Source organism: Streptomyces sp. NPDC057950 (assembly GCF_042887295.1).
Lineage (GTDB): Bacteria > Actinomycetota > Actinomycetes > Streptomycetales > Streptomycetaceae > Streptomyces > Streptomyces kaempferi.
The window spans coordinates 57,672-115,342 of the sequence record NZ_JBHVPP010000005.1 but is presented as its reverse complement, the minus strand read 5'-3'; the positions used below and the strand labels follow the sequence as shown (position 1 = coordinate 115,342).

48 protein-coding genes (1 of these 48 only partly in view) are annotated in these 57,671 nt (G+C 71.8%); 33 read left to right on the top strand and 15 right to left on the bottom strand.

Annotated elements, in window-relative coordinates:
• The first annotated feature begins 45 nt into the window (after positions 1-45).
• The 4 genes from glgA to ACFVTC_RS11205 all read left to right on the top strand — a co-directional run bounded on the left by glgA (position 46) and on the right by ACFVTC_RS11205 (position 5,904).
• The gene (gene glgA / locus ACFVTC_RS11220) at positions 46-1,197 is read left to right on the top strand and encodes a glycogen synthase (RefSeq protein ID WP_390126501.1); all 1,152 of its coding nucleotides are present in this window, start codon (positions 46-48) and stop codon (positions 1,195-1,197) included.
• 80 nt (positions 1,198-1,277) lie between these two features.
• Complete coding sequence (gene glgC, locus ACFVTC_RS11215; RefSeq protein ID WP_390126313.1) at positions 1,278-2,537, top strand: glucose-1-phosphate adenylyltransferase; 1,260 nt, start codon at positions 1,278-1,280, stop codon at positions 2,535-2,537.
• Between the two features lie 396 nt (positions 2,538-2,933).
• Positions 2,934-4,265 (top strand): wax ester/triacylglycerol synthase family O-acyltransferase, encoded by a 1,332-nt coding sequence (locus ACFVTC_RS11210; RefSeq protein WP_390126312.1) that lies wholly within the window; start codon positions 2,934-2,936, stop codon positions 4,263-4,265.
• A 115-nt stretch (positions 4,266-4,380) separates the two neighbouring features.
• Positions 4,381-5,904, top strand: coding sequence for an SDR family NAD(P)-dependent oxidoreductase (locus ACFVTC_RS11205; protein WP_390126311.1), 1,524 nt, complete (start codon positions 4,381-4,383; stop codon positions 5,902-5,904).
• Between the two features lie 226 nt (positions 5,905-6,130).
• Here ACFVTC_RS11205 and ACFVTC_RS11200 read toward each other — a convergent pair whose 3' ends face one another.
• The 3 genes from ACFVTC_RS11200 to ACFVTC_RS11190 all read right to left on the bottom strand — a co-directional run bounded on the left by ACFVTC_RS11200 (position 6,131) and on the right by ACFVTC_RS11190 (position 8,697).
• Positions 6,131-6,937 (bottom strand): SDR family oxidoreductase, encoded by an 807-nt coding sequence (locus tag ACFVTC_RS11200; RefSeq protein WP_390126310.1) that lies wholly within the window; start codon positions 6,935-6,937, stop codon positions 6,131-6,133.
• Between the two features lie 25 nt (positions 6,938-6,962).
• Positions 6,963-7,418: a hypothetical protein gene (locus tag ACFVTC_RS11195; protein ID WP_390126309.1), complete on the bottom strand. Its 456-nt coding sequence runs from the start codon at positions 7,416-7,418 to the stop codon at positions 6,963-6,965.
• 94 nt (positions 7,419-7,512) lie between these two features.
• Complete coding sequence (locus tag ACFVTC_RS11190; protein ID WP_390126308.1) at positions 7,513-8,697, bottom strand: permease; 1,185 nt, start codon at positions 8,695-8,697, stop codon at positions 7,513-7,515.
• 490 nt (positions 8,698-9,187) lie between these two features.
• Here ACFVTC_RS11190 and ACFVTC_RS11185 point away from each other — a divergent pair, with 490 nt between their 5' ends.
• Together ACFVTC_RS11185 and ACFVTC_RS11180 are read left to right on the top strand one after the other, a co-directional pair.
• Positions 9,188-9,361, top strand: a complete 174-nt coding sequence (locus ACFVTC_RS11185) for a hypothetical protein (RefSeq protein ID WP_168531311.1) — start codon at positions 9,188-9,190, stop codon at positions 9,359-9,361.
• Between the two features lie 61 nt (positions 9,362-9,422).
• On the top strand, positions 9,423-9,905 hold the full coding sequence (locus ACFVTC_RS11180; protein WP_390126307.1) for a GNAT family N-acetyltransferase: 483 nt from the start codon (positions 9,423-9,425) through the stop codon (positions 9,903-9,905).
• 76 nt (positions 9,906-9,981) lie between these two features.
• On the opposite strand, the gene ACFVTC_RS11175 is transcribed toward ACFVTC_RS11180, so the two are convergent.
• Positions 9,982-11,325: an amidase gene (locus ACFVTC_RS11175; RefSeq protein WP_390126306.1), complete on the bottom strand. Its 1,344-nt coding sequence runs from the start codon at positions 11,323-11,325 to the stop codon at positions 9,982-9,984.
• A 254-nt stretch (positions 11,326-11,579) separates the two neighbouring features.
• Between ACFVTC_RS11175 and ACFVTC_RS11170 the strand changes: the two genes are divergently transcribed.
• Positions 11,580-13,928 (top strand): alpha-L-fucosidase, encoded by a 2,349-nt coding sequence (locus tag ACFVTC_RS11170; RefSeq protein ID WP_390126305.1) that lies wholly within the window; start codon positions 11,580-11,582, stop codon positions 13,926-13,928.
• A 425-nt stretch (positions 13,929-14,353) separates the two neighbouring features.
• Positions 14,354-14,563, top strand: coding sequence for a hypothetical protein (locus ACFVTC_RS11165; RefSeq protein WP_390126304.1), 210 nt, complete (start codon positions 14,354-14,356; stop codon positions 14,561-14,563).
• Here ACFVTC_RS11165 and ACFVTC_RS11160 read toward each other — a convergent pair.
• Both ACFVTC_RS11160 and ACFVTC_RS11155 read right to left on the bottom strand, forming a co-directional pair.
• Entirely contained in the window at positions 14,544-15,311 is a 768-nt protein-coding gene (locus ACFVTC_RS11160; RefSeq protein ID WP_390126303.1) for an alpha/beta hydrolase, read from the bottom strand. The genes ACFVTC_RS11165 and ACFVTC_RS11160 overlap by 20 nt on opposite strands.
• Before the next feature lie 214 nt (positions 15,312-15,525).
• Positions 15,526-16,572, bottom strand: coding sequence for a LacI family DNA-binding transcriptional regulator (locus ACFVTC_RS11155; protein ID WP_390126302.1), 1,047 nt, complete (start codon positions 16,570-16,572; stop codon positions 15,526-15,528).
• Between the two features lie 221 nt (positions 16,573-16,793).
• Between ACFVTC_RS11155 and ACFVTC_RS11150 the strand changes: the two genes are divergently transcribed.
• Genes ACFVTC_RS11150 through ACFVTC_RS11125 form a run of 6 tightly spaced genes read left to right on the top strand, consistent with a single transcriptional unit; the run spans position 16,794 to position 26,309 of the window.
• Positions 16,794-18,086, top strand: coding sequence for an ABC transporter substrate-binding protein (locus ACFVTC_RS11150; protein ID WP_390126301.1), 1,293 nt, complete (start codon positions 16,794-16,796; stop codon positions 18,084-18,086).
• Between the two features lie 6 nt (positions 18,087-18,092).
• Positions 18,093-19,031, top strand: a complete 939-nt coding sequence (locus ACFVTC_RS11145) for a carbohydrate ABC transporter permease (RefSeq protein ID WP_390126300.1) — start codon at positions 18,093-18,095, stop codon at positions 19,029-19,031.
• Positions 19,028-19,945, top strand: coding sequence for a carbohydrate ABC transporter permease (locus ACFVTC_RS11140; RefSeq protein ID WP_390126299.1), 918 nt, complete (start codon positions 19,028-19,030; stop codon positions 19,943-19,945). Before ACFVTC_RS11145 ends, ACFVTC_RS11140 begins: the two co-directional genes overlap by 4 nt.
• A 34-nt stretch (positions 19,946-19,979) precedes the next feature.
• Positions 19,980-21,212, top strand: a complete 1,233-nt coding sequence (locus ACFVTC_RS11135; RefSeq protein ID WP_390126298.1) for a glycosyl hydrolase — start codon at positions 19,980-19,982, stop codon at positions 21,210-21,212.
• Positions 21,213-21,251: 39 nt separating this feature from the next.
• Positions 21,252-23,261, top strand: coding sequence for an endo-beta-N-acetylglucosaminidase (locus ACFVTC_RS11130; protein ID WP_390126297.1), 2,010 nt, complete (start codon positions 21,252-21,254; stop codon positions 23,259-23,261).
• A gap of 30 nt (positions 23,262-23,291) precedes the next feature.
• Positions 23,292-26,309 (top strand): alpha-mannosidase, encoded by a 3,018-nt coding sequence (locus ACFVTC_RS11125; RefSeq protein WP_390126296.1) that lies wholly within the window; start codon positions 23,292-23,294, stop codon positions 26,307-26,309.
• Between the two features lie 19 nt (positions 26,310-26,328).
• On the opposite strand, the gene ACFVTC_RS11120 is transcribed toward ACFVTC_RS11125, so the two are convergent.
• Entirely contained in the window at positions 26,329-27,051 is a 723-nt protein-coding gene (locus tag ACFVTC_RS11120) for a FadR/GntR family transcriptional regulator (RefSeq protein ID WP_390126295.1), read from the bottom strand.
• Between the two features lie 193 nt (positions 27,052-27,244).
• Between ACFVTC_RS11120 and ACFVTC_RS11115 the strand changes: the two genes are divergently transcribed.
• The 8 genes from ACFVTC_RS11115 (at position 27,245) to ACFVTC_RS11080 (ending at position 35,194) form a co-directional block, all read left to right on the top strand.
• Complete coding sequence (locus ACFVTC_RS11115) at positions 27,245-28,321, top strand: sugar ABC transporter substrate-binding protein (protein WP_390126294.1); 1,077 nt, start codon at positions 27,245-27,247, stop codon at positions 28,319-28,321.
• Positions 28,318-29,874: a sugar ABC transporter ATP-binding protein gene (locus ACFVTC_RS11110; protein WP_390126293.1), complete on the top strand. Its 1,557-nt coding sequence runs from the start codon at positions 28,318-28,320 to the stop codon at positions 29,872-29,874. The genes ACFVTC_RS11115 and ACFVTC_RS11110 overlap by 4 nt, the downstream gene beginning before the upstream one ends.
• Positions 29,867-30,892, top strand: a complete 1,026-nt coding sequence (locus ACFVTC_RS11105; protein WP_390126292.1) for an ABC transporter permease — start codon at positions 29,867-29,869, stop codon at positions 30,890-30,892. Before ACFVTC_RS11110 ends, ACFVTC_RS11105 begins: the two co-directional genes overlap by 8 nt.
• A 61-nt stretch (positions 30,893-30,953) precedes the next feature.
• Positions 30,954-32,309, top strand: a complete 1,356-nt coding sequence (locus ACFVTC_RS11100; protein WP_390126291.1) for an L-fuconate dehydratase — start codon at positions 30,954-30,956, stop codon at positions 32,307-32,309.
• Positions 32,306-33,064 carry an SDR family NAD(P)-dependent oxidoreductase gene (locus ACFVTC_RS11095; RefSeq protein WP_390126290.1) on the top strand — a complete coding sequence of 253 codons (759 nt, stop codon included), beginning with the start codon at positions 32,306-32,308 and terminating at the stop codon, positions 33,062-33,064. Before ACFVTC_RS11100 ends, ACFVTC_RS11095 begins: the two co-directional genes overlap by 4 nt.
• Positions 33,061-34,047, top strand: a complete 987-nt coding sequence (locus ACFVTC_RS11090) for an aldo/keto reductase (RefSeq protein WP_390126289.1) — start codon at positions 33,061-33,063, stop codon at positions 34,045-34,047. Before ACFVTC_RS11095 ends, ACFVTC_RS11090 begins: the two co-directional genes overlap by 4 nt.
• Positions 34,044-34,358, top strand: a complete 315-nt coding sequence (locus ACFVTC_RS11085) for an L-rhamnose mutarotase (protein ID WP_390126288.1) — start codon at positions 34,044-34,046, stop codon at positions 34,356-34,358. The genes ACFVTC_RS11090 and ACFVTC_RS11085 overlap by 4 nt, the downstream gene beginning before the upstream one ends.
• Complete coding sequence (locus tag ACFVTC_RS11080) at positions 34,355-35,194, top strand: amidohydrolase family protein (protein ID WP_390126287.1); 840 nt, start codon at positions 34,355-34,357, stop codon at positions 35,192-35,194. Before ACFVTC_RS11085 ends, ACFVTC_RS11080 begins: the two co-directional genes overlap by 4 nt.
• On the opposite strand, the gene ACFVTC_RS11075 is transcribed toward ACFVTC_RS11080, so the two are convergent.
• Positions 35,182-36,603, bottom strand: a complete 1,422-nt coding sequence (locus ACFVTC_RS11075; protein ID WP_390126286.1) for a lipase maturation factor family protein — start codon at positions 36,601-36,603, stop codon at positions 35,182-35,184. The genes ACFVTC_RS11080 and ACFVTC_RS11075 overlap by 13 nt on opposite strands.
• Positions 36,604-36,720: 117 nt before the next feature.
• On the opposite strand from ACFVTC_RS11075, the gene ACFVTC_RS11070 reads away from it, so the two are divergent.
• The 3 genes from ACFVTC_RS11070 to ACFVTC_RS11060 all read left to right on the top strand — a co-directional run bounded on the left by ACFVTC_RS11070 (position 36,721) and on the right by ACFVTC_RS11060 (position 41,114).
• The gene (locus ACFVTC_RS11070) at positions 36,721-37,968 is read left to right on the top strand and encodes a DUF6777 domain-containing protein (protein WP_390126285.1); all 1,248 of its coding nucleotides are present in this window, start codon (positions 36,721-36,723) and stop codon (positions 37,966-37,968) included.
• Between the two features lie 108 nt (positions 37,969-38,076).
• Positions 38,077-40,152 (top strand): SpoIIE family protein phosphatase, encoded by a 2,076-nt coding sequence (locus ACFVTC_RS11065; protein WP_390126284.1) that lies wholly within the window; start codon positions 38,077-38,079, stop codon positions 40,150-40,152.
• A 101-nt stretch (positions 40,153-40,253) separates the two neighbouring features.
• Positions 40,254-41,114: an Fpg/Nei family DNA glycosylase gene (locus tag ACFVTC_RS11060; RefSeq protein ID WP_390126283.1), complete on the top strand. Its 861-nt coding sequence runs from the start codon at positions 40,254-40,256 to the stop codon at positions 41,112-41,114.
• A gap of 7 nt (positions 41,115-41,121) precedes the next feature.
• Here ACFVTC_RS11060 and ACFVTC_RS11055 read toward each other — a convergent pair whose 3' ends face one another.
• From ACFVTC_RS11055 to ACFVTC_RS11040, 4 genes are all read right to left on the bottom strand, one after another.
• Positions 41,122-41,787 carry a zf-HC2 domain-containing protein gene (locus ACFVTC_RS11055; protein WP_390126281.1) on the bottom strand — a complete coding sequence of 222 codons (666 nt, stop codon included), beginning with the start codon at positions 41,785-41,787 and terminating at the stop codon, positions 41,122-41,124.
• A 463-nt stretch (positions 41,788-42,250) separates the two neighbouring features.
• A complete protein-coding gene (locus tag ACFVTC_RS11050; protein WP_390126280.1) occupies positions 42,251-42,766 on the bottom strand; it encodes a hypothetical protein in 516 nt (171 codons plus the stop codon).
• Positions 42,767-42,900: 134 nt separating this feature from the next.
• Positions 42,901-43,440 (bottom strand): sigma-70 family RNA polymerase sigma factor, encoded by a 540-nt coding sequence (locus tag ACFVTC_RS11045; RefSeq protein ID WP_168531333.1) that lies wholly within the window; start codon positions 43,438-43,440, stop codon positions 42,901-42,903.
• 283 nt (positions 43,441-43,723) lie between these two features.
• Positions 43,724-44,188, bottom strand: a complete 465-nt coding sequence (locus tag ACFVTC_RS11040) for a universal stress protein (RefSeq protein ID WP_168531334.1) — start codon at positions 44,186-44,188, stop codon at positions 43,724-43,726.
• 377 nt (positions 44,189-44,565) lie between these two features.
• Here ACFVTC_RS11040 and lysX point away from each other — a divergent pair, with 377 nt between their 5' ends.
• Both lysX and ACFVTC_RS11030 read left to right on the top strand, forming a co-directional pair.
• Positions 44,566-47,844 (top strand): bifunctional lysylphosphatidylglycerol synthetase/lysine--tRNA ligase LysX, encoded by a 3,279-nt coding sequence (lysX, locus tag ACFVTC_RS11035; protein ID WP_390126279.1) that lies wholly within the window; start codon positions 44,566-44,568, stop codon positions 47,842-47,844.
• 88 nt (positions 47,845-47,932) lie between these two features.
• Positions 47,933-48,781, top strand: a complete 849-nt coding sequence (locus ACFVTC_RS11030) for a polysaccharide deacetylase family protein (RefSeq protein ID WP_390126278.1) — start codon at positions 47,933-47,935, stop codon at positions 48,779-48,781.
• 148 nt (positions 48,782-48,929) lie between these two features.
• On the opposite strand, the gene ACFVTC_RS11025 is transcribed toward ACFVTC_RS11030, so the two are convergent.
• Positions 48,930-49,595, bottom strand: a complete 666-nt coding sequence (locus tag ACFVTC_RS11025) for a class F sortase (RefSeq protein WP_390126277.1) — start codon at positions 49,593-49,595, stop codon at positions 48,930-48,932.
• 331 nt (positions 49,596-49,926) lie between these two features.
• On the opposite strand from ACFVTC_RS11025, the gene ACFVTC_RS11020 reads away from it, so the two are divergent.
• Positions 49,927-50,589 (top strand): hypothetical protein, encoded by a 663-nt coding sequence (locus tag ACFVTC_RS11020; RefSeq protein WP_390126276.1) that lies wholly within the window; start codon positions 49,927-49,929, stop codon positions 50,587-50,589.
• Between the two features lie 148 nt (positions 50,590-50,737).
• Here ACFVTC_RS11020 and ACFVTC_RS11015 read toward each other — a convergent pair whose 3' ends face one another.
• Both ACFVTC_RS11015 and ACFVTC_RS11010 read right to left on the bottom strand, forming a co-directional pair.
• Positions 50,738-51,502 (bottom strand): DUF4239 domain-containing protein, encoded by a 765-nt coding sequence (locus tag ACFVTC_RS11015; RefSeq protein WP_168531337.1) that lies wholly within the window; start codon positions 51,500-51,502, stop codon positions 50,738-50,740.
• Between the two features lie 15 nt (positions 51,503-51,517).
• Positions 51,518-51,646 carry a hypothetical protein gene (locus tag ACFVTC_RS11010; protein ID WP_390126275.1) on the bottom strand — a complete coding sequence of 43 codons (129 nt, stop codon included), beginning with the start codon at positions 51,644-51,646 and terminating at the stop codon, positions 51,518-51,520.
• Between the two features lie 140 nt (positions 51,647-51,786).
• Here ACFVTC_RS11010 and ACFVTC_RS11005 point away from each other — a divergent pair, with 140 nt between their 5' ends.
• From ACFVTC_RS11005 to ACFVTC_RS10985, 5 genes are all read left to right on the top strand, one after another.
• Positions 51,787-51,918, top strand: coding sequence for a hypothetical protein (locus tag ACFVTC_RS11005; protein WP_390126273.1), 132 nt, complete (start codon positions 51,787-51,789; stop codon positions 51,916-51,918).
• A 494-nt stretch (positions 51,919-52,412) separates the two neighbouring features.
• Positions 52,413-53,354: an SCO0930 family lipoprotein gene (locus ACFVTC_RS11000; RefSeq protein WP_390126272.1), complete on the top strand. Its 942-nt coding sequence runs from the start codon at positions 52,413-52,415 to the stop codon at positions 53,352-53,354.
• 485 nt (positions 53,355-53,839) lie between these two features.
• Positions 53,840-54,652: an SAM-dependent methyltransferase gene (locus tag ACFVTC_RS10995; protein WP_168531340.1), complete on the top strand. Its 813-nt coding sequence runs from the start codon at positions 53,840-53,842 to the stop codon at positions 54,650-54,652.
• Positions 54,649-56,784 carry a putative bifunctional diguanylate cyclase/phosphodiesterase gene (locus ACFVTC_RS10990; RefSeq protein ID WP_390126271.1) on the top strand — a complete coding sequence of 712 codons (2,136 nt, stop codon included), beginning with the start codon at positions 54,649-54,651 and terminating at the stop codon, positions 56,782-56,784. Before ACFVTC_RS10995 ends, ACFVTC_RS10990 begins: the two co-directional genes overlap by 4 nt.
• 71 nt (positions 56,785-56,855) lie before the next feature.
• Positions 56,856-57,671, top strand: the 5' end (the start) of a protein-coding gene (locus tag ACFVTC_RS10985) for an AAA family ATPase (RefSeq protein ID WP_390126270.1). The gene runs 1,911 nt beyond the window's last position; the window shows 816 of its 2,727 coding nt (coding positions 1-816); it begins with the start codon at positions 56,856-56,858; the stop codon falls past the right edge of the window.

The following is a 57,671-nucleotide window of genomic DNA, read 5'->3' as shown; positions in this document are numbered from 1 at the left end:
TGGGTGACCATGAGGGACACCGACCGGAACGACGGGGGGTTCTGTGTGCGAGTGGGACTGCTGACCCGGGAGTATCCGCCGGACGTGTACGGCGGCGCGGGCGTCCATGTCGAGTTCCTCGCCCGGGAGTTGCGCGCGCTCACCGAGCTGGACGTGCACTGCTGGGGCGAGGGCTCGGCGGACGGCGTCGTGCGCCACCGGCCCTGGTCCTCGCTCGACGGCGCCAACGACGCCCTGCGCACCTTCTCCGTGGACCTCGCCATCGCCGCCGCCCTCGAAGGCCGCGAACTCGTCCACTCGCACACCTGGTACGCCAACCTCGCCGGCCACTTCGGCAAGCTGCTGCACGGCATCCCGCACGTCATGACCGCGCACTCCCTGGAGCCGCTGCGCCCCTGGAAGGCCGAGCAGCTCGGCGGCGGTTACGCCCTCTCCAGCTGGGCCGAGCGCACCGCCATCGAGTCCGCCGACGCCGTCATCGCCGTCTCCGGAGCCATGCGCGAGGACATCCTTACCTGCTATCCGGCCCTGGACGCGGCGAGAGTGCGGGTCGTGCACAACGGCATCGACACCTCCCTCTACCGGCCCGATCCCGGCACGGACGTCCTCGACCGCATCGGCGTCGACACCGGCCGCCCCTACGTACTGTTCGTCGGCCGTATCACCCGGCAGAAGGGCGTCCCCCAACTCCTGCGCGCCGTGCGGGACATCGATCCGGCCGTGCAGGTGGTGCTGTGCGCCGGTGCCCCCGACACCCCCGAGATCGACCGGGAGTTCCGCGAACTCTTCCAGGAACTGAGCGGCGTCCGCGAGGGGGTGCACTGGATCCCGCAGATGCTGCCGCGCCAGGACGTGATCCAACTCCTCACGCACGCGGCCGTGTTCGTCTGCCCCTCCGTCTACGAGCCGCTGGGCATCGTCAACCTGGAGGCGATGGCCTGCGGAACGGCCGTCGTCGCGTCCCGGGTCGGCGGCATTCCCGAGGTCGTCGAGGACGGGGTGACGGGTGTTCTGGTGACGGTCGATCAGGACTTCGAGGCCGCGCTGGCACGCGCCCTCGACTCGGTTCTCGCCGATCCCCTGGCCGCCCGGCGGATGGGCGAGGCCGGACAGGAGCGCGCGGTACGGGAGTTCGGCTGGGACGCGGTGGCCCGAAGGACCGTCCAGTTGTACGAGGAAGTCCTCAAAGCGGGGTAACCATCGAAGAGGCGTACTTCGGCAACAGGGCCCCGTCCGGCAACCGGACGCGGCCCGAGCGGGCGTAGAGGGGCGGCGGCATGCGGCGAACGGGACACCCCCTGGGCGAGTGGAGCCGGGACCTGGGGGAGGGGCCTTCGGTACTGGGCATCGTACTCGCGGGCGGAGAGGGCAAGCGTCTGATGCCCCTCACCGCGGACCGCGCGAAACCCGCGGTCACCTTCGGCGGCACGTACCGCCTGGTGGACTTCGTGCTCTCCAATCTCGTCAACGCGGACATCCTGCGCATCTGCGTCCTGACGCAGTACAAGTCGCACTCGCTGGACCGGCATGTGACGACGACGTGGCGGATGTCGAGCCTGCTCGGCAACTACGTCACGCCGGTCCCCGCCCAGCAGCGGCTCGGCCCGCGCTGGTACCTGGGCAGCGCGGACGCGATCCTGCAGTCCCTCAACCTCGTGTACGACGAACGGCCCGACTACATCGCGGTGTTCGGCGCCGACCACGTCTACCGCATGGACCCGCGGCAGATGCTCGCCCAGCACATCGAGAGCGGCGCGGGCGTGACCGTGGCGGGGATACGGGTGCCGCGCGCCGAGTCCTCCTCGTTCGGTGTCATCACCCCCGGCTCCGACGGGCAGACCGTGCGGGGCTTCCTGGAGAAGCCCGCCGATCCGCCGGGACTGCCCGACGACCCCGGCTGCGTCTTCGCCTCGATGGGCAACTACATCTTCACCACCAAGGCCCTGGTGGAGGCGCTTCAGCGGGACGCCGAGGACGAGCACTCGGTGCACGACATGGGCGGGTCGATCCTGCCCATGCTCACCGAGCGCGGCGAGGCGCGGCTGTACGACTTCAGCGAGAACCACGTCCCCGGGGAGACCACCCGGGACCAGGGGTACTGGCGCGACGTCGGGACGCTCGACGCGTACTACGACGCCCACATGGACCTGATCGCCGAACGCCCCGCCTTCAACCTCTACAACCGCAGGTGGCCCATCTACACGCACTCCGGTCAGCTCTCACCGGCGAGATTCAGCGCCGGGGGCATCGCGAGCGAGTCGATCGTCAGCGCGGGCTGTCTGATCCGGGGGCAGGTCACGCGGTCGGTGCTCTCGCCGGGGGTCCTCGTCGATCCGGGCGCCGTGGTCCAGGGCTCCGTCCTGCACGACAACGTCCGCATAGGGCGTGGCGCGGTGGTGCGCGGGGCGGTCCTCGACAAGAACGTCGAGGTGCCGCCGGGCGCGACGATCGGCGTCAACCCGGAGCGGGACGGGGAGCTGTACACGGTCTCCGGGAACGGGGTGATCGCGCTCGGGAAGGGCCGGCTCGTGTCGTAGACCCGCCGCCCGCACCGACGGCCGCCCGGTCCGGGCCGCCGGAGTGCGCGGACATCCGGAGATCCGACCGACTCTCGTACGGCCGTACGGTTTTGATGCCCCGTACGGCCGTGCGTGGCGAGCGCTTCGCGTGGGCGTGCGGATCCGGCCCCTGCCGCCGAGTGCCGTCTCGGCGCGACGCGTTCACTCTCGGCGCTGAGCCGTCCGGCTGGGGTTCTGGGGGATCTTTGGGGCCCTTGGGTGTGAACTGACATCAAGTGTCCCTTGTGTCCGACCCTCCTTTTAGTGGCCGGGCTTAATCTGCTGTTAACTGTGCGTAGCTTGATCGTACTTGACCGTAATCGCCTCTCGGGGTTTGACTGCTTGCTCAACCGTCGTCGACGCGAGAGCAAGCCCTTGACTTCCGATCTCCTCGCACCACTCGACCTGGCGTTCTGGAACATCGAGTCCGCCCAGCACCCGATGCACCTGGGTGCCCTCGGTGTCTTCACGGCGCACTCGCCCACCGCGGGCGCGCACGCCGCCGACCTGCTCGCGGCCCGCGCGGCCGGGGTCCCCGGGCTGCGCATGCGGATCCGCGACGTCTGGCAGCCTCTCGTCTATCCGCCGACCTTCGGAAGCGCGACCCGGGAACCCGCGCCCCACTTCGACCCCCTGGACCACGTCCGGCTGCACGCGCCGACCACGGACTTCCACACGGACGCGGGACGGCTCATGGAGCGCCCGCTGCTGCGCGGCCGGCCGCCCTGGGAGGCACACGTCCTGCCCGGCGAGGACGGCACCTCGTTCGCCGTGTTCTTCAAGTTCCACCACGCCCTGGCCGACGGGCTGCGGGCGCTGATGCTCGCCGCCGCCCTCATGGACCCGGTGGACATGCCGGAACCCCGTCCACGGCCCGCGGAGCCGCCACGGAGCCTCTTCCCGGACGTCCGCAGGCTGCCGGGACTCGTCCGCGGCACCCTCTCCGACGTGGGCCGCGCCCTGGACATCGGGACCTCGGTCGCCCGCGCCACCCTCGGCGTCCGCTCCTCACCCGCACTGACCTCGCGCCCCACCGGCACCCGCCGCATCGCGGGCGTCTCCCTCGACCTGGACGACGTGCACCGCGTGCGCAAGAGCGTCGGCGGCACCGTCAACGACGTCCTGATCGCCGTCGTCGCGGGCGCCCTGCGCACCTGGCTCGACGAGCGCGGCGACGGCAGCGAGGGCGTGGCCCCCCGGGCCCTGATCCCCGTCTCCCGGCGCCGCCCGCGCACCGCGCACCCACAGGGCAACCGGCTCTCCGGCTACCTGATACGGCTTCCGGTGGACGACCCGGACCCGGTCGGCCGGCTGCGCGCGGTGCGTACGGCCATGGACCGCAACAAGGACGCGGGCCCCAACCGGGGAGCGGGCGCCGTGGCGCTGCTCGCCGACCACGTGCCGCCGCTCGGCCATCGTCTCGGCGGCCCCGTCGTCGGCCAGGCGGCCCGGCTGCTCTTCGACATCCTCGTCACCAGCGTGCCGCTGCCCAGCCTCGGTCTGAAGCTCGGCGGCTGCCCGCTCGCCGAGGTCTATCCGCTCGCGCCGCTGGCCCGCGGGCAGGCACTGGCGGTGGCGGTCTCGACGTTCCGCGGGCGGGTCCACTACGGGCTCGTCGCCGACGGGGAGGCCGTACCGGACCTGCACCGGCTGGCCCGCGCGCTGACCGAGGAGGTGGAGACGCTGATCATCGCCTGCGGCTCCTGAGCGGCCGGTGATCACCGCGGGTTTGGCGCCTTGCCCCCTTGCTCCGTAAAATTCCGCCTTCGAAAGCGAGCGCGGTTCGAGCGCGGCGCGAAAACCCCAGGAAGCGGCAACGGCGATGACGGTGACAGAGGACGGCCAGGCGGCTCTCGCCGTGGACACGGCAGAGGACGACCGGGCGGCTTCCGCCGTCGACACGGCAGCGGAGGCGTACGGGCCCGGCATCGACCCGCAGCGGCTGGCCGTCTGCCTCAGCGTGCTCGACGAGCTCGACAGGATCGACGTCGACCACCCCGACGCCATCGCCGTGCGCCGTGCCACCGCGGGCATCTACCGCACGGTGAAACAGCGCCGCCGCCAGGATCGCAGGGCCGCCAAGACCGCCCACGACAAGGCCGTCACCGAGTCCACCGCGACCGGCTCCGCCCAGCGCATCGACGACGAGACCGAGGGCATCCTGCCCTCGTCCGTCACCGAGGCCGGCGAGATCGCGGGGATACTCCAGCGCCCGCGCTCCTGCTACATCTGCAAGACGCGCTACGTCGAGGTCGACTACTTCTACCACCAGCTCTGCCAGGACTGCGCGGCTGAGAACCGCGCCCGCCGCGACGCCCGCACCGACCTCACCGGCAAGCGCGCGCTGCTCACCGGCGGCCGCGCCAAGATCGGCATGTACATCGCGCTGCGGCTGTTGCGCGACGGCGCCCACACCACCATCACCACCCGCTTCCCGAACGACGCGATCCGCCGCTTCAAGGCCATGCCCGACAGCGACGAGTGGATCGGCCGGCTGAAGATCGTCGGCATCGACCTGCGCGACCCGGCGCAGGTCGTCGCGCTCGCCGACTCCGTCGCCGCCGCGGGCCCGCTCGACATCCTGATCAACAACGCGGCCCAGACCGTACGCCGCTCGCCCCAGGCCTATGGCGAGCTGCTCGCCGCCGAGTCCGGCCCGCTGCCCGCCGGCGAGCTGCCGCCCGCCGAGGTCATCGGCACCTTCGGCTCCGGCGCGGTGGCCGCGCTCCCGGTCCCCGGCGGCGGCGCGCTGACCGCCCAGGACGTCACGGACCTCGCGCTGGTTTCCGGATCCGCGTCGCTGGAGCGGATCGCGGCCGGTACGGCCATCGACGCCGGCGGCCTCGTGCCGGACCTGCACGACACCAACAGCTGGATCCAGGCCGTCGAGGAGGTCACACCGGTCGAGCTGCTCGAGGTCCAGCTCTGCAACTCCACCGCGCCGTTCATCCTGATCAGCCGCCTGCGCGCGGCGATGGCGGCCGCACGGGCCGAGCGGACGTACATCGTGAACGTCTCCGCGATGGAGGGCGTCTTCAACCGCGGCTACAAGGGCGCGGGCCACCCGCACACCAACATGGCCAAGGCCGCGCTGAACATGCTCACGCGCACCAGCGCCCAGGAGATGTTCGAGAAGGACCGCATCCTGATGACCGCCGTCGACACCGGCTGGATCACCGACGAGCGTCCGCACCCCGACAAGATGCGCCTCGCCGACGCGGGCTTCCACGCCCCCCTCGACCTCGTCGACGGCGCGGCCCGGGTGTACGACCCGATCGTGCGCGGCGAACAGGGCGAGGAGCTCTACGGGGTCTTCATGAAGGACTACGCGCCCGGCAAGTGGTAGTCCCGCCGTCAAGTGCTGGTCCCGCCCGTCAAGCGGTGGTCCGGCCCGGCAAGTGCTGGTCCGGCCCGTGCGCGGGCCGCGGGTGGTCACGGGCGGCGGGTGAGGCCGCGCCCGGACCGTTCCCCGCGAAGGCGTCGGCGGTCATCTCCCGCGCCTTCGGACCACCGGACCCCGGGGAAGGTGCCGCGGGGCCCGGGACGGCGTGCGCACGGCGCCCGCGCGGGTCTCAGCGGCCGCCGTCCGGTGCGCGGGAGCGCAAACGGTCGTGCAGGGCGTAGCCGGCCCCGCGCGCGGCCCGGACCCGGGTCCCGCCGTCGACCAGCAGATCGGCGCCCGTGATCCACTCGGCGGCGTCGGAGGCCAGCCACACCACCGCCCGCGCGACGTCCTCGGGCCGGCCGATACGGCCGAGCGGGAGCCCGGCCCCGAGCTCGTCCTCGGCGTCCTCCCAGACGAAGCGCGCCATCTCGGTGCGGACGAGTCCGGGGGAGACGGAGTTGACCCGGACCCCCGGTGCCAGTTCGCCCGCGAGCTGCCGCGTGAGGTGCAGCAGGGCCGCCTTGCTGGTGCCGTACGCGCCCACGTGGGGCCCCGCGTGGTCCGCGCCCTCCGTGCACACGTTCACGATCGCGCCGCCGTGCTCACCCATCCAGCCGTGCCAGGCGTACTGCGCCAACCGCAGCGCGGCCTCGACGTTGACGGTGAACGCCGCCCGCCAGCGGTCCGGGTCGACGTCCATGAGCGGGCCGTACGGCTGATTGGTCGCGGCGTTGTTGACCACGAGGTCGATGCGCCCGAACTCGCGCAGCGCCAGCTCGGTCACGGCTCTCAGATGCGCCGGATCGGCGACCGAACCGGCGAGCGCGACCCCGCCGAGCCGCTCGGCCACCCGGCGCACCGCGTCCGCGTCCCGGGCGGTCACACACACCCGTGCCCCCGCCCGGCGGAGTTCCTCGGCGACGGCCAGCCCGATCCCGCGCGAGGCTCCGGTGACGATGGCGGCCCTGCCCCGCAGTCCGTACGGTGACGTCATCCGCGTACCGTCTCATGACGGACCGTCAGTCGACAGCCCCGAGCCGGGAGTTCCGCGCCGCCACCAGCTCCACCACGGTGCGCCAGTCCTCCAGCACCCCGGCGTGCAGTCCGGCGACCCGGCCCGCGTCGCAGGCATGGCGCAGGCTCAGCGCGTCGTCGGCGTCGCGGGGGTCCGGCCGTCCGCCGGAGTGGAGGCGTCCCAGACGGGAGACGCGGTCGCCGAGCAGCGGCCGCACCCATTCCGGCGCCGGCCGGGCGTGCGCGGTGGCGTCGCCGGGGCGCAGCAGCCGGCCGATGCCGTGGACCAGACCCGCCACCTGGAGTTCCTTGTCGGCGGGATGACTGCGGCGCAACAGGGCCGCGGTCTGCAGCGCGTGGTCGTGCACATCGACCGGGCCGCCGCTGCCGTCCGCGGCGGGCCGGGTGTCCCGGCAGGCGTGCAGCAGATCCATCAGCTCCTCGACGCTGCGCAGCTCCATGCGTCGGTCCTTCCGCGAGAAAGCCGTTGCCGGGCGCCAGCACAGCATGGCCGGCTTGCGAACCGGCCAACGGGACCTGAACTGCGCGCCGTGTTCAGCGGTGGCCGTGCGGGTGGTCACGACCCGCGTGGTCCGGGCGCTCCTTCGCTTCCGCGGAGCCGCCCATGGTCCGCAGCATCATCGGGCCGCCGGTGCGCAGGAAGCGCCATACCAGCGCCGCCGCGAGCAGCAGGAAGGCGATGTTGAGCCAGGTCGTGTAGTCCCAGGAGACGCCCTCCATGGGAATCCGGGCGTCGGCCTGGTCGGGGACGAGCCCGAGGCCGCTGAAGAGGATCTCCACGACGTACCCCGCGACCACCATGGCCCCGTAGAAGGTGACCAGCAGGAAGCCCGTCATCCGCAGGCCGTAGTACTTCCGGTAGATGTTCAGGATCGGCAGGATCAGCAGGTCGGCGAAGACGAACGCGACCACGCCCCCGAAACTGATGCCGCCCTTCCACAGCACGACGGCCAGCGGCACGTTGCCGATCGAGCACACGAAGGAGGCGATCGCCACGAGCGGCCCGATCAGGGGCCCGACCAGCTTCGCGGCGAGCGGATGTCCGTCGAGGAAGAAGGAGCGCCAGAACGAGTCGGGCACCCAGGCGGCGATGGCGCCGGCGATCAGCAGCCCGCCCACCAGGTCGCGCAGGATCGCCGCCCACTCCATGACGAACACGTGCGCGACCGAGGTGAAGCCCGCGCCGGAGAACAGCCGGCGATGGAAAGGGCCCTCGCCGCGCACCGACATGTCCATCGCCGCGTGGCCCTCCATGGACCCGGCGAGTCCCCGGTCCGCCTGTTCCCGGGCCTGCCGCAGCAGCGGCTCGCGCAGGAACATCCGGAAGAGCACGGCGAGCACCACGATCATGACCGGGCCGCCGACGAACTCCGCGACGGTGAACTGCCAGCCCATCAACAGAGCCAGAATCACGCCGAGTTCGACCACGAGATTGGTGGAGGCGATCTCGAACGCCATCGCCGCGGTGAAGTTCGCGCCTTTGCGGAACAGGGAGCGCGCGAGCGCCACTGCCGCGTACGAGCAGGACGAGGACGCCACGCCGAGGCCGGCGGCCAGGACGAGCGTCCGCGGCCGGTCGTCACCGAGCAGCCGTGCGACCGTCGCGCGCCGCACCACCGCCTGGACCACGGCGGACAGCGTGAATCCCAGGATCAGCGCCCAGGTGATCTCCCAGGTCATCGACCCGGCGATGGACAGCGCGTGCAGGATCGCGTGCATCGGCTTCGCTCCCTCCCAGTGGGCTACTTCCGGGCTGTCCGCGCGACTGTACCCCCTGGGGGTATTAATCGGAGCGTTCCGGCGGGTCGGCGGGGGTGCCGGCGCGAATCCGCGGATTCGTCCCGAGGGGAGGTGGGTGCCTTCGCTACGCCGAACGAGTGATGTGAACGGGAGACAAGTCGTCAAATAGACGCAGATCAGCGAACGGGGAACGCCGATCGACGCGAGACGGTTACCTCGTGTTTTCAGCCCCATAGAGCGGGCATCCGCTCATTTGGTTACCCTGTACCGACGGACAGCCTGAAGGGGTCCCACCCACACCCATGGTCCGTCCCGGGACAGCCGGTCACCACGGCCTGCTCTCACACGAGTTACCGGCGCCACCGCGTCCCTAACTGCCTTCGACTCAGACCCGAGCGGGCGTCAGGCGGCCGGAAACAGACTGGCCCCTGCACGTCCCGAGGGTGACCCGACACATAAGGAGTGCGCGGTGACACCGGAGAAGACGAATAGCGATCGCCCCAAGGAACGCACGGAGCGCGCGGGCCGCCGGCCCGAGAAGAAGCTGGGAAGCCTCGACGTGTGGGCCAGGTCCGCGCCGATCCGCCTCGCGGGTTACGAGGACGACCTCGCCGAGCCCCACATCCTGCCCAGCGTCGACTGACCGACCCGGCGCGAGACCCCCTCGCGACAGCTGACGGCATGGGCGTGCCAGACTCACGCCCATGCCGATCAGAGAAGCCGTGACCGACGACTGGCCGCGGATCTGGCCTTTCTGGCACCGCATCGTCGCCGCGGGCGAGAGCTACACCTGGGACCCCGACACCCCGGCCGAAGCGGCCCGTGCCCTGTGGATGGCGCCGGGCAAGCGCGTGTACGTCGCCGAGGACGCCGCCGGCACGGTCGTCGGCTCGGCCTTCGTCACCCCGAACTACGGCGGCCCCGCCGACCGCATCGCCAACGCCGGATTCATGGTCGACCCCGACCACGCGGGGCGCGGCATCGGCCGCGCGCTCGCCGAGCACGTCCTGACCGTCGCCAAGGCCGACGGCTACCGGGGCATGGTCTTCAACGCCGTCGTGGAGACCAACCCCGCCGTCGCACTGTGGACCTCGCTCGGTTTCACCGTGCTGGCCACCGTGCCGGACGCCTACGAGCACCCCCGGCACGGGCGCGTCGGACTGCACATCATGTACCGCGCGCTCTGAATGGCGGTCCATGGCCGGAGCGGCTCCCGGTGGTCATGGCCGTCCCTTCCCGGCGGGCCGGTGACACTGAGCGGTCTCAGTCCAGCGGCGCCGTCCGCCTCCACGGACGCAGCTCCTCCAACTGTCCCGCCAGCTCCAGGAGTTCCAGTTCGGAGCCCGGCCGCCCGACCAGCTGGACGGCGCACGGGGCGCCGCTCGGCAGGGTCCCGAACGGCACCGCCATCGCGGGCCACCCGGTGAGGTTCCAGGGCGGAGTCAGCGGCGAGTAGTTCGTGTTGGCCAGCAGGTTGCGCAGCCAGCCCCGCTCGTGCCAGGCCGCGGCGGCAGGTCCCCGCCGGGCCAGCGCGGGGGTCAGCAGCACGTCGTGCTCCTCGAAGAACGGCGTCAGGCGTGCGCGCAACTGCTCACGCCGTTCACCCGTGCGCACACCGGCCACGAAGCGGCGCCCCACGGCGGCGTGCACACGCGTGCGGCGGCTGAGCCGGCGCGGATCGAGGTCCGCGGCGTCCACCGCGGTCCCCGCCGTCCAGTGCGCGAGCGAGGTGGTGCCCAGCCAGAGCGGGTACGGGGGGTCGGAGGGCCGCACCTGGTGACCCGCCCCGGCCAGCAGCGCGGCCGCCTCCCGTGCCGCCGTCGCGTACCGGTGGCCGACGGTCACACCGGCCAGCGGGCTGCGTACGGAGACCGCCACCTTCCGGACGAGGTTCCCGGAGGGCCGTACCGCCTCGATGTCCGCCAGGACCGCCAGCATCAGGCGGGCGTCCGCCACGGTGGTCGCGAGCGGCCCGTTCTCCGACATCCCGAACCAGTCGCCGTGGCCGATGCCGGCCGGGACCGTGCCGTGCCCCGGCTTCAGCCCGACCAGGCCGCAGTTGGCCGCCGGGATGCGCAGCGACCCCATCCCGTCGTTGCCCAGCGCGAGGGGCACCATCCCGGCTGCGACGGCGGCCGCGCCGCCGCCCGAGGAACCGCCGGCCGTGCGCGAGGTGTCCCACGGGTTGCGGGCGATGCCGTACACGCTGTCCGAGGTGCCGAAGACACAGAGCTCGGGCACGTTCGTCAGGCCCACCACCACGGCGCCCGCCGCGCGCAACCGCGCCACGGTGACATGGTCCTCCTCGGCGGCGGCGTCCGGGGTCGCGGCGGAGCCCTGCCGACAGGACTCGCCGCGCACCGGCAGGTTGTCCTTGACGGCCACGGGCACGCCCGCGAGGGGGAGCCGGGCCAGGTCCGGGTGGGCGGCCAGCGCGTCGGCCTCCGCGAGCGCCGCCTCGGACCGTACGAGCCGGAAGGCGCCGACCCGGGTGTCGAGCCGCTCGATCCGGGCGAGGTGCTCGGCCACCACCTCGCGGGGGGTGATCCGCTTCTCGCGGACGGCTGCGGCGATCTCGGTGGCGGTCCGGCCGGCCCAACTGCTCACGGATGCTCCTCGGGGACGCGGAATTACTGGTGAGTACGAGGAGCACTGTGCCGGGGCGCGGGGTGCCGCGTCGAGGGCTGACGCGCTGGGACATTCACCCCGGTTCCCGTGGACATTTCACGGGGCGACCGTCCGGCGGGCCGTCAGCGGCACCAGGTCATCCGACCACTACGCCAACTCTCCGTTCTTCGGGCCTCGTTGACAGTCATCGGAACCCGTCTCATCATCAGACATCCGATGAATTGGAGCCGCTCATGAGTACGTATCCAAGACGTCAGGTTCTGGGAGCCACCGCGGCCGCCGCCGCCGCGGCGGCTCTTCCCCTCACCGCCGCGACCGGGGCGCGAGCCGCCGGACCGGCCGACGGGCGGGCGGGGCAGTGGGTTCCCGTCCCCGCCCCGCTCCCCGTACCGCTCGACGCCCACTTCGACAACGACGGCATCGGCCGCGCGGCCGCCCCCGGCGGCGACTTCGACGGCTCGGGCTACAGCTTCCCCGGCGAGGAACTCCCCGAAGGCCCGGTCGAGGTGGACGGCATCGCCTTCCTCTTCCCGTCCTCCGCCGCGGGCGCCCGGAACAACGTGGTCGCCCTCGGCCAACGCATCGACCTCCCCCGCGGCCGCTACCTCTCGGCCCTGTTCCTCACGGCGGGCAGCTACGGCGACGCCTCCGGCACGGCCACCGTGCACTACGCCGACGGTTCGACGACGACCGCCGGGCTCGGCGGCGCGGACTGGTACGCGACGGGCGGCTCGCTGTCCGCCCCGTACCGCTACCGGCCGGACGGCGGCAAGGACGAGCACAGCGTCGGGATCGGCACGGCGGAGGTCTGGATCGACCCGCGGCGGGAGGCGGTCGCCCTCACGCTGCCGACCACCCGGCCCGCCGGGGAGAACCAGACCGCGCTGCACGTCTTCGCCCTCTCCCTGCAACCGGTGGCCCAGGGGCGGGCGTTGGCCCTGCGGGACGCGCACTCCACCTTCTCGCTGCTGGAGTCGAGCGGCGCGCAGAGCGTGGAGGCCACCGTCGTCAACGCCGGAACGGTCGCCGTCCTCGCGGGCGACCGGGTGACGGTCGGAGTCGAGGTGCCCGGTGCCCGCACCGTCGAGCCCGCGCGGGTGACCCGCCTCGACCCCGGAGAGCAGGCACGGGTCCGTGTCGGCATCCGCAACCGGGTGGGCACGGCACCCGGCACCGCGCGTGAGGGGACGGTGGTCGTCGAGGGCCGCGGCCGGCAGGCGGCCAGCGTCGGCCGCACACTGACCCTCGGCGTGCCCGACTACCTCCCGACCGAGGAGTCCCTCGCCGGTCACCAGGCCCCGTACTGGTTCCACCGCGCCAAGTTCGGCATCTTCATCCACTGGGGCGTCTACTCGGTACCCGCCTGGTCACCTGTGGGCGAGCAGTACGCCGAGTGGTACTGGAACAACCTGCAGAACCCGGACAACGCGGTGTACGCCTATCACCGGGAGAAGTACGGGGAGGACTTCGCCTACGACGACTTCATCCCGATGTTCACCGCCCACCGCTTCGATCCGCGCGCCTGGGTGGAGTTGTTCCGGGACGCCGGCGCCCAGTACCACGTCCTCACCTCCAAGCACCACGAGGGCTTCGCCCTGTGGGACACGCGGGTGTCCGACCGCAACGCCGTGAAAATGGGTCCGCGGCGCGACCTGGTCCGCGAACTCTTCGACGCCTCACGGCGGTTCACGCCCGAGCTGCACCGCGGCCTGTATTTCTCCATGCCCGAGTGGTTCAACCCCGACAACCCCTGGTCGGGCCACGCCCCGCGCAATCCGTACACCCGGGAACCGGTCCCGTACACCGGATACGCCGCGGGCAAGGACTATGTGAAGGACTATCAGGCCGCGCAGATGCTGGAACTGATCCACGGCTACGACCCGTCCGTCATCTGGTGCGACATCGGCGGGGCCAACGACAGCCCGCGGGTGCTCGCCGAGTACTTCAACCACGGCAAGAACCGGCCGAAGCCCTACGAGGTCACCGTCAACAATCGCTCGGGCATCGGCTTCCACGACTTCACGACCCCCGAGTACACGACCTACGAGAACACCGTCGTCGCCAAGTGGGAGTCCAGCCGGGGCCTCGACCCGTTCAGCTACGGCTACAACCGGGCCACCCCCGACGCCGCCTACATGACCGCCGAGGAGGTGGTCCGCAGCCTCGTCGACATCGTCTCCAAGAACGGCAACCTCCTGCTCGACATCGGGCCGCGCGCCGACGGCACCATCCCCGAGATCATGCAGACCCGGCTGCGCGAGACCGGCCGGTGGCTGAAGGTGAACGGCGAGGCGATCTACGACACGACGTACTGGTCGCGGATGGCGCAGCTCGGTGAGGACCTGCGGTTCACCGTGCGGCAGAACGAGGCCTTCTACATCCACTCGCTGACCGAGCCGGGCGCCACCCTCACCGTCGAGGCGCCGGTGCCGGTCCGCGGCGGTGACCGGGTGACCCTGCTCGGCCACGACCGGCCGCTCAACTGGACGGTACGCAACGGGGCTTTGGTGATCGACGTGCCGGCGGTGGCCCGCAGGTCCGGCCAGTACGTCTGGGTGTTCAAGGTGGAGTGGCGTAGCTGACGCCGGTGCGGTTGGGCGGACACCGGTGAGCACGGCCGTGGGACGGGACGGGTCCCGCGACGCGGGTGGGTCCGGGCGCGTGCGGCGCCGTGACCGTGACCGCCACGGCGCCGCCCGCGGATGGTCCGCACGCGCCCGGTCCGCGCGCCGGCGGCCGTCCCCGCCGACGGCGCGCACGGACCGGGGACCGGTGACGGGTGGGCAGACCGGGACCGCCGAGCGCCGGTGACCGGTACGCGGCCCCGGACCGGGGAGGAGCGGTGACCGGAGGCCGGCCCCCGGGAAGCATCGCCCGGCCGGATGCCGCCCCGGCCGGGCGGTACCGCCGGTGGCCGGTACCGCCACGATCGGAGCGGTACCGCATCGGCGGGCCGCCACCGTCGAGGAGAGCCGGAGCCCACCCTCGACGAAGGGCGTCCTGGCTGATGCGGTCCACCGACCGCCGGTGGTCCGACCTGACGGTCTACCGGCGGCCGGACGACCTGACGGTCCACCGGCGGCCGGACGACCTGACGGTCCACCGGCGGCCGGACGACCTGACGGTCCACCGGCGGCCGGACGACCTGACGGTCCACCGGCCGCCGGACGACCCGACGGTCCACCGACCGCCGGGCCTCACCTCAGGTGCCGGGTGAAGAACCGGGCCGCGGCGTCGCCCGCGGACTCCGGGACACCCGCGTGCCCGCCCATGTTGGCGTTCAGGGTCTTCTCCTTGGAGCCGAAGGCGTCGAAGAGGTCCAGGGACGACTGCCGATCGTTCCCCTCGTCGTCCCACTGCAGCAGGACGTGCAGGGGGATGGTGACCTGTCGGGCCTCCTCGAACATGGCTCGGGGAACGAAGCTCCCGGCGAACAGGACGGCGGCCGAGATGCGCGGCTCGACCACCGCCAGCCGGGTCCCGATGGAGATCACTCCCCCTGAGTACCCGACCGGGCCGCCGAGTCCGGGCAGCGACAGGACGGCGTCCAGGCTGTCCCGCCATTCCGGCACCGCCTTCTCGACCAGCGGGAGGACGAGCGCGTCGATGATCTCGTCGCCGACCGGCTCGCCGGACTTCAGCGTCCGGTGCAGGTCGGCGCGTGCCTGTTCGAGGGCGGGCAGGCGGGGCCGGTCACCGCTCCCGGGGAGCTCGACGGTGACCGCGGCGAAGCCGTCCGCAGCCGACCGCCGGGCCCGCGCCGCGAGTCGGGGGTACATCCTCCGCAGTCCGCCGGGGTGCCCGAGCAGGATCAGCGGCGTGGGCGTGGGCGTGGGCGCGGGCGTTGGCGAGGACGCGGGCGTGGGCGAGGACGCGGGCGTCCACAGGATGCCGGGGATCTCGCCGAGGGTGAATTCGCGTTCGAGGACGCCGTCGTCGAAACGCCGTTCAGAAGTGAATCGCATGGTCGTGCCTTTCGGGAGTGCGCGTGATCGGCGCTCCCGGACGACCTATCGCCCGACCGTGACCCCGGAGGGGAGCACCCATGTCGATACTGTGTCCACGGGTACCACCTCCTCGTTCTCTCGCACGGCCTCCGGAAAAGTAGCAGGGGTTCCCGTGGGCCGCCAACGGTTTTCTGCGGAGGCACGCGTGGCCCGGAGACCGGCCGCCCTTCCGTCAGAGGCCGGCGGCGGCCCCCGTGCTCTCGCGCCCGATCAGCCGGGGGACCGGCACCTGGACCGTCCGTGCCGGGCCGCCGTCCAGCAGCGCCGTCAGTTCCCGCGCGGCCGTGCGCCCGAACTCCACGGTGTCGCGGGAGAGCGCGGAGAGCCACGGCCTGACCATGCGGCACAGCGCCGAGTCCTCCCAGGCCACGACGGACACGTCACGCGGCACCAGGAAGCCCAGTTCCGTCGCGGTGGCGACCCCGGCGACGGCCATCACGTCGTTGTCGTAGACCAGCGCCGTCGGCGGCGCGCCGCTCTCCAGGACCCGGCGGGTGACGGCGGCGCCCTCGGAGTCCGAGTAGTCCGTGGTCAGTGACCGCACCTCGGACAGCCCCCGCCGCTCCGCCTCCGCGCGCAGGGTGCGGATGCGCCGCTCGGTGTGGGCGAGTCCCGGCAGGCCCGCGATGTGCGCGATCCGGCGGTGCCCGAGCGCGTACAACTCGCCCACCACCGAGGCCATCGCGCCCGCGTCGTCCGCCCAGACCGTGGACATCCCGGGGTGGCGCGTGTCCGGCACACCGCCGATCACCACCGCGGGCAGGCCCAGTTCCTCCAGCAGGTCGGGGCGCGGATCGTCGGTGCGCGGATCGACCACCAGGACCCCGTCCACGCGGTGCTCGGCCCACCAGCGCCGGTAGACCGCGCACTCGTCGCCGACGTCCTCCACCACCTGGAAGAGCAGCCCCAGATGCCGCTCGGCGAGTACCTCCTGGATGCCGGAGATCAGCTGCAGGAAGAACGAGTCCACGCCCAGGGTGTCGGCGGGACGGGCGACGACGAGCCCGACCGTGGCGGCGCCCTCGCCGGACAGCGCGCGGGCCGCCGTGCTCGGTCGCCAGCCCAGCTGTTCGGCGACCCGGCGCACCCGGTCGCGGGTGATCTCGGAGACTCCGGGCCGGTCGTTGAGGGCGAAGGAGACCGCGCTCTGCGAGACCCCGGCGCGTTGCGCGATGTCCTTCATCGTCGGCCGGCGCGCGGGTGGCCGCTTGGCTGGCAACCTTGCTCCCCGTTCTGCTGAGACCACGCACTAATGCGCTTGAGCTGAGGCAATCTAAAGCGCATTAGTGATCGATGGCAAGAGGTTGGTCGCACGTCTGTGACCAGCCATGTTTCCTTACTAAAGAGTTTAGCTGGGCCAAATCCATTGACTGGCCCGGCGAGTTGCATGCAAGGTCTGCCCCGGCACCACTCGCCCCCCACCGCAGAGGAGCCCCATCCGTGCGTATCTCCCGCAGAGTTCTCGCCGCCGCTGCCGCCGTCGCCGTCGTCCTGCCGTTGAGTGCCTGCGGCTCCGGGGACGGCGGCGGTGGCTCGACGGACGCCTCCGGCAAGATCGAGGGCGACATCACCTTCCAGACCTGGAACCTGAGGGCCAACTTCAAGCCGTACTTCGAGGGTGTGGTCGCGGACTTCGAGAAGAAGTACCCGGACACCCATGTGAAGTGGGTCGACCAGCCCGCCGAGGGCTACGCCGACAAGATCAGCGCGGACGCGGCCGGCGGCACCCTGCCCGACGTCGTGAACGTCTCGCCGGACCTCGTCGCCCCGCTCGCCAAGGCGGGCCTCGCCCTGGACCTCGACAAGTCGGCCGCCCAGTACAAGAAGGAGTACCTGGACGGCGCCTGGGCCGGTCATCGGATACCGGGCATGACCGGGACGTACGCCTTCCCCTGGTACCTCAACACCGGCCCGCTGTTCTACAACAAGTCGCTGTTCAAGGAGGCCGGACTCGACGCCTCCGAACCGCCGACGACCTACGACGAACTGTTCTCCGACGCGCTGCGGCTGGCCGACAGGAGCGGCGGAAAGGTCGCCACCCTCGCCAACGTGCCCACCATCGAGGACTTCGGCCGCTACGGCGTCGGGCTGATGAACAAGGAAGGCACCGCCTTCGCCTTCGACGACGCCAAGGGCGTCGAACTCCTGACCAAGTACAAGGAGTTGTACGACGCGAAGGCGCTCGACCCGCAGGCGCTCACCGCGACCCCGGAGTCGTCCGGCAAGAAGTTCCTCACCGGCGCCGTCGCCATGAACCCGGGCAGCGCCCTGGACCTCGGCAACTTCAAGAAGCAGGCGCCCAACCTGTACAGGAACATCGGCATCACGGACCAGATCACCAGCACCGGCAAGGTGAACATGTACGTCATGGGCGTGATGGTCAACTCGCGCACCAAGCACACTCCGGCCGCGGTCGCCTTCGCCCACTTCGTCACCGACGCGCGGAACCAGATGTCCTTCGCCAAGAAGGTCGCGATCTTCCCGAGCACCGCCGGCTCGCTGGACGACCCGTACTTCACCAAGGAGGACGGCACCGACGAGACGCGGGTGCGGATCGCCGCCGCCAAGTCCCTGAAGAACGCGGTCAATTACACGCCAGTCCTCTTCAGCGAGCAGATGAAGACCGCGTTGCGCAACGAGGTCGCCAAGGCACTCCAAGGCAAGGAGAGCCCCAAGGCGGCCCTCGACAACGCTGTCAGGGCCTGCGACCGGCTCCTCCAGCAGCAGGGCTGATCCGGTATGGCGAGCCCCTCGACCCTGTCCGGCGACACGCGGCGCGGCGCGCGGACACCCCGCGCCGCCTCCCGGGTGCGACGCCAGCTGCCCTCCAGCCCCTGGCTGTTCGCCGCACCGGGGCTGCTGATCACGGGTGTCTTCATCCTCTACCCGTTCGTCTCGACGGTGGTCAACTCCTTCACCGACCGCCGCACCCTGATCCCCGGCACGTTCGTGGGGCTCGCCAACTTCCGGGAACTGCTCCACGACGACATGTTCTGGATCGGACTGCGCAACAGCACGCTGTACGTCGTCGGGGTCGTGCCCGCGCTCGTCCTGCTGCCGTTGCTGCTCGCTCTGCTGGTCGAGAAGAACATCCCCGGCATCACCTTCTTCCGGTCGGCCTTCTACACCCCGGTGGTCGCCTCCATCGTCGTGGTCGGCCTGATCTGGGTGTGGCTGCTGGACGAACGCGGCCTGGTGAACTCGCTGCTGGAGACGGTCGGCATCGGCAGGGTCGGCTTCCTCAGCGACCAGTGGCTGCTCCTGCTGAGCGCCATGGCCGTCACGGTCTGGAAGGGCCTCGGCTACTACATGATCATTTATCTGGCGGCGCTCGCCAACGTGCCCCGCGAGCTGCACGAGGCCGCGTCGGTCGACGGGGCGGGGGCGGTACGCCGCTTCCTCACCGTCACCGTGCCCGCCGTTCGCTCCACCATGGTGCTGGTCGGCGCGCTCTCCTCGGTCGCCGCCTTCAAGGTGTTCTCCGAGGTGTACCTGATGGCGGGCCCGGACGGCGGACCGGCGGGCGAGGACACCACCCTCGTCATGCTGGTCCAGCGCACCGGCACCGGACTGACCGGCCGGGTGGGCTACGCCTCCGCCCTCTCCGTCGTCGTCTTCGTCGTCACCGTCGCGCTGATGCTCCTCGTGCTGCGCGCCGACCGGAAGGAGGACGCGTGAGCGTGCTGGAGAAGGCACGACCCGCGCGGCGTCCGGCGCCGCGGGGCCGGCCTCACCCCCGCCTCCGCGCCGCGGACGAGCACGGCCGCCGGATCCGGGTGTGGGAACTCGCCTTGCGCTACCTGCTGCTGCTCGCCGTCCTCGCCCTGACCGTCGGCCCGTTCCTGTGGCAGCTGTCCACCTCGCTCAAGGGCCCGACCGAGGACATCTTCGACTCGCCGCCGGCGCTCCTGCCCGGCCACCCGACACTGCACAACTACCAGCGCGTCGCCGACACCATCCCCGTCTGGGACTACGCCGTGAACTCCCTCAAGGTCGCGGGCGCCAACGTCGTGACGAACTGCGTCGGTTCGGCCCTCGCCGGCTACGCGCTGGCCCGGCTGCGCTACCGCGGCCGCCGGGTGGTGACGCTCGTCTTCATCCTCGCGATGCTGGTCCCCGTCGAGGGCATCATCATCGCCCAGTTCACCACCATGCGTGAACTCGGCCTGAACAACACGCTCATCGGTGTGGTCCTGCCCGGCTGCGTCGGCGCGATGAACGTACTGCTGATGCGCAACGCCTTCCTCAACCTCCCCTACGAGATCGAGGAGGCGGCCTACGTCGACGGGGCGAACGTCTGGCAGCGGTTCCTGCGGATCGCGCTGCCGTCGGTGAAGGGCACCCTCGCCGTCGTCGCCATCTTCGCCTTCATGGGCGCCTGGGACGATTTCCTGTGGCCGCTCATCGTGCTCAGCGATCCCTCCAAGTTCACCCTCACCATCGGCCTCAACTACCTGCACGGCACGTTCGCCAACGACGAACGGCTCGTCGCCGCGGGCACGATCATCGCCGTGGCACCGCTGATCGCCCTCTTCGCCTGTCTCCAGCGGTACTTCTTCCGCGGTGTGGGCGAGGGCGCGGTCAAGGGCTGAAACCGTCCGTCCTTCCGATTCGCAAGGATCCCGCATGACCTCTGCCGTGCGCTTCGGCGTCAACTACACCCCGAGCGAGGGGTGGTTCCACCACTGGCTCGACTTCGACCTCGACTCCGTACGTGCCGACCTCGACTCGATCGAGGCCCTCGGCCTCGACCACATCCGGGTCTTCCCGCTGTGGCCCTACTTCCAGCCCAACCGCACCCTGATCCGCCCGCGCGCCGTCGAACAGCTCGTGGCGCTGGCCGACGCCGCCGCCGAACGCGGACTCGACGTCAACGTGGACGGACTGCAGGGGCACTTGTCGAGCTTCGACTTCCTGCCGGCGTGGACACGGACCTGGCACCGGCGGAACATCTTCACCGACCCGGACGTGGTCGAAGGGGAGGCCGAGTACCTGCGCACGTTGTCCGCCGCGCTCGCCGACCGGCCGAACTTCATCGGCATGACGATCGGCAACGAGGTCAACCAGTTCGCCGCCGGGCCGCACCCCGACCCGGACCGCGTCACGCCCGAGCAGGCCGGGGCATGGCTGACCCGCATGCTCGCGGCCTGTGAGGAGGGCGCTCCCGGCAAGCCGCATCTGCACGCCTCCTACGACGCCGCCTGGTACCAGGACGACCAGCCGTTCACGCCCGAGCACTCGGCCCGGCTCGGCGCCCTCACCGCCGTGCACTCCTGGGTGTTCAACGGGACGGCCCAGCGGCACGGCCGCCGGGGCGTCGCCACCGAGCACCACGCCGCGTACCTCGTCGAGCTCTCCAAGGCATGGGCCGACGATCCGGGCCGCCCGGTCTGGCTCCAGGAGGTCGGCGCGCCCGCCCCGCTGATCCCGGCCGAGCACGCGGCCGCCTTCACCGAGGCGACCGTCACGAACGCGCTCGACTGCCCCGACCTGTGGGGCGTCACCTGGTGGTGCTCGCACGACGTCAGCCGCGACCTGGCCGACTTCCCCGAACTCGAGTACAGCCTGGGCCTGTTGACGAGCGACCGGCAGCCCAAGCCCGCCGCGCGGACCCTCGCCCGCATCGTCCGCGAGGGACGGGCACACCGGCCCCGCGCACGCACCACCGCGCTCGTCGTCGACACCGCGCCGGGCCGCTCCGTCTGCGCCCCCGGCGGCCCCGTCTTCGAGGCATTCGCCCGGCTCACCGCCGACGGCGCCCGTCCCACCACCGTTCTCGCGAGCCGCGCCGACGACAAGGACCACCTCGCGGCCCGTGGCATCACCGAAGTCGTCACACCCGATCAGGTCACCGAGTAGCCCGTCCCCACCCGTCCTCACGACGATACGGAGCACACAGTGAACCTCACCAGACGCGCTCTTCTGCTCACCGGAGCCGCCGCGGCGCTCACCCCCGCGCTTCCCGGCGTCCCCGGCCGCGCGGCGGCGGCCGGCCGCGACCTCCAGCCGTACGCCTCCTACTGGTACCCGGACTCGCTGCCCCCGGGCACCCCGGGCGCCGGCATCACATGGCGCAGCCTGAGGACATGGAGCGCCGACGCCGACAAGGACCTGGCGTTCAACGCGTCCTCCGTGCCCCTCGCCGCCCGCTTCACCCCCACCCCCGTGAACACCACGGCCCGCGCCGGCCAGGCTCGTGTCCAGTCCCTCGTCTCCTTCGGGCCCACGTCGGCCAACCCCTCCCAGGGCGCCGCCGACGCCGACTACTACGCCCTCACCCACTGGGCCTACCTCGACGAACTCGTCTTCTGGGGCGGCTCGTCGGGCGAGGGCCTGATCCTCGCGCCGAACGCCCCGATCGTGGACGCCGCCCACCGGCACGGCGTGCCGGTGCTCGGCAACGTCTTCCTGCCGCCCGTCGCCTACGGCGGCCGTCTCCAGTGGACCCGCGACCTGGTGCAGAAGGACGCGAGCGGGCACTACCCGCTCGCGGACCGACTGGTCGCGGTCGCGGCGGCGTACGGCTTCGACGGCTGGTTCGTCAACGCCGAGACCAGCGGCGGAGACACCGCGCTCGCCACCGCGGTGCTCGGCTTCCTGAAGGAGCTCAAGGCGCTCGGCGCGGCCCGGGGACAGCGCGTCACCTGGTACGACGCGATGACCGTGAGCGGCTCGGTCGGCTGGCAGGGAGCGCTCGACAACCAGAACAAGGCGTTCTTCCAGGCCGCCGACTCGATGTTCGTCGACTTCCGCTGGTCGCAGAGCAGTCTGGCCTCCTCCGCCACCACCGCGCGGCAACTCGGCCGTAGCCCTTACGAGTTGTGGGCTGGCGTCGACGTCGAGGCAGGCGGCACCGACGCGTTCGTCAACTGGGACGCCATCGTGCCGACCGCCAGGGCGCACACCACGTCGATCGGCTTCTACCGGCCCGAGTGGACCCGCAACCACCTTCCCGCGGGCCGCACCCCCGGCGACTTCCACGCCGCCGACGACCTGTTCTGGACCGGCTCCTCCCTCGACCCCTCCCGGCCGGCCACGAACGCCGCCTGGCGCGCCCCGGCGGTCTCCGTCGCCGACCGTTCGACCGTCGGCGCGCTGCCGTTCGCGACCGTCTTCAACACCGGCCACGGCCTGAGGTGGTACGAGGACGGCGAGGTCACCTCGGACACCGCCTGGAACCACCTGGGTCTCCAGGACCGGCTGCCCTCCCGTCGCTGGGTCGTGCGGACCACCGGCCACCGCCCCACCGTCACCTTCGACTTCGCGGACGCCTGGCGGGGCGGCAGCAGCCTCCTGGTCTCCGGAACCCTCGACGCGCCGACGACGGTGGACCTGTACACGACCCGGCTGCCGCTCGGCGCGGGCACGGTGGTCGAGCTGACCCACCGTACGGACGCGGGCAGCACCTCCCTGGAGCTGGCCGTCGCCACCGCGGAGCCGGGCGCGGCGGGCGGGGCACCCCCGTACACCTTCCTGTCCGTGCCCACCACCGGCGGCGACGGCTGGCAGACGTCCACCGTGCGGCTGACCGGACTGTCGGGGACCGTGCACGCGCTGGGCGTCCGGCTGGCCCCGGGATCCGGTCCGGTCGACTGGCGGCTGGGCCGGCTCGCGGTCCGGGACACGACGGTGACCCCCGACGCGCCGGCCGGCCTGCGCGTCACCGACGCCGACGGCGGAAACCTGCGCTTCGCGTGGCAGAGTGCCGCCGGCGACGTACGCCATTACGAGCTGTACCGGACGTTCCCCGACGGCACACGTCGTTTCGTCGGCGGCACCTGCCAGACCGCGTTCTTCGCGGGCGGCCTCACGGCCGAGCGGGGCGAGGCCGCCGCAGGATTCGAACTGCGCGCGGTGGGGGAGCTGTTCACCGTCTCGACCCCCGCCACGACCACGCACACCTGGTAACCCGCACCCCTCACCCCACGGAGCCCACCCATGCATGACGACCGCACGCTGGTCGAGGCCCGCCTCAAGCGTGTCCTCGACGAGCGCATCCGACCCGCCGTGTACCCCGAGTCCGTGCCGCTGGAAGTGGCGGTGTGGAACGCGCCCGGAGAGCCGGTCCCGGTCCCCGAGGGGCTCGCGGCCGTGCCGGAGCCGATCGAGGTGGGCGCGCGCTGGGGTGCTCCGTGGGGCACCAGTTGGTTCCGGGTCACCGGGACCGTCCCCGAGTCCTGGGCCGGCCGGACCGTCGAGGCGGTCCTCGACCTCGGGTTCGACGAGAACATGCCCGGATTCCAGTGCGAGGGGCTCGTCTACCGGCCCGACGGCACTCCGGTGAAGGGACTCAACCCACGCAACCAGTGGGTGCGCGTCGGCGCGCCGGTGGAGGGCGGCGAAGAGGTCCGGCTGCACGTCGAGGCCGCCTCCAATCCGGTGATCCTCGACTACCACCCCTTCCTGCCCACCCAGCTCGGCGACAAGGAGACCGCGGGCAGCGAGCCGCAGTACACACTCACCCGGATGGACCTCGCGGTCCTCGACGAGACCGTGTGGGAACTGGTGCTCGACCTGGAGGTGCTCGGCGAGCTGATGGCCGAGCTCCCGGTGGAGTCCGCGCGGCGCTGGGACATCCTGCGCGCGGTGGAGCGGGCGCTGGACGCCGTCGACCTCCAGGACGTGGGCGCCACCGCCGCCGCGGCCCGCGCCCGGCTGGAGGGCGTCCTCGCGCAACCCGCCGTGCCCTCCGCCCACCGGATCAGCGCCGTCGGGCACGCGCACATCGACTCGGCCTGGCTGTGGCCGCTGCGGGAGACGGTCCGCAAGGTGGCGCGCACGACCTCCAACATGACCGCGCTCATCGAGGACGAACCCGAGTTCGTCTTCGCGATGTCGCAGGCCCAGCAGTGGGCCTGGGTGAAGGAGCACCGGCCCGAGGTGTGGGCACGGGTGAAGAAGGCCGTCGCGGACGGCCGGTTCGTCCCGGCCGGAGGCATGTGGGTCGAGTCGGACACGAACATGCCCGGTTCGGAGGCGATGGCCCGTCAGTTCGTCCACGGCAAAAGGTTCTTCATCGACGAGTTCGGCATCGAGAACGAAGAGGCCTGGCTGCCCGACACCTTCGGCTTCGCCGCCGGACTCCCGCAGATCATCAAGGCGGCGGGCTCCAAGTGGCTGCTCACGCAGAAGATCTCGTGGTCCCAGACCAACAAGTTCCCGCACCACACCTTCCGCTGGGAGGGCATCGACGGCACCCGTATCTTCACCCACTTCCCGCCCGTCGACACCTACAACTGCTCCATGCGGGGCAGCGAGATCGCCCACGCGGCCAGGAACTTCAAGGACAAGGGGGTCGCCCGGCACTCCCTCGCACCCACCGGCTATGGCGACGGAGGCGGCGGCACCACCCGCGAGATGGTCGCGAAGGCGGCCCGCCTCAAGGACCTGGAGGGCTCCGCCACCGTCGTGTGGGAGACCCCGGCGGAGTTCTTCGCGAAGGCCGAGGCCGAACACCCCGAAGCACCCGTCTGGGTCGGCGAGTTGTACCTCGAACTGCACCGCGCGACCCTCACCAGCCAGGCGCGGACCAAGCAGGGCAACCGCCGCAGCGAGCACCTGCTGCGCGAGGCCGAACTGTGGGCGGCGACGGCGGCGGTGCGGACCGGGTTCCGCTACCCGTACGAGGACCTGGACCGCATCTGGAAGACGGTGCTGCTCCACCAGTTCCACGACATCCTGCCCGGCTCGTCCATCGCCTGGGTGCACCGGGAGGCCCGGCGGACCTACGAGCGGGTCGCCGAGGAGCTGGAGGGCGTCATCGGCGCGGCACAGCGTGCGCTCGCCGGTGAAGGATCCACCCGGCTCGTGTTCAACTCCGCTCCGCACACCCGCGACGGGGTCCCGGCGGGCGCGGCCCGCCCGGCCACCGACCCCGGCGGTGTCTCGCTCGCCCCCGGCGAGGCGGGTGGACACGTCCTCGACAACGGCCTGCTGCGGGTCGAGGTCGACGCCCGGGGACTGGTCGTCTCGGCGTACGACATCGAGGCCGGCCGCGAGACGATCGCACCGGACCGGGCCGCGAACCTGCTCCAGATCCACCCCGACTTCCCCAACATGTGGGACGCCTGGGACGTCGACGAGTTCTACCGCAACACGGTCACCGATCTGGTGGACGCCGACGAGGTCGGGCCCGGTGCGGACGGCGAGTCGGTCCGGATCGTCCGGTCCTTCGGCACGTCGCGGGTCACCCAGGTGCTGTCGCTGGCACCGGGGGAGCGGCGGCTCGACATCGACACCGAGGTCGACTGGCACGAGACCGAGAAGTTCCTGAAGCTCGCCTTCCCGCTCGACGTGCACGCCGAACGGTACGCGTCCGAGACCCAGTTCGGACACTTCTACCGGTCCACCCACACCAACACCTCATGGGAGACAGCCAAGTTCGAGGCGTGCAACCATCGGTTCGTGCACGTCGAGGAGCCGGGCTGGGGTGTCGCGGTCGTCAACGACTCCACGTACGGCCACGACGTGACCCGGACCGTGCGCGAGCGTGACTCCGGTACGACCACCACCGTGCGCGTGTCCCTGTTGCGCGCCCCGCGCTTCCCCGACCCGGAGACCGACCAGGGTGTCCACCGCTTCCGGCACGCGCTCGTTCCGGGGGCCGGGATCGGGGACGCGGTGCGGGAGGGATGGCGGATCAACCTGCCCGAGCGGCCTCTGACGGGCGCGCGCGAAGTCGAGCCGCTGGTGGGCGTCGAGCAGGACGCGGTCGTGGTGACCGCCGTCAAGCTCGCCGACGACGGCAGCGGTGACGTGGTCGTACGCTTCCACGAGTCCCGCGGCGGCCGGACGCGGGCCACGCTCACCGCGGGCTTCGCGACCGGGGGTGTCACGGTGACCGACCTGCTGGAGCGGCCCCTCGCGGACGCCGTGCCGCCGGAGCGCGACGGCGACCGGATCACCCTGGCGCTGCGTCCCTTCGAGCTGGTGACGCTGCGGCTGAAGAGGGCCTGACCACCCTACGCGACAGCCCTCAGGGAGCGAGCTGGGTCCGCAGCCACTGCTCCACCTCGCCCACGTGCGCGGCGGCGGCCGCTCTGGCCGCCTCCGGGTCGTGGGCGAGCAGCGCGCGGTGGATCGCCGCGTGCTCGCGGCGGGTGCGTTCGAAGGCACCCTCCTCCTGGTAGCCGCGCCAGACCCGGGCGCGGAAGGTGCGCGAGGAGAGCCCCTCCAGGATGGCCGCCATCGTCTCGTTGCCCGCGGCGGCCGCGATCTCCCGGTGGAAGGCCAGGTCGTGGGCGAGGATCTCCTCCGGGTCGTCGGTCGCGTTCATCGCCGCGAGGTGCTTCTCCACCTCGGCGAGCTGGTCGGGGGTGATCCGCGCGGCGGCCAGCGCCGTCGCCGTCGACTCCAGGATCCGGCGCACCTCCAGCAGCTCCACCAGCCGCGGACCGCGCGAGAGGTCGGCCACCACGCCGAAGGTCTCCAGGAGGTCGCCGGCCTCCAACTGCGTGACGTAGATGCCCGAGCCGTGCCGGGCCTCCAGCACGCCGAGGACCGTGAGCGCGCGGATCGCCTCGCGCATCGAGCTGCGGGACATCCCCAGCTGGGCGGCGAGATCGCGCTCCGTCGGCAACCGCTGGCCGGGCTCGAGACTGCCCTCTTTGATCATCGCCTTGATCCGCTCGATGGCGCGCTCGGTCACGGTGCCCTTCTGGGGGGCGCCCTCCGTCCCGTGGGACAGGCTCTCGTCCACGCCGTTTCCTCCTGTTGCCGGGTGCGCCGCAGTCTAACCACCAATGTGGTCGGACCACTACGGCCGAAAACCAGGAAAACTTGGCTCCGCAGGGTGTTGCGGACCCAAAGTGGTCTGATAAATATTCGTCCCGGCTGGAAGAGGGACTCCGGCCACGCGTCCTGCTCGATCTCGCTCGATGAGGAGCCGTCAGATGGCCGGCAGAACAGTGCGGAACAGGCGAATCCCGTCGCGGGCAGTGAGTGCGGCGGCTGTGGCCGCCTGCGCGACCCTCCTGCTCGCGGCATGCGGCAGCACCAAGGACGACGTCGCCTCCGGCGGCGGGGGAGGCGATGGCAGCGGCAAGGTCGGAGTGATCCTGCCCCTGCTGACCTCGCCGTTCTGGCAGTCCTACAACGACTACGTGCCGAAGCTGGCGAAGTCCGAGGGCGTCGACGCCCTCAAGACCGTCAACTCCAACAGTGATCCGTCGCAGCAGATCACCGACATCAACAACCAGCTGAACCAGGGTGTGAAGGGCCTGGTCGTGGCCCCCCTGGACAGCGCCGCGATCGTCGCCGGTCTCGACCAGGCCGAGCGCAAGGGCGTCCCCGTGGTCGCCGTCGACGTGGCCCCCGACAAGGGGAAGGTCGCCATGGTCGTCCGCGCCGACAACGTCGCGTACGGCGAGAAGGCCTGCGAGTTCCTGGGCAAGCAGGTCGGTTCCGGCAAGGTCGTGCAGATCATGGGAGACCTGGCCTCGGTCAACGGCCGTGACCGCTCCGAGGCGTTCCGCTCCTGCGTGAAGAAGAACTACCCGAAGCTGAAGGTCCTGGAGATCCCCGCCAAGTGGGAGTCCGACACCGCGGCCTCCAAACTCGACACGCTGCTGAACGCCAACCCCGACATCAAGGGCATCTACATGCAGGCGGGCGGTGTCTACCTCGCGCCCACCCTGCAGACCCTGAAGTCCAAGGGGATGCTGAAGAAGGCAGGCCAGGCGGGCCACATCGCGATCGTCTCGAACGACGGCATCCCACAGGAGTTCGACGCCATCCGCAAGGGCGAGATCGACGCCACCGTCTCCCAGCCCGCCGACGCCTACGCCAAGTACGGCATGTACTACATCAAGGCGGCCATGCAGGGGAAGACGTTCAAGACCGGTCCGACCGACCACGACTCCACGATCGTCAAGCTCCCCAGCGGCATCCTCGAGGACCAGCTGCCCGCCCCGCTGGTCACCAAGGAAAACGTCGACGACCCCGAGCTCTGGGGCAACACGGTCAAATGAGTACCCCACTGGTGGAGGCGCGCGGGGTGGCCAAGCGGTACGGCCCCACCGTCGCGCTCCAAGACGGCCGGCTCACCGTCCTGCCGGGCGAGTCCCATGCCCTCGTGGGGCGCAACGGCGCGGGCAAGTCCACCCTCGTCACGATCCTGACCGGTCTGCAGGCCCCTGACGAGGGCACGGTCCGCTTCGACGGCGAACCCGCGCCCCCGCTCACCGACCGCGACGCCTGGCGCCGCAAGGTGGCCTGCGTCTACCAGAAACCCACCGTCGTACCGGAGTTGACGGTCGCCGAGAACCTCTTCATCAACCGGCAGCCGACGGGACGCGGTGGACTGATCAGCTGGCGCAGACTGCGGTCCGAGGCGGCCGACGTCCTGGCGACCTGGGACGTGCGGGTCGACCCGGAGGCCCGCACCGCCGACCTCAAGGTCGAGGACCGCCAAATGGTCGAGATCGCACGGGCGTTGAGCTTCGGCGCCCGGTTCATCGTTCTCGACGAACCCACGGCCCAGCTCGACAACCGCGAGATCGAGCGGCTCTTCACCCGGATGCGCGCGCTCCAGGAGTCCGGTGTCACCTTCCTGTTCATCTCGCACCACCTCCAGGAGGTGTACGAGGTGTGCCAGACGGTCACCGTGCTGCGCGACGCCCGCTGGATCACCACCGCGCCGGTCGCCGAACTCCCGCGGCCGGCGCTGGTGGAGGCCATGGCGGGCGAGGCGATCGCCGAACGGACGGCCGCCCGGGACGCCGCGCCCGCGGACGCCCCCGTCGTGCTGAGCACCGAGGGCCTCACCTCGGACGCGTACGAGGCCATCGACCTCACCGTGCGCCGCGGCGAGGTCGTCGGGCTCGCCGGCTCCAGCGCGAGCGGCAAGATCGAACTGGCCGAGTCGTTCGCCGGTCTGCACCGGCCCACCGGCGGCACGGCCAGACTCGACGGCGAGCCGCTCCCGTTCGGCGATGTGCAGGCCGCGCTCAGGGCGGGCGTCGGCTGTGTGCCGCGCGACCGGCACGAGCAGGGGCTGGTCTCCGGCATGACCGTCGGTGACAACACCACCCTGAGCGTCCTGAACCGGCTCGGCCGCTACGGCTTCATCGCCACCGACCGCAGGCGCGGGGTCGCCGAGGAGCTGATCGACCGCCTGGACATCCACGCCGAAGGACCCGACCAACCCGTCTCCGACCTCTCCGGCGGCAACGCGCAGAAGGTCGTGATGGCCCGCGCCCTCGCCTCCGACCCCCGGCTCCTCATCCTCATCAACCCCACCGCGGGCGTCGACGTGAAGTCCAAGCAGTCGCTGCTGTCCCGCGTGGACAGCGCCCGTGACGACGGCACCGCCGTGCTCGTCGTCTCCGACGAACTCGACGACCTGCGCCGCTGCGACCGCGTCCTCGTCCTCTTCCACGGCCGTGTCGTCGCCGAGCATCCGGCGGGCTGGCACGACCACGAGCTGATCGCCTCCATCGAAGGAGTGGACCATGGCTACGGCATCTCCCCGGGGGGTCAACCCCGGACCCCGGGCCGAGGGGAGCGAGGCCCCGATGGCTGAGTCGAAGGCCCCGCCGCTCGCCGCCGCGGCAGTACGCGACGGGCGTGCCACCAAGACCGTACTGCTCCGCCGGGCCCGCGAACTCGCCCTCGTACCCGCCCTGTTGCTGCTCATGGTGCTCGGCGCGATCGTCAACGATTCCTTCCTCACCGAGCGCAACCTCATCTCCATCCTCGGTGCCTCCGCGGCCCTCGCGATGGTGGTCCTCGCCGAGTCGCTGATCCTGATCACCGGAAAGATCGACCTGTCGCTGGAGTCGGTCGTCGGCATCGCGCCCGCCGTCGGCGCCCTGCTGGTCCTGCCCGCCGCCCAGTCCGGCTGGGGCACGGAATGGCCGGCCGGGCTCGCCCTCGTGGCGGTCCTCGTCGTGGGCGGCGTCATCGGCGCCTTCAACGGCGTCCTCGTGGTGAAGTTCAAGCTCAACGCCTTCATCGTCACCCTCGCGATGCTGATCGTCCTGCGCGGACTGCTGGTCGGCGCGACCAAGGGCAAGACGCTGTTCGGCATGCCCGACGCGTTCTTCTCCCTGGCCACCTCCACCTTCCTGCGCGTTCCGCTCTCGGTGTGGCTCGCGGCGGTCGCCTTCGGTGTCGCCGGGCTGATCCTCAAGTACCACCGGATCGGCCGCGCCCTGTACGCGATCGGCGGCAACACGGACGCCGCCCGCGCGGCCGGCATCCGCGTCGACCGGGTCCTGCTCGGGGTGTCGGTCGTCGCGGGCGTCCTCGCCTCGGTCGGCGGCATCATGCAGACCGGCTACGTCGGCGCGAACAGCGCCAACCAGGGCAACAACATGATCTTCACGGTGATGGCGGCCGCGGTCATCGGCGGCATCAGCCTCGACGGCGGCAGGGGCACCATGTTCGGCGCCCTCACCGGCGTCCTGCTCCTCGGCGTCGTGCAGAACCTGCTGACCCTCGCCCAGGTGCCGTCCTTCTGGATCCAGGCGATCTACGGCGGAATCATCCTGGTCGCCCTGATGATCGCCCGCGTGACCACCGGACGCGCCCAGGACTGACCGCCCCCTCGCTCTCGTACGGACCCCTCCGTACCCCCTGTTCCGGACCGAAAGGCCTTCCGTGTCCCCAACTGCCGCTCGCATCACCGCGGTCGACACCTACGACGTCCGCTTCCCCACCTCGCGCGAGCTCGACGGCTCGGACGCGATGAACCCGGACCCCGACTACTCGGCGGCCTACGTCGTGCTGCGCGGCGACACGGCCGACTGTCCAGAGGGGCACGGATTCACCTTCACCATCGGACGGGGCAACGACGTCCAGGTCGCGGCGATCGAGGCACTGCGGGGACACGTGGTGGGACGGTCCGTCGAGGAACTGTGCGCCGATCCGGGCTCCCTCGCCCGGGACCTGATCGGTGACAGCCAACTGCGCTGGCTGGGGCCCGAGAAGGGCGTGATGCACATGGCGATCGGAGCCGTCGTCAACGCCGTGTGGGACCTGGCCGCCAAGCGCGCGGGCAAGCCGCTGTGGCAACTGCTCGCCGACGCCGAACCGGAGTGGCTGGTACGCCAGGTCGACTTCCGCTACCTCACGGACGCCCTCACCCCCGACGAGGCCCTGGAACTGCTGCGGCGCGGCAGACAGGGGGCCGCCGAGCGCGCCACGGCCCTCCGGGAGAACGGGTTCCCCGCCTACACCACGTCACCCGGCTGGCTCGGCTACAGCGACGAGAAACTCTCCCGGCTGGCCGCCGAGGCGGTCGCGGGCGGCTTCACCCAGATCAAGCTGAAGGTCGGCGCCGACCTGACGGACGACGTACGGCGCTGCCGGGTCGCCCGCTCCGTCGTCGGCCCCGGCATCCGCATCGCGATCGACGCCAACCAGCGCTGGAACGTGGACGAGGCCATCGACTGGACCAGGGCCCTCGCCGAGTTCGAGCCGTACTGGATCGAGGAGCCCACGAGCCCCGACGACGTCCTCGGACACGCCGCCGTGCGCAAGGCGGTCGCCCCCGTCAAGGTCGCCACCGGCGAGCACGTCCAGAACCGCATCGTCTTCAAGCAGCTCCTCCAGGCCGGCGCCGTCGACATCCTGCAGATCGACGCGGCCCGGGTCGCCGGAGTCAACGAGAACCTCGCCATCCTGCTGCTCGCGGCCAAGTTCGGGGTGCCCGTCTGCCCGCACGCCGGCGGCGTCGGCCTGTGCGAACTCGTCCAGCACCTGTCGATGTTCGACTTCGTCGCGCTCTCCGGCACCACCGACGACCGCGTCATCGAATACGTCGACCATCTGCACGACCACTTCCTCGACCCGGTGGTGATCCGGCAGGGTCACTACACGGCACCCACCGCGCCGGGCTTCTCCGCCACCATGCGTCCGGAGTCCATCGCGGAGTTCACCTACCCCGGCGGCACCTTCTGGGCCGCCGACCTCGCCCGGCAGGAACCCGACCGTCAGAAGGGGGAAGCGGCATGACCGCGGACTTCGAAGGCCTCAAGGCGCTGGTGACCGGAGGAGCCTCCGGCATCGGCCGCGCCACCGCCGAGCTGCTCGCGGCCCGCGGCGCCCAGGTCGCCGTCCTCGATCTCGACCCCTCGCGGGTCGAGAAGCCGCTGCTCGGCTACCGCGCCGATGTCGGCGACGACGCCTCCGTCCGCACGGCGGTGGCCGCGGCGGCCCAGGACCTCGGGGGGCTCGACGTCCTGGTCAACAACGCGGGGATCGGCGCCCAGGGCACCGTCGAGGACAACGACGACACCGAGTGGCACCGGGTCCTGGACGTCAACGTCCTCGGCATGGTGCGGACGACCCGCGCCGCCCTGCCGCACCTGCGGGAATCCGCGCACGCGGCGATCGTGAACACCTGCTCCATCGCCGCCACCGCAGGACTGCCGCAGCGCGCCGCGTACTCCGCGTCGAAGGGTGCCGTCCTCTCCCTCACCCTGGCCATGGCCGCCGACCACCTCAGCGAGGGCATCCGCGTCAACTGCGTGAACCCCGGCACGGCCGACACCCCCTGGGTCGGCCGGCTCCTCGACGCCGCCCCCGACCCGGCCGCCGAGCGCGCCGCCCTGGAGGCCCGCCAGCCCTCGGGGCGCCTCGTCTCGGCCGCCGAAGTCGCGGGCGCCGTCGCCTACTTGGCGAGCCCGCTGTCCGGCGCCACCACCGGCACCGCGCTCGCCGTCGATGGCGGGATGCAGGGACTGCGGCTGCGGTCGGTGGGCCGGTGAGAACTCTCGGGAGGAGCGGTGTCGAGGTCAGCGCCCTGTCCTTCGGCGCCGCGGGCATCGGCAACCTGTTCACCGCGCTGAGCGACGAGGAGGCGTACGAGGCCGTGGACGCGGCCTGGGACGGCGGCATTCGCTCCTTCGACACCGCACCTCACTACGGCCTCGGCCTCTCCGAGCGGCGACTCGGAGCGGCTCTGCGCGAGCGGCCCCGCGACGCGTACACCCTCTCCACCAAGGTGGGCCGTCTCCTGGAGCCCGCCGACACGGGCGGCGACGACCTGGCGAACGGATTCGCCGTGCCGGCCACGCACCGCCGGGTCTGGGACTTCAGCGCCGACGGGGTACGACGCGCCCTGGAGGCCGGCCTCGAACGGCTCGGCCTCGACCGCGTCGACGTCGTCTACCTCCACGACCCGGACGACCACGCCGAACAGGCCTTCCAGGAGGGCTACCCGGCGTTGGAGAGACTCCGCTCGGAAGGCGTGGTGGGCGCGATCGGCGCGGGCATGAACCAGGCCGGGATGCTCACCCGCTTCGTCCGAGAGACGGACGTGGACGTCGTGCTCTGCGCCGGACGCTACACGCTGCTCGACCACCGCGCGCTGGCCGAACTGCTGCCCGCCGCCCTGGAACGCGGCACCTCGGTCGTCGTCGGGGGCGCCTTCAACTCCGGCCTGCTGGCGGACCCGCGGCCGGGAGCGACCTACGACTACGCGACCGCCCCCCAGGAGACGCTGGAGCGGGCCCTGCGGCTCCAGGAGATCGCCGGGCGGCACGGCACCACCCTGCGCGCCGCCGCGCTCGCCTTCCCCGCCGCCCACCCGGCCGTCGTGAGCGTACTCGTCGGCGCCCGCTCGGCACACGAGGTCCGCGACTGCGCCGAGCAGTTCGCCACTCCCGTGCCCGCCGCGTTCTGGCGGGAGCTGCGGGAGGCGGGACTGCTGCCCGAGGAAGCCCCCGTGCCCGTACAGGACCCGTCATGAGAATCGCCCTGCACACCAAGGTGCGCGCCGACCGCGTCGACGCGTACGAGGCCGCCCACCGGAAGGTTCCCGCGGAGCTCGCCGCCGCCATCCGGGCCGCCGGAGCCACCTCCTGGACGATCTGGCGCAGCGGCACCGACCTGTTCCACGTCCTGGAGTGCGAGGACTACGGCCGGATGCTCGCGGAACTGGAACGCCTGCCGGCCAACATCGCCTGGCAGGCACGGATGGCCGAACTCCTCGACGTCGTGCACGACTACTCCGACGAGGGCGCGGCGGCGGGGCTGCCCGTCGTGTGGGAGCTGCCGTGAGGGTGGACGCGCACCACCACGTGTGGGACCTCTCCGTCCGGGACCAGGACTGGATCACCGGGCCCGGACTCCGCCCACTGCGCAGGAACTTCACCGCTGACGACCTCCGGCCCGAGGCGGCCGCGGCCGGCATCGGACGGACCGTCCTGGTCCAGACCGTCACCGTGGCCGAGGAGACCCCGGAGTTCCTCGACCTCGCCCGGCACAGCGATCTGATCGCCGGAGTGGTGGGCTGGACCGACCTGACCCGGCCGGACGTCGCCGACGAACTGGCCCGGCTGCGGGAGCTGCCGGGCGGCCGGTACCTCAAGGGCATCCGTCACCAGGTGCAGGGCGAGCCGGAACCCGAGTGGCTGCTGCGGCCGGACGTGCGACGCGGGCTGGCGGCCGTCGCGGCGGCCGGCCTGGTCTACGACCTGGTCGTGCTTCCCCACCAACTGCCCAGCTGCGTCCGCGCGGCCATGGAACACCCCGAACTCACCTTCGTCCTCGACCACTTGGGGAAGCCCCCGATCGCGGCCGGCTCCCTGGACCCGTGGGCGGGACATGTCCGGGCGCTGGCGGCGCTCCCCAACACGGTGGGCAAGCTCTCCGGCCTGGTCACCGAGGCCGACCTCGCGCGGTGGACGGTCGACGACCTGCGCCCGTACGCGGAGACCGCCTTGGCGGCCTTCGGCCCCGGCCGTCTGATGTTCGGCTCCGACTGGCCGGTGTGCACTCTGGCCGCGTCGTACGCCCAAGTCGTCGCGGCCACGGAGGAGTTGACCGATGTGCTTGATGAGGGGGAGCGTGCCGACGTGTTCGGCGGTACCGCCCTGCGCGTCTACCGGCTCTGATCGCCCCACTCCAGCCGCGTCGGCGGCAGGAACTCCCGCACATGGGTCCGGTGCCAGCACGCGCCCGTCTCGCGGAGCTCGCGCCAGGTCGTGTAGCGGTAGCGGTACAGGCGGGCCCGGACATACCGGGGCGGCGCGTCCGCCGGGAACGGGGAGCGGCGCAGCAGCCGCAGCGTGTCGCGGTCGTTCTCCAGCAGCCGTTCGACCAGACCGGTGAACCAGGAACCGGCGTAGGCGGGGGAGAGCGCCGCGAACCACATCATCCAGTCGAGCCGCAGGTGGTACGGCGCGAACTGGCGCGGCCAGCGGCGCGGATCACCGGGCTTGCCCCTGAACTCGTACTCCCGCCAGTCCGAGTCCTCGCGCGGCACCGCGTCCGAGGTGCCCTCGACCACCACCTCGTGGCGCACCCGGCTCACGCTGCCGAACGCGCCGTAGGTGTTGACCAGGCGCAGCGGGTCGAAGGAGCGGTTCATGACCTGGCGCCGGGAGACCATGTTGCGGGCGGGACGGTAGCCGAGGACCACCAGGCAGGCGGCGACGGCGAGGACCACGACCTCGTACCAGAGGGGCGGCCCCGGCACCCGTGGGGGAGTGGCCGGGAACTCGACGGCGGCCAGGGCCAGCACGATCGTCGTCCAGTTCAGCCAGGAGAAGTTGCCCGACAGCACCAGCCAGAGCTGCGTCAGCACCATCAGCGAGGCGGCTGCCGTCGCGACCGGCTGCGGGGCGAACAGCAGGACGGGGACGACGAGCTGGGTGACGTGGTTCGCGGCCACCTCCACCCGGTGCAGCGGCTTGGGGAGATGGTGGAAGAACCAGCTCAACGGGCCGGGCATCGGCTGGGTCTCGTGGTGGTAGTCCAGGCAGGTCAGCTTCCGCCAGCAGGCGTCGCCGCGCAGCTTGATCAGACCGGCGCCGAACTCCACCCGGAAGAGCACCCAGCGCAGCAGGAAGAGGACCACGACCGGCGGAGCGACCTCGTCGTTGCCGAGGAAGACGGCGAGGAAGCCCACCTCCAGGAGCAGCGACTCCCAGCCGAACGCGTACCAGGTCTGGCCGACGTTGACGATCGACAGATACAGCACCCAGGGGACGAGCCACAGCACCATGCCGCCCCAGAGCGGGAGGTACCCGTCGAGACCCGCCACCAAGGCGGCGGACACCGCGCAGCCCGTCCAGGACCAGACCGCGAAGAAGCGGTCCGAATAGTGCAGGTGGAACACGCTCGGGGCGTGCCGGAACGGCACCCGCGCCACGAAACGGGGCACGGGCAGCATCCCCCGCTCCCCGATGAGCGCCCGGAACTGCAGCGCCGCGCCGAGGAACGCGACGAGATAGACCACGGCGAGGGCGCGCTGGAAGACCAGTCGGCTCAGCCAGTACTCGGGGGCGGTGAACCACTCCACGGCAGGTCGCTCCTCTCCCTTCCATTGTGACGCTGGGTGATCGTCTCCGCTTGCGTGAGCGAACCGGGCGCCGCAGACAATGGTCATCGACCTGTCCGGGATGAACGGGAGAACGCGGTGCGCATATCCACCCCAACCTTCGTCACGGCCTGCGCACTCACGGCGGCCCTCCTCCTCGCCGGGTGCGGCGGCAACGGTGGCGGGACCGACGAGAACACGGTGTCCGACGCCGCCGACGGCGAGATCCTCCTCCAGCCGGTCACCGCCCGGGGGCCCGACCCCTTCACCGGCTCGACGGTCACCACATCCGTCACCCCGCCACCCGTCACCCGAACACCGCAGTCGAGGGCGGAGGACTTCTCGACGCCCGGTGACACCACGACCGCGGCACGCCCGGCCCGTTTCCCGGGCGGTACACCGGGCCTGTACGGCGGCACCCGGGCGGCCGGCAGCTGCGACGTCGACCGGCAGGCCGGACTGCTCACCGCCGACCCCCCGAGGGCGCGGGCCTTCGCGCGGGCCGCGGGCATCGCACAGGCCGCCGTCCCGGACTTTCTGCGGGGGCTGACGTCCGTCGTCCTGCGCGCCGACACCCGGGTCACCGACCACGGCTACCGGGACGGCCGGGCGAGCGGCTTCCAGTCCGTGCTGCAGGCGGGCACCGCCGTCCTCGTCGACGACCGGGGCGTGCCCCGGCTCCGCTGCGCCTGCGGCAACCCGCTGAATCCGCCGGTCGCCCCGCGCGGGACCGCGGCCACCCGGGGGCAGTCCTGGTCCGCCTACCGGCCCGACAAGGTCATCGAGGTGACACCCGCGCCCGCGGCACTCGGCAGCGTCACCCTCCTCGACCTCGACGACAACACCTGGATCGAGCGCCGGACCGGCGACGACGGGCACCGCGACCTCGCCGTGCGGCCGCCCGGGACCGGAGCACCCGACATCGGGCCGCCCGTTGTTCCCCCGGGCCCGGACACGAGCCCGGGGGCATCGCCGTCCGGCTCCGGCCCCGGCGACCCGCCGAGCGGAACGGGCCGCTCGCCCGAGGACTCCGACTGCGCGACGCCGACCGTGACCGTCCCGCCCGGTCCGACCGGGAGCGTCCCGGACGAGGTGCCGCCCGCGCAGACTCCGGTGCTGGCGCCCCCGGACTGCCCCACGGCCACCGTCACCTCCCCGCCCCCGACCGTGGGCGAGCCCACAGCCGGGCCGTCGGACGAGGGCACCGTTCCCGGGCCGGACGAGGGGACCGGACCCGACACCCTTCCGGAACTCCCCGGGCTGCCTGACGGCGGTGGTCCGGTGCCCGACGAGCCACCCGGCGGGGGCACCGTGTTCGACGCCCCGACCGACGTCTTCGACAGCTGAGCGGGCGGGAAGCCGCCAGTACGGCGGCCCCCGGCCCGCGCCTCGGAGGGCCCGGAACCGGGCTCCCCAGAAGTCGAATAATCCGGCAAATCCTGGCAAGGTGGCCCCATGGTTGATCGGGGAGCGAGCTCCCTGTCCCTCCCGGACGACTGGCCCGCCCACCCGGATCCGATCCTGGCGCTCAATCGCATGGGCAGCTTCGACTGGGACCTGGACAGCGGCCTGTTCCACATGGACGCCCAGGCCCACGCGATCTTCGACCTTCGCCCCGGCGAGTTCGACGGGTCCCCCGACGGCCTGTCGGTGCGGATGCCCCCGGCGGAGGGCATACGCCTCGACACCGTGGTGTCCCAGGCCATCAAGGACGGCAGTGAGAACTACGGCGCCTACTTCCGCGTCCGCCGCCGTGACGGCTCCCTGCGCTGGACACACACCCAGGGCTGCATCCGGCGCGACGGGACCGGCAGGCCGCGCCGGATCATCGGCATCGTGCGCGACGCCACCCAGGAACTGAGCGAGGGCGCGGCGCGCCACGAGCTCGCCGTCCAGGACGAGGCCCGCCGCCAGCAGACCAGCGTCGTGCAGATCACCACGGCGGCGCTGGCCCACGCCCGTACCGTCCAGGACGTCATCGACATCCTCAAGGACACGCACGGCCTCACCCATCTCGGGGCGACGAGCATGGTGATGGGACTGGTCGAGGCCGGCCGCATCCGGCTCGTCGCCGAGGGACCCGCGGGAAGTTTCGTTCCCGGCACCCTGATCACCCGGATCGACGAGGAGTACCCGATGAGCGAGGTGGTGCGCACCCTCGCCCCGCGCTTCATCGAGTCGCCCGACGACTTCGCCGCGTCGTACCCGCGGTTGTGGCCGCACATCACCGACCTGGAGATCACCTCGGCCGCCTACCTGCCGCTGATCGCGCAGGCCCGTCCCATCGGTGCCCTCGGCCTCCTCTACAACGACCGGTACGGCTTCTCCGCCGAGGAGCGCAACGTCCTCGTCGCACTCGGCAGCAGCATCGCGCAGAGCCTGCAACGGGCCATGTTCTACGAGCAGGAGAAGGACCTCGCCCAGGGACTCCAGCAGGCCATGCTGCCGCGTTGCATCCCCAGCGTGCCCGGCGCCGACACCGCCGTCCGCTACCGCTCGGCCTCCCTCGGCCGGGACATCGGCGGCGACTGGTACGACCTGATCCCGCTGCCGGGCGGCCGTGTCGGCGCCGTCATCGGCGACGTCCAGGGCCACGACACGCACGCGGCGGCCGTCATGGGCCAGTTGCGCATCGTGCTGCGCGCCTACGCCGCCGAGGGACACACCCCCGCCACCGTGATGGCCCGTGCCTCCGTCTTCCTGCACGAACTCGACACCGAACGCTTCGCGACCTGCCTGTACGCGGAGGCCGACCTGTCCACCGGAGTCGTCCAGCTGGTGCGGGCCGGCCACATCGACCCGCTCGTCCGGCAGACCGACGGCACCTGCCGCCGGCTGTCCGTCGAAGGAGGTCTGCCGCTCGGCCTGTCCGCCCTCTTCGGACGCCTCGAATATCCGGTCGAGACGGTCGAACTCGATCCCGGCCAGACCCTGATGCTCTGCACCGACGGCCTCGTGGAGCAGCCCGGCGTCGATCTCGACGAGGGGATGCACACCCTCATGGAGCTGATCCGGTCGGGTCCGGAGGACGTACGCGATCTCGCCGACCGGCTCATCGACGTCGCCGAGGAACGCGGCGGCGAGGACGACGTGGCCCTGCTGCTCCTGCGCCGCCGCGGCCCCGGCCTCCGGCAGTCCGGTGGCCGGCTCCAGCAGCGTGTCGCGCCCGGCGACTCCGAGGCACTCACCGAGGCCCGGCACATGATCCGGGCGGCGGTCCGTGCCTGGGGGGCCGCGGAGCGCGCCGACGAGATCGAACTCGTCGCCGACGAACTGATCACCAACGCCCTCATGCACACCGAGGGCCCCGCGATCGTCACCCTGCGGGTCCTCAGCGGCCCCGACCGCAGGCTGCGCGTCGAGGTGGAGGACTCCTCCAGTGCCCTGCCGCGCCGACGGGAGGCGGGCGAGTCGGGTGTCTCCGGCCGTGGCCTGCTGCTGGTCGACCGGCTCGCCGACGTCTGGGGCGTGGAGGCCCGGGGCGGCGGCAAGTGCGTGTGGTGCGAGTTCCTCGTCCCGGGACGGGACTGACCGACGGCGTGGCGCGGCCGCTGCTCGGCCCGGCGCGGAAGGGGCGTGGCGCGGCCGGTGATCCGGATGGTGGTGTCGGTGCCGGGTGGCACTCTGGACGCATGCCGGAACTGCCAGAGGTCGAAGCGCTCAAGGACTTCCTGGCCGACCATCTCGTCGGCCACGAGGTAGTGCGCGTGCTGCCCGTCGCGATCAGTGTCCTGAAGACCTACGACCCGCCCGTCACCGCCTTCGAGGGCCGCGAGGTCACCGCCGTGCGCCGGCTGGGCAAGTTCCTCGACATCGAGGCCGACGGCCTGCACTTCGTGACGCACCTGGCCCGCGCGGGCTGGCTGCAGTGGCGGGACCCGTTGCCCGACGGCCCGCCCAGACCGGGCAAGGGCCCGCTGGCGCTGCGCGTCGCCCTGGCGAACGGCGAGGGCTTCGACCTCACCGAGGCGGGCACCCAGAAGAGACTCGCCGTCCATGTGGTCCGGGACCCGCAGGAGATCCCCGGCGTGGCGCGCCTCGGCCCCGACCCGCTCGCCGCCGACTTCGACGAGGCACGGTTCGCGGGGCTGCTCGAGGGGGAGCGGCGCCGGCTCAAGGGCGCCCTCCGGGACCAGGGCCTGATCGCGGGCGTGGGGAACGCGTACAGCGACGAGATCCTGCACGCCGCCAGGATGTCCCCGTTCAAGCTCGCCTCCTCACTGACGCCCGAGGAGACCGGCCGGCTGTACGAGGCGCTGCGCGGGACGCTCACCGAGGCGGTGGAGCGTTCCCGCGGGGTGGCCGCGGGCCGTCTCAAGAGGGAGAAGAAGAGCGGGCTGCGGGTGCACGGCAGAGCGGGCGAGCCCTGTCCGGTGTGCGGCGACACCATCCGTGAGGTCTCCTTCAGCGATTCCTCGCTGCAGTACTGCCCGACCTGTCAGACGGGAGGCAGGCCACTGGCCGACCGGCGGATGTCCCGGCTGCTCAAATAGCTTCTGCTCAGGGCGACTTGACCGTCACCAGATGCTTGCCGTCCGCTGTGCGCACCTCGAACCGGCTGATGTCCGAGGAAGGCATCGAGGCGCCGCCGCGCATGCTGGTGGACGCTCTGTCGTGCCCCGGCACCATCCAGCTCGTGACCGTCTGCTCCGAGCCGTCCTTGCCGACGGCGACGAGCTGGCAGGGCCGCGGGCCCCCGGAGTCCTTGACCTCGACGCCGACCTCGCTGCCCCAGACCCGGTCCTGGGTGGTGATCCGGGCCCAGACGCCGGTGTCCGCGTCGGTCGCGGCGGCCTGGTTGGACACGGAGCCGCCGGACGCCGAGTCGTGGGAGGTCACCATCGCGATCGCGGGGCCGCCCGCCGCGAAGACCACGGCGGCCGCCACCGCGTACAGCCAGCGCCTGCGGCCGGCCCGCCGGCGGGCCGCCACCTGGTCGAGCAGCGTGTCCAGCAGCCGCGGGCCGGGTGCCGCGAACGGGTGCACGGAGCGCGGTGTGGCCCGCCGGTACAGCATCATCTGCCGTGCGGCGGGTCGGAACTCACTCACGTGCGCCGCGCACTGGGGGCACTCCATGAGGTGATCCTCGAAGCGGAAGGCATCCGCCTCGTCCAGCACGCCGAGCGCGTAGGCGCCGACGTCACGATGCCGTTCCAGGGACCTCATACCGAATACCGAATCCTCGTGGCGATCGAGCGGGGTGGGGGTGGTGTTGCTGTTGCCCACCGGTACGGACCAGACCGCCGAATCACTCAAGCCCGTCCGGAATCGCGACGAAGACGTTCGGAGCGAGCGCGCCCGCGGATTGGTGCGTGCCCGGAAAAGTTGCCCGGGACGCGTCCGCGGGACGGCTGCCCGGAGGTCGCTGGGGGTCTGTCGCAGGACGAAACGCCTGTTCGGCAAGAGGGAAGGACTGTTCGAAGGGTGCGGACGGAGGATCGAGGGCGCGGTCGGAAGGGGAGGGGGCCGGTCGGACGGGGGATCGAAGAGTGTGGTCGAAAGGTCGAAAGGTCGAAAGGTCGAAAGGTCGAAGGGTCTGAAGGTCTGAAGGTCGGCAGGTCGGCAGGTCGGAAGCGGGGACGGCCGATCGGATGGGGCTCGGAGGCTCGGAGGGCGCGGGCGGAAGAAGTCAGAAGAGATGGATCGCCAGGTGTCCGAGTGGCAGGCCCAGCTGCCAGGCCGGTGTCCACACCTTGGGCCCGTCGTCCTCGCCCGGGACCGGCCCCCCGCCGGGTACGGCGTCCAGGTCGGGAGCGAGCAGTTCGGTCTCCTCCAGCCAGCGCCAGGCCGCCGTGGCCAGCTCCAGGTCCGGGGCGGGCCCCCCGCGGTCGCCCGCCTCGGCCGCGAGGCGGGCCATGTGCTCACGCACCCAGTCCTGCCACGGCTGGTCGTAGGCGGTCAGCGAGAGCCAGGTGTCCAGTTGCGAGACGACCCGGATGCCCGAGAGCTCACCGTCGCTGTCGGAGAGAAAGATGGTCAGTGCCAGGGCGTCGCGCCCGGCGCGGAACTCGAAGGACGTGGGCGGCATCAGGTCGCCGGTCCGCAACAACTCGTCGGCGATGTACTCGGCGTACAACCAGGCCATGGGGACGGTGAGTTCCCCCCCGCCGGTGCCGTCCGTGCTCTCTTGACCTCTGTGCAGCATCCCTTCCTGCCTTCCTCCGGTGCGTGCGCGTCGCCCGACCCGGGCTCTCGGTCGGAACACGGATGAGGACAAGCGGAATACTCAACCATGGTCCTTGGCAGGCGCTTTACGGAGGCTTGACCCGGCGCTCGGTTTCACCGCAGGTCGGCCGCGTATCCCGGAAGGACCCGGCGCAGGGCCCGCAACGCGTAGTAGGCCCGCGACTTCACGGTACCGGGCGGAATTCCGAGCGCGGCGGCGGCCTCCGCCACACTCGCCCCCTGGAAGTACACCTGCACCAGGACTTCACGGTGCTCGGGAGTGAGAGTCTTCACAGCCTCCCGCACATCGAGCGTCGCCGCCGACCTTTCGGCGTGATCCGCGCACACCCGGGCGTTGTCCAGCACCGCGTCACCCACCTCGGGGGGCCGCGCCTGACGGGCCCGCCGCGCGTCGATCGCGAGCCGTCGTCCCACGGTGAGCAGCCAGGGGCGTACGGAGGCGAAGTCGTCGGCGCGCAACGCCTCGGGATGCTGCCAGGCCCGTACGAACGTCTCCTGCAGCAGATCCTCGGCGCGCTGCCGGTCGCCGTCGGACAGGCGCAGCAGCAAGGCGAAGAGGGGCCGTCCGTGCTCGCGCTGCAGCGCGGCCAGCTCGTGCTCGGCGGTCGTCTTGGTGGTGGTTCCGGCCGTCATGGCCTGTATGCCAGCGGCTGGCGCGCCGCTCGGACAGGGGCGGGGCACGGGTCTGCGGTGGGCGGTCGATGCAGTCGGTGAACGGCACGGTGAACGGTTCAGCGGGCCCCGGACGGTCGCGCGCCCCTCCCGTCGACGGGCGCGCCGGCGGGGGACGGACGGGCCCCGGCCTCGGGGTTCCTCGGCTCCCGGGCGCCCTCCGGTCGAAGGGCACCGCCTCCGGATGAGGGCGACGACCGGTGAAGGCCGGTGAGGGCCGGTGAGGGGCACACGGCCCCGGCCGCTACGGGACGACCGTGACCGGCCAGCGCCCCGCCTTCACCAGCCGGATCGCCACCGAACCGACGATGCGGTGCCCCGCCTGCTCGGAGGCGCCGACCACCACGGCGTCCGCCGTGAGTTCGTCCGCCGCCTTCACCAGGCCGTTGTACGGGTCGCCGCGGAAGGTGTGGAACTCCCAGCGCACCGCGTATATGCCCTTGAGCCGTCCGGCGGCCTCGCGGATCTGCGCGATGAGGTCCTCCGCGATCCGGTCCGTCGTCTCCGCGACCGGCGCCCCGAAGGCCGCTCCCGCGGCCATGACCGGCTGGATGTAGACGACGGCGAGCAGCGCGTTCTGCCGCCTGGCCAGGCCGCTCGCGTACGCCGCGGCGCGCAGCGAGGAGTCGGAGCCGTCCACGCCGACGACGATGACCTTGGGTCCGTCCGTGCCGCGCTCGAACTGGTGCGAGGGTTGCTGTTCCGCCACACAGCCGAGGCTATCGGTAGCCGCAGGTCCGGGAGGCGCGTGGGGCGTGTGGATACCAGGGGGACGGCGTGTCGGCCGTGCCTGCGCAAGGGGACGGTGTGCCGCCGGTGCCGAACCGACGGCCGGACGACACCCGGTCCGGTCCGGCGTACCGGGTGATCACCGGACGAAGCACCCGGGCCGGCGCACGGGAGTGTCCTCCGGACGACTCGCGGGGGCGTACGCCTGAGGTCGCTCCGGCGCGCGACCGGACGCGCGCCACCGGGCACCACAGGCACCAACGGGCGTACGCCAGGGGTGGCGCCCGCGCGCGGCGCACTGCCGGGCACCGGATCGCTCGACGGGCGGCGCCGCCCGGCTCTTCCTAGAGTCGGACCATGAGTGCCACCGTCGAGGCCCGCGGACCCAAGGGCGCCAAAGGCCCCGTACGGCCGTGCCGGGACGGGTTCCTCAGCAAGGTGCCCGAGGGCTACGGCGCCTTCTTCGGCGCCCTCTGCGCGCTCTGCGTCGTGCTGGCCTTCATCGAGCCCCTGCGCCGCCTGCTGCGCCCCGTGGTGGACTTCCTCGACCGGCTGATCGTCCCGGTCAGCGCGAACCTCGCCTACGCGGCCTTCCTCTTCCTGCTCGCCGCCGCGACCGCCGCCCGCAAGAAGGTCGCCTGGTGGCTCGTCGTCGTCTACCTCGGCCTGTTGGTCCTGTCCGACGTCGTCGGCCTCTCGATGGGCCTGTACGCCGAGTCGCTGCCGTCCTTCGTCGTCTGCGGAACCGCCCTGGTGCTCCTGGTGGTGGCGCGCCGCGAGTTCTACGCCGACTCCCGGCGCGGCGCCGTGTGGCGGGCCCTGGCCGTCCTGGTCGCCGGGCTGGTGGTGGCGATCCTGCTCGGCTGGGGCCTGGTCGAGCTGTTCCCCGGCACCTTGCCGCGCGGCGACCGGCTGACGTGGGCGGCCGGCCGGGTGTGCGGCGGACTCGTCTCCGCCGACTCGTTCGGCGGACGCCCACCCCACCAGGTCTACTTCTTCCTCGGCCTCTTCGGCGCCGTCGCCCTGCTCAACGCCGCCACCACGCTCTTCCGCTCCCAACGGCTGGAGGCGGCCCTGCACGGCGACGAGGAGGCCCGCATCCGCTCGCTGCTGCGGGCCTACGGCGCCGACGACTCCCTCGGCTACTTCGCCACCCGCCGGGACAAGGCCGTCGTCTTCTCACCCAGCGGCAAGGCCGCCGTCACCTACCGCGTCGAGGCCGGGGTCTGCCTCGCCAGCGGCGATCCGGTCGGCGACCGCGAGGCATGGCCGCACGCCATCGCCGCCTGGCTGGACCTGGCCCGCCGCTACGCCTGGGTGCCCGCCGTCATGGGCGCCTCCGAGGACGGCGCCAAGACCTTCGTGCGGGCCGGCCTCGGAGCACTCGAACTCGGTGACGAGGCGATCCTGCACGTCGCCGACTTCGACCTCGACGGCCGCGACATGCGCGTCACCCGTCAGGCCGTCAACCGTGTGCGCCGCACCGGGGCCACCTGCCGCGTACGGCGCCACTCCACCCTCACCGACGAGGAGATGGAGGAAGTCGTCGACCGGGCCGACGCCTGGCGCGACACCGAGACGGAGCGGGGCTTCTCCATGGCCCTGGACCGGCTCGGCGACCCCGCGGACGGAGACTGCCTCCTCGTGGAGGCGATGGACGCCGACGGCAGGCTCCTGGCGCTGCTCTCCTTCGTGCCCTGGGGCGACGACGGCATCTCGCTCGACCTGATGCGCCGTGACCGCGAAGCCCCCAACGGCGTCATGGAGTACATGGTCGCCGAGATGTGCGCGGTGGCCGGGAAGTTCGGCGTACGCCGTGTCTCCCTCAACTTCGCGGTGTTCCGGTCGGTCTTCGAGGAGGGCGCCCGGATCGGCGCCGGACCGGTGCTGCGGCTCTGGCGCAAGCTGCTGCTGTTCTTCTCCCGGTGGTGGCAACTGGAAGCCCTGTACCGGTCCAACGCCAAGTACCACCCCGAGTGGTACCCCCGCTTCCTCTGCTACGGAGACGCGGGCTCCCTCGCCCGTATCGGCATGGCGTCCGGCATCGCCGAGGGCTTCGTCTCCGTGCCTTCGCTGCGCAAACTGTGGGGCAAGGGACGCACCAAGGCCCGGACCGCACCCGTACTCCCCGAGGGCCCGCCCGCACCGGCGGCTCCCGGCCCCCGCGGAGAGGGGCCGGCCGGGGTCCCCGATCCGACAGCGGGCCTGCCCGAGCAGGTCCGCGTCCGGCACCGCACGCTCGAACGGCTCCGCGCCGCGGGCACCGATCCGTACCCGGTGGGCGTCACGGCGCGCACCCACACGCTCGCCGAGGTGCGCGCGGGACAGCGGGTGACCGTCGCCGGACGGGTCGTCCTCGTACGTGACTTCGGCGGCCTGGTCTTCGCCGTACTGCGCGACTGGTCCGGCGACCTGCAGATCGCCCTCACCCGCTCCCGGTCGGGCCCCGCCCTCGACCGGTTCCGCACGGACGTCGACATCGGCGACCACCTCACCGCCGACGGCGTCTCCGGTGCCAGCGACAGCGGAGCTCTCACCGTCTTCGTGACGGACTGGCAGCTCACCGGCAAGTGCCTGCGCCCGCTGCCCGACAAACACCGGGGCCTGACCGATCCCGAGGCGAAGGTACGCCGCCGCCATGTCGACCTGATGTCGAGCCCCGAGGCGCGTCAGGTCGTCCGGGTCCGCTCCACCGCCGTTCAGGCGCTGCGCCAGGGGCTGTTGGACCGCGGCTACCTGGAGGTCGAGACGCCGATGCTCCAGCAGATCCACGGCGGCGCCAACGCCCGCCCCTTCACGACCCACATCAACGCCTACGACCTGGACCTCTATCTGCGCATCGCCCCCGAGCTGTACCTCAAGCGGCTGTGCGTCGGCGGCCTGGAGAAGGTCTTCGAGATGGGCCGCACCTTCCGCAACGAGGGCGTCTCCCACAAGCACAACCCCGAGTTCACCATGCTGGAGGCATATCAGGCGTTCGCCGACTACGACGTCATGCTCGACCTGGCCCGCGAACTGATCCAGGGCGCGGCGACCGCCGCCTTCGGGGCACCCGTCGCGCGCAGGGACGGCACCGAGTACGACATCTCCGGCCCGTGGCCCGTCAAGACGGTGTACGGCGCCCTCTCCGAGGCATTGGAGGAGGAGGTCGACGCCGACACCCCGACGGAGGTGCTGCACGGGCTGTGCGACCGCGCGGGCGTGCCGTACCGGACGGACGACGGCCGCGGCGACGTCGTGCTGGAGATGTACGAGCGCCTGGTGGAGGCGGAGACCCGACTGCCCACGTTCTACAGGGACTTCCCGACCGACGTCTCGCCGCTCACCCGGCAGCACCGCACCGACCCGCGCCTCGCCGAACGTTGGGACCTGGTCGCCTTCGGCACCGAACTGGGCACCGCTTACTCCGAGTTGACCGATCCGGTGGAGCAGCGCCGACGGCTGACCGCGCAGTCGCTGCTGGCGGCCGGGGGAGATCCCGAGGCGATGGAGCTCGACGAGGACTTCCTCGACGCGCTCGAATACGCCATGCCGCCCACCGGCGGGCTCGGCATCGGCGTCGACCGGACGGTCATGTTCCTCACCGGTCTGACGATCCGTGAGACGCTGCCCTTCCCCCTGGTGCGTCGTCGCTGATCGCTCAACTGGTCCCATCGGGTGTTTTCCCGGGACCGCACCGGTGTTTCTCAGCCGCGCCGCCCGTCCGTTGCGCGACTGATGGGGCATGGAAAAGGACCAGTTGCTCACGCGACGCCGGGCATTGATCGCCGGCGCCGCCGTCCTGGGGGCGGCGGGGGCGGCGGGGGCGACGGGCACGCCCCGCGCCCTCACCGCCGAACCGGCCGGGAGCCCGGCGGCCGCCGGCCCGCAGGCCCGGCCGGCCCGGCCGGCCCTCAAGCCTTCCGCCTTCCGCCTGCTGCCCATGACCAAAGACGGCCCGCCGAGCAGCAGACCCCTGCGTCCCCCCGTGCGGCGCGAGCCGCTCCTGCACGTGTCCGGGCGTGGCCGCACCATGGTGCTGACCTTCGACGACGGACCCGATCCGCGCTACACCCCGACCATCCTGAAGACCCTGCGCAAGTACGACGTGCGGGCGATGTTCTTCGTCTGCGGGGGGATGGCCGCGGCCAACAAGAACCTGCTGGCCGAGATGGCCGACGACGGGCACGTCGTCGGCAACCACACCTGGACGCACCCCTTGCTGACCGAGCTCCGGCGCCCGCAGATCCACTCCGAGATCGAGCGCACCTGCGACGTCATCGAGGACGCCTACGGTGAGCGGCCCCTGTGGTTCCGCGCGCCCTACGGTGCCTGGAACCGGGCGACCTTCCAGATCGGCGCCGACCTGGGCATGGAACCGGTGGCGTGGACGGTCGACTCCCGCGACTGGACCACCCCTGGCACCGGCGCCATCGTCCACCGGGTGGAGCACGGCGCCGCCCCGGGCGTCATCGTGCTTTCGCACGACGCGGGCGGCGACCGCTCCCAGTCCGTACGGGCGCTGCGCGACTACCTGCCCCAACTCCTGGACAGCGGCTACCACTTCACCGTGCCGCGACGACGCTACGCCTGAGACCGCGGGGGCCGTCCGGCGAGCCGGCCCGAGGCGGACGGGGGACCGCCGGCCGGCCTGTGCACCCCGTCCGATCCATTGACCCCGGGAGGGCCGAACGGCCCCCGCGCCGCGCCGGAGAGGCCCCGGAGGATTCCGGGCGACACGCTCAGCGGGCGCCCGCGAGACGGGCGAACACGACCACGTTGCCGTCGTAGCCGTGCTCCTCGGAGAAACCTCCTCCACAGGTGATGACGCGCAATTCCGGGGTGCCCTTGCTGCCGTACACGCGGTCACCGGGAAAGGCGCTCTTCTGGAACACCTGGATGTCGTAGATCTCGAATACCGCGGTCTTCCCGTCCTTGCGCAGGACCTCGACGCGGTTTCCCTTCTTGAGGGCCCCTAGTCCGTAGAAGACGGCGGGGCCCCGCGCGTTGTCCACATGGCCCACGACGACGGAGGTGCCCTTCTCGCCGGGCGACACCGCGCCGGTGAACCACCCCGCCAGATTCGGGTCGTCGGGGGGCGGCGCGCCGACCCAGCCGTCCGTGTCGAGACCGACCGGCACGACCGGTGCGTCGACCCGGATCGCCGGGATCCGTACCCGGTCCACCATGGAGTACGGCAAGGCGGCGGGCGCCTTCGCGTGGGCGCCCGCGGGGGTCCGGCCGTCGGCCGCCGCTGCAGCCGCCGCGGGCTGTGGCGGGCCCACGTCGAACTCGCCGGAGCCGTTGCGGATCAGTGCGAGTCCGGTCAGCAGAACAAGCGCCATCACGCCCCAGGGGACCCGCTTCCTCTGCCGCTCCTCCTCCTCCGGCCATGCGGACGAAGACATTCGCCAACCCCTCTCGACACGGCCGTCACCGCGTCCGTCGCGCATACGGGAAAGCTAAGTGGAGCATGCCCGGCGGCCTACGGGGCATGGGCGGATGGACGGGGGAGCACCACGGCGGTGCGCCATCCGAGTTGCCGAGTGCAGGATATTTCTGGCAGTTCGTGACCTGCGGCAATATCTGATTATGTGTAAGTCATTCGGCGTGTCTTCTCACCGGTACGGACCATTCTCGAAATGCGGCCCCGCGCGACACGACTGAGGGTCTGTCTGGGAGGCGCTTCTCGCCGATCGACCGGGGACGGGTCCCGGGGTGTCTTCCGCGGAGGATCACATGCGTACCATCCGTGCCCTGGCGGTCTCGGCCGCCGCGGTCGCCGCGCTGGGGTTCGCCGCCCCCGCGGCCATGGCCTGGAGCGAACCGGGCCACGGCGAACGGGGAGCCGGTGAACGCCTGGACGACAGCGGGCGAGTGTACGACGACACCGACCCCGGCGACTACGGAGCCTCCGGCGACGACTGGCGCCGGGACGACGAGAGTCCGGAGGACGGCTGGGGCCGGGGGAGCGGCGGGAGCCGGCGGGACGACGGTCCGAGGAACATCAGGGCCAGGCCCGGTGTCATCGTCCAGGGCGGCCCGCTGACGGTCGCGGTCGACGGCGACTCGTGCCGGGGGTACGGCAGTACGGTCTCGTCGCGGGCCTTCCGTACCACCCGGCTGCGACGCGCGGACGTCGGTACGGCCACCGCGCGGGTCTTCGTCGACCGGGGTGTGCGGCCGGGGTCCTACGACATCACGGCGCGCTGCGGCGACGGCCGGACCCTGACCCGGCCGGCCGCCTTCACCGTCGTCGGTGGTGTCCGGGGTGGTCTCGGGGGCGGCACCTCCACCGGAGCGACGCCCACCGACATCGCGATCGGCAGCGGACTGGTGGCCGCGGCCGTCCTCGGCGGCGCGCTCCTGTGGCTGCGCCGAAGGTCCGATCGGCGGATCTGAAAGGGACGCGCGGGCTGCGATCGCGATGACGCGGCGGGGAAGCCTCGCGGGCCGCGCGGGGGCCCCGACGCGCGCGGCCGGGGAACGGACACGGCGTGTCCCGTCCCCCGGCCGCACGGTCGCTATCGGGGTCTCCCGTGCGGTCCCGTCACCCCGGAAGGTGGGGGAACAGCGTCAGGAACGGTTCCGCCGAGGCCGCGATGCCCCGGCTGTAGGGCGCGTCGAAGTCCCAGATCAGGAAGAGCAGGAAGGCGATCAGGGCGGAGAAGAGCCCGGCCAGGATCAGTTCCCGCCTGGTGCGCCGGATCTGCAGTGCGAAGACCATCCCGATCGTGACGACGGCGCCGGTGATCAGCCCGAACCACACCACGCCCGGCATGGTCGCTCCGGTCGACTCCGCGCGTGAGTTGCGCGCGGTGTCGGCCGCGGTCACCTGGTCGACGAGCGGCTGATATGCCTGGGCCTCGAAGTCCGTCTTCGGCTGGTAGTCGGTGACGTCCGCGCGGATGCGGTCGAAGAGCCGCCCGCCCTCGGCGGTCACACGACCGTGGTCCGCCATGGTCTTCCACTCGGTCGTGACGACATGACCGACGTACGCCTTCACGTCGCCGCGGATGCGGTCCCTTACGTCCGCCGGGTAGACCCGGACCCGCTCCGAGATCTCGTGCAGGGCCTGAGCCTCGGTCTGTACATGATCCTGGGCGGCACTGCGGGCCTCCCAGACGCCGGCGATGGCCAGCCCCAGGACGATGGCATAGACCACGCCGATCATCATGGTCATGTACTCGATCACGTCCGGGGTCTCGGACGGATCCTCGTCCTCGGGGGCCCGCCGATTGCGCAGCAGCGCCACGACGAGGACCACGAGGCACGCGGCCGCCATCGCAAGGACGAGAACAAGCCAATCCGACAAAGTTGTCTCCAAGGGTCAGCGCGGACGCAGTGCCGCGACGGCGAGCACCGCGGGCACGGTGACGAGCAGGGTGAGCGAGACCAGGGACGGTCCGCGGCGGACCGCGTGCTTGTGCGCCGGTGCGCGGTACACCGGGTAGCTCACCGGGGTGGGCGACGGCTGGGGGCGGGCCTTGTGCGTCGGCCTGGGCGTGGGTGTCGGAGTGGGCGGCGGGGGTGGTGGAGGCGTGGGCCTCGGCGGCGGTGCCACGGCGACAGGCCGCGGGGCCGGCGGAGGCGGGGGCGGTGGCGTCGGCTTGGGCGGTGGCGGTGGCGGTGGCGGTGGCGGTGGTGGCGGCGGGGGTGGAGGTGGCGGTGGCGGAGGTGGTGGCGGCTTCGGGGTGGGCGTCGGCGTGGGAGCGGGGGGTGCCGGGCTGACGGTGCAGAGACCGTCGCCGGCGACCGCCACCGCGTCGATGCCGTCCGGGCCGACGGAGGCGTACGCGCAGGCGTCCGCGACCGCGGACGAGACCGGCGCACCGCCGAGGATCCAGGTCAGCGTCAGCAACGCCAGTACCCGTATGACGAGGGCGGACGGGGTCCGCTGTGGTGCATGCACGACCGAGATCATGAGGCGTGCCGTCCGCGCGCACGCCCGAGTGGCGGGGTATTGCCCCGAACGGAGGACTTGTGGACCGGGGCGGTTTGACGGTCGTGCGGGAGACGGAGGCCGGCCGGGCGCAGATGTGCGAGAAGAATGGAACGGGTGCGTGGTGGACATCCGTCCGAGGCTCCGGAGGCGGACGGTGTCACAGCGTTCCGAAAGTTTTTTGTGGGCCGGTTGAACACAACGGCCACCCCTGCCCGTACCTAGGGCCATGCGCGGCGCTGCAGGGCGCTGCAACCCTTATGCGAAAAGTGGGAGTTACCCAATGAAGACCTCCTGGCGGAGCGCCTCCCTCGTAGCGACAGCTGCGGCCGTGCTGGCGCTCACGACGGCGTGTGGTCAGGATTCGGGCACCCAGTCGACGGGCAGCCAGAACGTGGGCGCCGCCGCGGCTGCCAACGGATACGGACAGGTCAGCAGCACCGCGACCCCGAACGGCTACGGCGCCGACCAGCAGGGTGCGGCGGCCCAGGCAGAGTCCGCCGGGCAGCTCGCCGTCGCGGAGAGCACGACGCTGGGCAAGGTGCTGACGGACAGCGCCGGATTCACTCTGTACCGCTTCGAGAAGGACACCGCCGAGCCGCCGAAGTCGAACTGTGACGGCGACTGCGCGAAGGCGTGGCCCGCCGTTCCCGCGGACGGTGCCACGGCCGCCACCGGAGTGGACAAGGCCCTGCTCGGTGAGGTCACCCGCACGGACGGCACCAAGCAGCTGACCATCGGCGGCTGGCCGATGTACCGCTACGCCAAGGACACGAAGGCCGGCGACACCAACGGCCAGGGTGTCGGCGGCATTTGGTACGCCTCCGCCCCCGACGGCAAGAAGGCCACGCTGGCCGCCCTGCCTGGCCTGTCGACCCGCAAGGACCCCAAGCTCGGTGAGATCGTCGTCGACAAGAACGGCATGACGGTCTACCGCTTCATGAAGGACCAGGCCTGGCCGGTCTCGAAGTCCGCCTGTGTCGGCGCCTGCCTGGAGAAGTGGCCCGTCGTCGCGCCGGTCAAGGCCGCCGACACCAAGGGCGTCCAGAAGAAGGGCCTGATGGGCTTCACCCGCCCGGACGGCGCCAAGCAGATGACCGTCAACTGCTGGCCCATCTACACCTTCTCCGGTGACACGAAGGCCGGGGACACCAACGGTCAGGGCGTGGGCGGCACGTGGTACGCCGTCGCCCCCGACGGAAAGCCGGTCGGCGCGGCGAAGTAGAGGATCACCTCCCCAGGGTTGGTCGTCTCGTCCGCAGAGCAACGGAACGCGGAAGGGAGAGTGGATCGGAACTGGCAAGAGTGCCGGACGAACAGAACATCGCGCGCGACCCCGGTCCGCCCCCTCCGCACCGCACGGAGGGGGCGGACCGTTCGGCGTGTGCGCCCACACCGGACGCGGCACCGGGACCGGGACGGGAACGGGAGCCGGAGAATTTTCCACACCGGGGATACCGGCCACCCCGGACGGCATGACGACGCTTCGTGACTCCCGGGAACTTTTTGGAATGCTTCGCATCGATTTCGCGGTGACACTCGACGGCGTGTCCGAAGGCCCCGCGCGGCGGCCGATTCGGCACATGCCGAAGGCAGTGCCGGTGAACGGACGGTCAATTTCCGTTTTGACTCGCCGGTTTGGCGGACGATCAGTAGCCTCAGCTCGAACACCGGATCGCCTACGCCGTCGACTACGCCTTGGAGAGATAGATGGAGCGTCCCGCCTGGGCCCCACGCAGCATTGACATCTCGGTGCCGAGCGTGTCCCGCATCTATGACTACTACCTCGGCGGTTCGCACAACTTCGAGGTCGACCGGGAAGCCGCTCGCAAGGCGATGGAGTTCCTGCCCGGACTGCCCAAGATCATGCAGGCGAACAGGGCGTTCATGCGTCGGGCCGTGCGTTTCGCGGCGGACGAGGGCATCTCGCAGTTCCTCGACATCGGCTCCGGCATCCCGACCTTCGGCAACGTCCACGAGGTCGCGCGGGCGGCCCGCCCCGGAGCCCACGTCGTGTACGTCGACCACGACCCGGTCGCCGTCGCGCACAGCCAGGCCGTCCTGCGGGACGTCGACGACACGGACGTGGTCGCGGCCGATCTGCTCAAGCCCCAGGAGATCCTGGCGAGCGCCGAGGTGCAGCGGCTGATCGACCTGAACCGGCCGGTCGCCCTGTTGCTCGTTGCCATACTTCACTTCGTGGAGGACGCGGACGACCCGTACGCTGCGGTGGCCGAACTGCGCGACGCGCTCGCGCCCGGCAGCTTGCTCGTCGTCACGCACGCCTCCTACGAGGGAATTCCGCTCCCGCCCGAGCGGACCGAGGGTGCGGTCGACGTGTACAAGGACATTCGCAACCCGCTGATCATGCGCTCGCGCGAGGAGATCGCGCGGTTCTTCGAGGGGTACGACATGGTGGAACCCGGACTGGTGCCGATGCCGATCTGGCGGCCCGACACCGCGCCCGAGGACGAGGATCCCTATTCCTTCTCCGGGTTCGCGGGCGTGGGGCGCACGGCGTGACCGCGGAGCCGGACGGGCCGGAGGACAGACTCCGCCGGTTCGCGACGATCTGGAGCCGGGCGGTCTTCCCGGTCACCTCGACCTCGCTGACCCGGCCCGAGTTCGAGCAGCAACTCGTACCGCTGGCCCGGCGGTTGAGCGAGGCATTGCGAGCAAGGACCTTCCAGGCGACCGAAGGGCAGGCCGTCGGCGCCGCGATCGTCTCCGCGCACTGCACCGATCCGGAGGCACTGAGCCGCACCCTCGACTGCGTGGACGCCTACCTGGTGCTCTACTGCGGCGAGGACGGCCCCCAGGAAGCCCTGCGTACCCGCTCGGCGCGCCTGCAGCACGGCATGGCCGCCGGATTCGCGCGGGCGCTGCGGGAGCGGACGCTCAGCGAGCAAGAGGCCATCTACCAGGCCGCGTTGAACGCGCGCAGCACGGTGGCGGAGGCACTGCACGCCAGTGAGGCCCGCTTCCGCGCGGTGTTCGAGGGCGCGGCCATAGGGATCGCCATCGCCGACCTCGAGGGCAACATCCTCCAGGCCAACGGAGCCCTCCTGCGGATGTTCGGCGGCTCCGAGCAGACGATGCGCGGCCGTCGGGTCCCCGAATGGACGCACCCCGACGACGCGCCCCAAGTCTGGAAACTCTACGAGGAGTTGGTCAACGGCGATCGCGAGCACTACCACGTCGAAAAGGCCTTCTACCGGCCCGACGGTACGGCCTTGTGGACCAACCTGACGGTGTCCCTGCTGCGCGACGCGGACGGTGAACCGCAGTACCAGCTCGCCCTCATGGAGGACACCACCGAGCGCCGGCTGCTCAACCTGCGGCTGCGATACGAGGCCACGCACGACGCGCTCACCGGACTGCCCAACCGGACCCTGTTCTTCGAGCGCCTGGAGAAGGCGCTGTCCGCGGGCGACGACCAGCGGTTCGGCCTGTGCTACCTCGACCTCGACGGCTTCAAGACCATCAACGACAGCCTGGGGCACGCGGCCGGGGACCGGCTGCTCGTCGAGGTCGCCGACCGGCTGCAGTCCTGCGCGACCGCACCGGGCGAGATGGTCGCACGGCTCGGCGGCGACGAGTTCGTGGCCCTCACCACCGGCCCCGACACCGAGCGCGAGGTCGACGAACTCGCCGGGCGCATCATGAACGCCCTGGTCACCCCGATCAGCATCGACGGCCGCGAGTTGGCCGTACGCGGCAGCATCGGCGTCGTCGAGGGACCCGCGGGCGAACGCGGCCCGGCTGAGGTGCTGCGCAGCGCCGACATCACGATGTACCGCGCCAAGTCCGCGGGCGGCAACCGCTTCGAGCTCGCCGACCCCGAGTCCGACGCCCGCGCGATCACCCGGCACGGGCTCACCACGGCGCTCCCGGCGGCCCTCGACCGGGGCGAGTTCTTCATCGAGTACCAGCCGCTGGTGCACCTCGGCGACGGCAGCGTGCACGGCGCGGAGGCGCTGGTGCGCTGGCTGCATCCGCAGCACGGCGTGCTCGGACCCGACCAGTTCATCCCGCTCGCCGAGCACACCGGGCTGATCGTGCCGCTCGGCCGGTGGGTCCTGGAACAGTCGGTCCGGCAGGCCCGCCAGTGGCAGGAACGGCATGCCGGGCCCACCCCGTTGCGGATCAACGTCAACCTGTCGCCGTGCCAGCTGACCCATCCGGGTCTGGTCCAGGACACCGTGGACATCCTGGAGCGCGAGGGTCTCGACGCCCGCGCGCTGTGCCTGGAGGTCACCGAGTCCGCGCTGATCGGCGCCGACGACGACCTCCTCAAGCCGCTGCGCCGGCTCGCCGAGATGGGCGTCGACATCGCCCTCGACGACTTCGGCACCGGCTACTCGAACCTCGCCAACCTGCGCCGGCTGCCCGTGAGCATCCTCAAGCTGGACCGTTCGTTCACCCAGGGTATGCAGCAGTTCCCGGCGGATCCGGTCGACCTCAAGATCGTCGAGGGCATCGTCTCGCTCGCCCACAGCCTCGACCTCGCGGTCACGGTCGAGGGCGTCGAAACGGGCGCACAGGCCGAACAGCTGCGGATACTGGGCTGTGACACCGCCCAGGGCTGGTACTACGCCCGGCCGGGCCCGCCGGAGCGCCTGCACGAGCTGGCCCTCGTCGACGCCGCCGGCTGAGGGCCCGCACGACGGTGGTCTCCTGGGCAGGAGGCCACCGGGCGGCCGGGGGCACGAGCGAGAGGCAGGGCATGGCGGACGAGCAGCCGATCGTCGGCCGGGAGACGGAGCTCGCCGAGCTGTCCGCGCTGGCCGCGTCGCCCGAGGGGCGGGCCCTGCTGCTGCGGGGCGAGGCGGGCGTCGGCAAGAGCGTCCTGCTGGACGCGGCCGCGGCACGGTCCCTCGCCCTCGGACATCGGGTCGTCCGCACGGCCGGCGTGGAGGCGGAGTCGGAACTGCCGTTCGCGGGGCTGCACCAGATCCTGCATCCACTGCTCCCGAAGGCCGCCGGCCTCGACCGGGTCACCCGCGCGGCCTTCGACACCGTCTTCGGGCGTACGGCGGGCGAGGCGCCCTCGGTGATGGCGCTGGGCGTCGCCGTACTCGACCTGCTGGCGCTGGTGTCCGGCGACAGGCCGCTGCTGGTGGTCGTCGACGACGCCCACTGGTTCGACCCGCAGAGTGCCGAGGTGGGCCGGTTCATCGCCCGCCGGCTGTCCGCGCACGCGGTTCGGATGGCCATCGGGGTACGGGCGGACGTCGCCTCGGCGTGGGACGCGGCGGGTCTCCCCGAACTTGCGGTCCCGGCCCTCGACGTTCGCGCGGCCGCCCTGCTGCTCGACGCGCACGCCCCTGATCTCGCCGAGGGCGCCCGCCGCCAGGTCCTCGAACAGGCCCGGGGCAACCCGCTCGCCCTGCTGGAGCTGCCGCGCGCCCTGCGCGAGGGCACCGCCCACGGCACCGGGCCCCGTGAGCTGCCCCTGTCCCGGCGCCTCGAACAGCTCTACGGGGACCGGGTCAGGACGCTCGCCGCCGCCGAGCGCGCCGAGCTCCTGCGAGGCGCCCTC

Bases quoted from the DNA above. Each gene is read 5' to 3' on its own strand.
- ACFVTC_RS11020 (WP_390126276.1), top strand. From the start codon at position 49,927: ATGCGTACCATCCGTGCCCTGGCGGTCTCGGCCGCCGCGGTCGCCGCG.
- lysX (WP_390126279.1), top strand. From the start codon at position 44,566: ATGAGTGCCACCGTCGAGGCCCGCGGACCCAAGGGCGCCAAAGGCCCC.
- ACFVTC_RS11110 (WP_390126293.1), top strand. From the start codon at position 28,318: ATGAGTACCCCACTGGTGGAGGCGCGCGGGGTGGCCAAGCGGTACGGC.
- ACFVTC_RS11025 (WP_390126277.1), bottom strand. From the start codon at position 49,595: ATGTCTTCGTCCGCATGGCCGGAGGAGGAGGAGCGGCAGAGGAAGCGG.
- ACFVTC_RS11200 (WP_390126310.1), bottom strand. From the start codon at position 6,937: ATGACGTCACCGTACGGACTGCGGGGCAGGGCCGCCATCGTCACCGGA.
- ACFVTC_RS11105 (WP_390126292.1), top strand. From the start codon at position 29,867: ATGGCTGAGTCGAAGGCCCCGCCGCTCGCCGCCGCGGCAGTACGCGAC.
- ACFVTC_RS11205 (WP_390126311.1), top strand. From the start codon at position 4,381: ATGACGGTGACAGAGGACGGCCAGGCGGCTCTCGCCGTGGACACGGCA.
- ACFVTC_RS11125 (WP_390126296.1), top strand. From the start codon at position 23,292: ATGCATGACGACCGCACGCTGGTCGAGGCCCGCCTCAAGCGTGTCCTC.
- ACFVTC_RS11045 (WP_168531333.1), bottom strand. From the start codon at position 43,440: ATGACGGCCGGAACCACCACCAAGACGACCGCCGAGCACGAGCTGGCC.
- ACFVTC_RS11195 (WP_390126309.1), bottom strand. From the start codon at position 7,418: ATGGAGCTGCGCAGCGTCGAGGAGCTGATGGATCTGCTGCACGCCTGC.
- ACFVTC_RS11055 (WP_390126281.1), bottom strand. From the start codon at position 41,787: ATGAGGTCCCTGGAACGGCATCGTGACGTCGGCGCCTACGCGCTCGGC.
- ACFVTC_RS11060 (WP_390126283.1), top strand. From the start codon at position 40,254: ATGCCGGAACTGCCAGAGGTCGAAGCGCTCAAGGACTTCCTGGCCGAC.
- ACFVTC_RS11165 (WP_390126304.1), top strand. From the start codon at position 14,354: ATGCGGTCCACCGACCGCCGGTGGTCCGACCTGACGGTCTACCGGCGG.
- ACFVTC_RS11065 (WP_390126284.1), top strand. From the start codon at position 38,077: ATGGTTGATCGGGGAGCGAGCTCCCTGTCCCTCCCGGACGACTGGCCC.
- ACFVTC_RS11085 (WP_390126288.1), top strand. From the start codon at position 34,044: ATGAGAATCGCCCTGCACACCAAGGTGCGCGCCGACCGCGTCGACGCG.
- ACFVTC_RS11135 (WP_390126298.1), top strand. From the start codon at position 19,980: ATGACCTCTGCCGTGCGCTTCGGCGTCAACTACACCCCGAGCGAGGGG.
- ACFVTC_RS10995 (WP_168531340.1), top strand. From the start codon at position 53,840: ATGGAGCGTCCCGCCTGGGCCCCACGCAGCATTGACATCTCGGTGCCG.
- ACFVTC_RS11180 (WP_390126307.1), top strand. From the start codon at position 9,423: ATGCCGATCAGAGAAGCCGTGACCGACGACTGGCCGCGGATCTGGCCT.
- glgC (WP_390126313.1), top strand. From the start codon at position 1,278: ATGCGGCGAACGGGACACCCCCTGGGCGAGTGGAGCCGGGACCTGGGG.
- ACFVTC_RS11050 (WP_390126280.1), bottom strand. From the start codon at position 42,766: ATGCTGCACAGAGGTCAAGAGAGCACGGACGGCACCGGCGGGGGGGAA.
- ACFVTC_RS11145 (WP_390126300.1), top strand. From the start codon at position 18,093: ATGGCGAGCCCCTCGACCCTGTCCGGCGACACGCGGCGCGGCGCGCGG.
- ACFVTC_RS11000 (WP_390126272.1), top strand. From the start codon at position 52,413: ATGAAGACCTCCTGGCGGAGCGCCTCCCTCGTAGCGACAGCTGCGGCC.
- ACFVTC_RS11160 (WP_390126303.1), bottom strand. From the start codon at position 15,311: ATGCGATTCACTTCTGAACGGCGTTTCGACGACGGCGTCCTCGAACGC.
- ACFVTC_RS11190 (WP_390126308.1), bottom strand. From the start codon at position 8,697: ATGCACGCGATCCTGCACGCGCTGTCCATCGCCGGGTCGATGACCTGG.
- ACFVTC_RS11095 (WP_390126290.1), top strand. From the start codon at position 32,306: ATGACCGCGGACTTCGAAGGCCTCAAGGCGCTGGTGACCGGAGGAGCC.
- ACFVTC_RS11115 (WP_390126294.1), top strand. From the start codon at position 27,245: ATGGCCGGCAGAACAGTGCGGAACAGGCGAATCCCGTCGCGGGCAGTG.
- ACFVTC_RS11170 (WP_390126305.1), top strand. From the start codon at position 11,580: ATGAGTACGTATCCAAGACGTCAGGTTCTGGGAGCCACCGCGGCCGCC.
- ACFVTC_RS11030 (WP_390126278.1), top strand. From the start codon at position 47,933: ATGGAAAAGGACCAGTTGCTCACGCGACGCCGGGCATTGATCGCCGGC.